General features: G+C 70.2%; 50 protein-coding genes, 2 pseudogenes and 4 riboswitches. Of the genes and pseudogenes, 27 read left to right on the forward strand and 25 right to left on the reverse strand.

Annotated features, from left to right (window positions below; all coding sequences use genetic code 11):
- The 3 genes from BHE97_RS16360 to BHE97_RS16370 form a co-directional block, all read left to right on the forward strand.
- Positions 1 to 952, forward strand: a 952-nt coding sequence (locus tag BHE97_RS16360) for an NAD(P)/FAD-dependent oxidoreductase (protein ID WP_201791496.1), incomplete at its 5' end; no start/stop codon positions are given.
- Between the two features lie 169 nt (positions 953 to 1,121).
- Positions 1,122 to 2,549: a hypothetical protein gene (locus tag BHE97_RS16365; RefSeq protein ID WP_140400211.1), complete on the forward strand. Its 1,428-nt coding sequence runs from the start codon at positions 1,122 to 1,124 to the stop codon at positions 2,547 to 2,549.
- On the forward strand, positions 2,539 to 3,582 hold the full coding sequence (locus BHE97_RS16370; RefSeq protein WP_140400213.1) for a hypothetical protein: 1,044 nt from the start codon (positions 2,539 to 2,541) through the stop codon (positions 3,580 to 3,582). Before BHE97_RS16365 ends, BHE97_RS16370 begins: the two co-directional genes overlap by 11 nt.
- 130 nt (positions 3,583 to 3,712) lie before the next feature.
- Here BHE97_RS16370 and BHE97_RS16375 read toward each other — a convergent pair whose 3' ends face one another.
- The 5 genes from BHE97_RS16375 to cobN form a co-directional block, all read right to left on the reverse strand.
- A complete protein-coding gene (locus BHE97_RS16375) occupies positions 3,713 to 4,504 on the reverse strand; it encodes a sulfite exporter TauE/SafE family protein (RefSeq protein ID WP_087625111.1) in 792 nt (263 codons plus the stop codon).
- Positions 4,505 to 4,580: 76 nt separating this feature from the next.
- On the reverse strand, positions 4,581 to 5,354 hold the full coding sequence (locus BHE97_RS16380) for a cobalt-precorrin-6A reductase (protein WP_087625112.1): 774 nt from the start codon (positions 5,352 to 5,354) through the stop codon (positions 4,581 to 4,583).
- The gene (locus tag BHE97_RS16385) at positions 5,351 to 6,832 is read right to left on the reverse strand and encodes a cobyric acid synthase (protein ID WP_087625113.1); all 1,482 of its coding nucleotides are present in this window, start codon (positions 6,830 to 6,832) and stop codon (positions 5,351 to 5,353) included. Before BHE97_RS16385 ends, BHE97_RS16380 begins: the two co-directional genes overlap by 4 nt.
- A gap of 145 nt (positions 6,833 to 6,977) precedes the next feature.
- On the reverse strand, positions 6,978 to 7,727 hold the full coding sequence (cobF, locus tag BHE97_RS16390; protein WP_087625114.1) for a precorrin-6A synthase (deacetylating): 750 nt from the start codon (positions 7,725 to 7,727) through the stop codon (positions 6,978 to 6,980).
- A 181-nt stretch (positions 7,728 to 7,908) separates the two neighbouring features.
- The gene (gene cobN / locus BHE97_RS16395) at positions 7,909 to 11,487 is read right to left on the reverse strand and encodes a cobaltochelatase subunit CobN (RefSeq protein WP_087625115.1); all 3,579 of its coding nucleotides are present in this window, start codon (positions 11,485 to 11,487) and stop codon (positions 7,909 to 7,911) included.
- Between the two features lie 47 nt (positions 11,488 to 11,534).
- A riboswitch (cobalamin riboswitch) is annotated at positions 11,535 to 11,613 on the reverse strand.
- A 122-nt stretch (positions 11,614 to 11,735) separates the two neighbouring features.
- Here cobN and BHE97_RS16400 point away from each other — a divergent pair.
- A complete protein-coding gene (locus BHE97_RS16400; protein WP_087625116.1) occupies positions 11,736 to 11,954 on the forward strand; it encodes a hypothetical protein in 219 nt (72 codons plus the stop codon).
- 16 nt (positions 11,955 to 11,970) lie between these two features.
- Complete coding sequence (locus BHE97_RS16405) at positions 11,971 to 12,225, forward strand: hypothetical protein (RefSeq protein WP_087625117.1); 255 nt, start codon at positions 11,971 to 11,973, stop codon at positions 12,223 to 12,225.
- Between the two features lie 55 nt (positions 12,226 to 12,280).
- Here BHE97_RS16405 and BHE97_RS16410 read toward each other — a convergent pair whose 3' ends face one another.
- The 8 genes and pseudogenes from BHE97_RS16410 to aztA form a co-directional block, all read right to left on the reverse strand.
- Positions 12,281 to 13,030 (reverse strand): class I SAM-dependent methyltransferase, encoded by a 750-nt coding sequence (locus BHE97_RS16410; RefSeq protein WP_087625118.1) that lies wholly within the window; start codon positions 13,028 to 13,030, stop codon positions 12,281 to 12,283.
- Positions 13,027 to 14,028: an ABC transporter substrate-binding protein gene (locus tag BHE97_RS16415; RefSeq protein WP_087625119.1), complete on the reverse strand. Its 1,002-nt coding sequence runs from the start codon at positions 14,026 to 14,028 to the stop codon at positions 13,027 to 13,029. Before BHE97_RS16415 ends, BHE97_RS16410 begins: the two co-directional genes overlap by 4 nt.
- Positions 14,025 to 14,675: a (2Fe-2S) ferredoxin domain-containing protein gene (locus tag BHE97_RS16420; protein ID WP_087625120.1), complete on the reverse strand. Its 651-nt coding sequence runs from the start codon at positions 14,673 to 14,675 to the stop codon at positions 14,025 to 14,027. Before BHE97_RS16420 ends, BHE97_RS16415 begins: the two co-directional genes overlap by 4 nt.
- Positions 14,676 to 14,938: 263 nt before the next feature.
- Positions 14,939 to 15,466 (reverse strand): annotated as a pseudogene (locus BHE97_RS20800) (ABC transporter ATP-binding protein); the annotation flags it as partial.
- A gap of 94 nt (positions 15,467 to 15,560) precedes the next feature.
- Positions 15,561 to 16,625 (reverse strand): iron chelate uptake ABC transporter family permease subunit, encoded by a 1,065-nt coding sequence (locus BHE97_RS16430; RefSeq protein WP_236757749.1) that lies wholly within the window; start codon positions 16,623 to 16,625, stop codon positions 15,561 to 15,563.
- Entirely contained in the window at positions 16,622 to 17,599 is a 978-nt protein-coding gene (locus tag BHE97_RS16435; RefSeq protein ID WP_087625122.1) for an ABC transporter substrate-binding protein, read from the reverse strand. The genes BHE97_RS16430 and BHE97_RS16435 overlap by 4 nt, the downstream gene beginning before the upstream one ends.
- A 55-nt stretch (positions 17,600 to 17,654) precedes the next feature.
- A riboswitch (cobalamin riboswitch) is annotated at positions 17,655 to 17,834 on the reverse strand.
- A gap of 5 nt (positions 17,835 to 17,839) precedes the next feature.
- Entirely contained in the window at positions 17,840 to 18,481 is a 642-nt protein-coding gene (locus BHE97_RS16440) for a (2Fe-2S)-binding protein (RefSeq protein ID WP_087625123.1), read from the reverse strand.
- 9 nt (positions 18,482 to 18,490) lie between these two features.
- Complete coding sequence (gene aztA, locus BHE97_RS16445) at positions 18,491 to 19,159, reverse strand: zinc ABC transporter ATP-binding protein AztA (protein ID WP_087625124.1); 669 nt, start codon at positions 19,157 to 19,159, stop codon at positions 18,491 to 18,493.
- 49 nt (positions 19,160 to 19,208) lie between these two features.
- Here aztA and aztB point away from each other — a divergent pair, with 49 nt between their 5' ends.
- The 9 genes from aztB to BHE97_RS16490 all read left to right on the forward strand — a co-directional run bounded on the left by aztB (position 19,209) and on the right by BHE97_RS16490 (position 26,879).
- Positions 19,209 to 20,051 (forward strand): zinc ABC transporter permease AztB, encoded by an 843-nt coding sequence (aztB, locus tag BHE97_RS16450; RefSeq protein WP_087625125.1) that lies wholly within the window; start codon positions 19,209 to 19,211, stop codon positions 20,049 to 20,051.
- The gene (locus BHE97_RS16455; protein WP_087625126.1) at positions 20,048 to 21,079 is read left to right on the forward strand and encodes a hypothetical protein; all 1,032 of its coding nucleotides are present in this window, start codon (positions 20,048 to 20,050) and stop codon (positions 21,077 to 21,079) included. The genes aztB and BHE97_RS16455 overlap by 4 nt, the downstream gene beginning before the upstream one ends.
- Positions 21,076 to 21,972 carry a zinc ABC transporter substrate-binding protein AztC gene (gene aztC / locus BHE97_RS16460; RefSeq protein ID WP_236757750.1) on the forward strand — a complete coding sequence of 299 codons (897 nt, stop codon included), beginning with the start codon at positions 21,076 to 21,078 and terminating at the stop codon, positions 21,970 to 21,972. The genes BHE97_RS16455 and aztC overlap by 4 nt, the downstream gene beginning before the upstream one ends.
- A gap of 28 nt (positions 21,973 to 22,000) precedes the next feature.
- Positions 22,001 to 23,182, forward strand: coding sequence for a zinc metallochaperone AztD (gene aztD, locus BHE97_RS16465; RefSeq protein WP_087625127.1), 1,182 nt, complete (start codon positions 22,001 to 22,003; stop codon positions 23,180 to 23,182).
- A 61-nt stretch (positions 23,183 to 23,243) separates the two neighbouring features.
- Positions 23,244 to 23,531, forward strand: a complete 288-nt coding sequence (locus tag BHE97_RS16470) for a hypothetical protein (RefSeq protein ID WP_087625128.1) — start codon at positions 23,244 to 23,246, stop codon at positions 23,529 to 23,531.
- 1 nt (position 23,532) lies between these two features.
- Complete coding sequence (locus tag BHE97_RS16475; protein ID WP_087625129.1) at positions 23,533 to 23,874, forward strand: type II toxin-antitoxin system PemK/MazF family toxin; 342 nt, start codon at positions 23,533 to 23,535, stop codon at positions 23,872 to 23,874.
- A 4-nt stretch (positions 23,875 to 23,878) separates the two neighbouring features.
- Positions 23,879 to 24,727, forward strand: a complete 849-nt coding sequence (locus tag BHE97_RS16480) for a sulfite reductase subunit beta (RefSeq protein ID WP_087625130.1) — start codon at positions 23,879 to 23,881, stop codon at positions 24,725 to 24,727.
- The gene (locus BHE97_RS16485) at positions 24,724 to 25,383 is read left to right on the forward strand and encodes a precorrin-8X methylmutase (protein ID WP_087625131.1); all 660 of its coding nucleotides are present in this window, start codon (positions 24,724 to 24,726) and stop codon (positions 25,381 to 25,383) included. The genes BHE97_RS16480 and BHE97_RS16485 overlap by 4 nt, the downstream gene beginning before the upstream one ends.
- Positions 25,380 to 26,879, forward strand: coding sequence for a precorrin-2 C(20)-methyltransferase (locus BHE97_RS16490; protein ID WP_087625132.1), 1,500 nt, complete (start codon positions 25,380 to 25,382; stop codon positions 26,877 to 26,879). Before BHE97_RS16485 ends, BHE97_RS16490 begins: the two co-directional genes overlap by 4 nt.
- A gap of 9 nt (positions 26,880 to 26,888) precedes the next feature.
- Here the strand turns inward: BHE97_RS16490 and BHE97_RS16495 are convergent, their stop codons facing one another.
- The 3 genes from BHE97_RS16495 to cbiE form a co-directional block, all read right to left on the reverse strand.
- Positions 26,889 to 27,119 carry a PIN domain-containing protein gene (locus BHE97_RS16495; protein ID WP_087625133.1) on the reverse strand — a complete coding sequence of 77 codons (231 nt, stop codon included), beginning with the start codon at positions 27,117 to 27,119 and terminating at the stop codon, positions 26,889 to 26,891.
- A gap of 86 nt (positions 27,120 to 27,205) precedes the next feature.
- A complete protein-coding gene (cobM, locus tag BHE97_RS16500) occupies positions 27,206 to 27,958 on the reverse strand; it encodes a precorrin-4 C(11)-methyltransferase (protein WP_087625154.1) in 753 nt (250 codons plus the stop codon).
- Positions 27,955 to 29,157 carry a precorrin-6y C5,15-methyltransferase (decarboxylating) subunit CbiE gene (cbiE, locus tag BHE97_RS16505; RefSeq protein ID WP_087625134.1) on the reverse strand — a complete coding sequence of 401 codons (1,203 nt, stop codon included), beginning with the start codon at positions 29,155 to 29,157 and terminating at the stop codon, positions 27,955 to 27,957. The genes cobM and cbiE overlap by 4 nt, the downstream gene beginning before the upstream one ends.
- Positions 29,158 to 29,377: 220 nt before the next feature.
- A riboswitch (cobalamin riboswitch) is annotated at positions 29,378 to 29,511 on the forward strand.
- Between the two features lie 45 nt (positions 29,512 to 29,556).
- Here cbiE and BHE97_RS16510 point away from each other — a divergent pair.
- The 10 genes and pseudogenes from BHE97_RS16510 to cobT all read left to right on the forward strand — a co-directional run bounded on the left by BHE97_RS16510 (position 29,557) and on the right by cobT (position 38,786).
- Positions 29,557 to 31,542, forward strand: coding sequence for a VWA domain-containing protein (locus BHE97_RS16510; protein ID WP_087625135.1), 1,986 nt, complete (start codon positions 29,557 to 29,559; stop codon positions 31,540 to 31,542).
- A 1-nt stretch (position 31,543) separates the two neighbouring features.
- A complete protein-coding gene (gene cobO / locus BHE97_RS20470) occupies positions 31,544 to 32,158 on the forward strand; it encodes a cob(I)yrinic acid a,c-diamide adenosyltransferase (protein ID WP_087625136.1) in 615 nt (204 codons plus the stop codon).
- Positions 32,152 to 34,614 carry a cobyrinate a,c-diamide synthase gene (locus BHE97_RS16520; RefSeq protein WP_087625137.1) on the forward strand — a complete coding sequence of 821 codons (2,463 nt, stop codon included), beginning with the start codon at positions 32,152 to 32,154 and terminating at the stop codon, positions 34,612 to 34,614. Before cobO ends, BHE97_RS16520 begins: the two co-directional genes overlap by 7 nt.
- Positions 34,611 to 34,823, forward strand: a pseudogene (locus tag BHE97_RS21065) (NAD(P)-dependent oxidoreductase); the annotation flags it as partial. The gene BHE97_RS16520 and the pseudogene BHE97_RS21065, both read left to right, overlap by 4 nt.
- Before the next feature lie 3 nt (positions 34,824 to 34,826).
- Complete coding sequence (gene cobA, locus BHE97_RS16525; RefSeq protein ID WP_272896920.1) at positions 34,827 to 35,600, forward strand: uroporphyrinogen-III C-methyltransferase; 774 nt, start codon at positions 34,827 to 34,829, stop codon at positions 35,598 to 35,600.
- Positions 35,597 to 36,022, forward strand: a complete 426-nt coding sequence (locus tag BHE97_RS16530) for a histidine phosphatase family protein (RefSeq protein WP_087625139.1) — start codon at positions 35,597 to 35,599, stop codon at positions 36,020 to 36,022. The genes cobA and BHE97_RS16530 overlap by 4 nt, the downstream gene beginning before the upstream one ends.
- 88 nt (positions 36,023 to 36,110) lie before the next feature.
- A complete protein-coding gene (locus BHE97_RS16535) occupies positions 36,111 to 36,461 on the forward strand; it encodes a DUF4333 domain-containing protein (protein ID WP_087625140.1) in 351 nt (116 codons plus the stop codon).
- Between the two features lie 173 nt (positions 36,462 to 36,634).
- Positions 36,635 to 36,781: riboswitch (adenosylcobalamin (AdoCbl) riboswitch) on the forward strand.
- 1 nt (position 36,782) lies between these two features.
- Positions 36,783 to 36,995 (forward strand): CbtB-domain containing protein, encoded by a 213-nt coding sequence (locus BHE97_RS16540; RefSeq protein WP_087625141.1) that lies wholly within the window; start codon positions 36,783 to 36,785, stop codon positions 36,993 to 36,995.
- Positions 36,996 to 37,005: 10 nt separating this feature from the next.
- Positions 37,006 to 37,779, forward strand: coding sequence for a CbtA family protein (locus tag BHE97_RS16545; RefSeq protein ID WP_087625142.1), 774 nt, complete (start codon positions 37,006 to 37,008; stop codon positions 37,777 to 37,779).
- Positions 37,776 to 38,786 carry a nicotinate-nucleotide--dimethylbenzimidazole phosphoribosyltransferase gene (gene cobT / locus BHE97_RS16550; protein ID WP_087625143.1) on the forward strand — a complete coding sequence of 337 codons (1,011 nt, stop codon included), beginning with the start codon at positions 37,776 to 37,778 and terminating at the stop codon, positions 38,784 to 38,786. The genes BHE97_RS16545 and cobT overlap by 4 nt, the downstream gene beginning before the upstream one ends.
- A gap of 181 nt (positions 38,787 to 38,967) precedes the next feature.
- Here cobT and BHE97_RS16555 read toward each other — a convergent pair whose 3' ends face one another.
- On the reverse strand, positions 38,968 to 39,486 hold the full coding sequence (locus tag BHE97_RS16555) for a bifunctional adenosylcobinamide kinase/adenosylcobinamide-phosphate guanylyltransferase (RefSeq protein ID WP_087625144.1): 519 nt from the start codon (positions 39,484 to 39,486) through the stop codon (positions 38,968 to 38,970).
- A 29-nt stretch (positions 39,487 to 39,515) separates the two neighbouring features.
- Here BHE97_RS16555 and BHE97_RS16560 point away from each other — a divergent pair, with 29 nt between their 5' ends.
- On the forward strand, positions 39,516 to 40,454 hold the full coding sequence (locus tag BHE97_RS16560; protein ID WP_087625155.1) for a cobalamin biosynthesis protein: 939 nt from the start codon (positions 39,516 to 39,518) through the stop codon (positions 40,452 to 40,454).
- Between the two features lie 68 nt (positions 40,455 to 40,522).
- Here BHE97_RS16560 and BHE97_RS20195 read toward each other — a convergent pair whose 3' ends face one another.
- The 8 genes from BHE97_RS20195 to BHE97_RS16595 all read right to left on the reverse strand — a co-directional run bounded on the left by BHE97_RS20195 (position 40,523) and on the right by BHE97_RS16595 (position 48,708).
- The gene (locus BHE97_RS20195; protein WP_170931470.1) at positions 40,523 to 40,675 is read right to left on the reverse strand and encodes a hypothetical protein; all 153 of its coding nucleotides are present in this window, start codon (positions 40,673 to 40,675) and stop codon (positions 40,523 to 40,525) included.
- Between the two features lie 18 nt (positions 40,676 to 40,693).
- Positions 40,694 to 41,695, reverse strand: coding sequence for a sugar phosphate isomerase/epimerase family protein (locus BHE97_RS16565; protein WP_087625145.1), 1,002 nt, complete (start codon positions 41,693 to 41,695; stop codon positions 40,694 to 40,696).
- Positions 41,692 to 42,825 carry a Gfo/Idh/MocA family oxidoreductase gene (locus BHE97_RS16570; RefSeq protein WP_087625146.1) on the reverse strand — a complete coding sequence of 378 codons (1,134 nt, stop codon included), beginning with the start codon at positions 42,823 to 42,825 and terminating at the stop codon, positions 41,692 to 41,694. The genes BHE97_RS16565 and BHE97_RS16570 overlap by 4 nt, the downstream gene beginning before the upstream one ends.
- Positions 42,822 to 43,688, reverse strand: coding sequence for a sugar phosphate isomerase/epimerase family protein (locus tag BHE97_RS16575; protein ID WP_087625147.1), 867 nt, complete (start codon positions 43,686 to 43,688; stop codon positions 42,822 to 42,824). The genes BHE97_RS16570 and BHE97_RS16575 overlap by 4 nt, the downstream gene beginning before the upstream one ends.
- Before the next feature lie 172 nt (positions 43,689 to 43,860).
- Positions 43,861 to 45,048, reverse strand: coding sequence for a substrate-binding domain-containing protein (locus BHE97_RS16580; protein WP_087625148.1), 1,188 nt, complete (start codon positions 45,046 to 45,048; stop codon positions 43,861 to 43,863).
- A complete protein-coding gene (locus BHE97_RS16585; protein ID WP_087625149.1) occupies positions 45,048 to 46,157 on the reverse strand; it encodes an ABC transporter permease in 1,110 nt (369 codons plus the stop codon). The genes BHE97_RS16580 and BHE97_RS16585 overlap by 1 nt, the downstream gene beginning before the upstream one ends.
- Entirely contained in the window at positions 46,154 to 47,179 is a 1,026-nt protein-coding gene (locus BHE97_RS16590; protein WP_201791497.1) for an ABC transporter permease, read from the reverse strand. The genes BHE97_RS16585 and BHE97_RS16590 overlap by 4 nt, the downstream gene beginning before the upstream one ends.
- A 32-nt stretch (positions 47,180 to 47,211) precedes the next feature.
- The gene (locus BHE97_RS16595; protein WP_201791498.1) at positions 47,212 to 48,708 is read right to left on the reverse strand and encodes a sugar ABC transporter ATP-binding protein; all 1,497 of its coding nucleotides are present in this window, start codon (positions 48,706 to 48,708) and stop codon (positions 47,212 to 47,214) included.
- A gap of 93 nt (positions 48,709 to 48,801) precedes the next feature.
- On the opposite strand from BHE97_RS16595, the gene BHE97_RS16600 reads away from it, so the two are divergent.
- Together BHE97_RS16600 and BHE97_RS16605 are read left to right on the forward strand one after the other, a co-directional pair.
- Positions 48,802 to 49,965 carry an ROK family transcriptional regulator gene (locus BHE97_RS16600; protein WP_236757751.1) on the forward strand — a complete coding sequence of 388 codons (1,164 nt, stop codon included), beginning with the start codon at positions 48,802 to 48,804 and terminating at the stop codon, positions 49,963 to 49,965.
- A 113-nt stretch (positions 49,966 to 50,078) separates the two neighbouring features.
- A complete protein-coding gene (locus tag BHE97_RS16605) occupies positions 50,079 to 51,971 on the forward strand; it encodes an acyl-CoA dehydrogenase (protein ID WP_087625158.1) in 1,893 nt (630 codons plus the stop codon).
- Positions 51,972 to 52,231: the final 260 nt, after the last annotated feature.

The following is a 52,231-nucleotide window of genomic DNA, read 5'->3' on the forward strand; positions in this document are numbered from 1 at the left end:
CCGAAGGCAGCTTGACATCCATAGGAGCATCTCCTACGATGTCGCCATCATCGGCGGCGGGCCCGCCGGGCTCGGCGCAGCCACCGCGCTGGGACGCTCGCGCCGCTCGGTCCTCGTGATCGACTCCGGCGAGCCGCGCAACGCGCCTGCCGAGCACGCGCACAATGTCTTCACCCGCGAAGGCACCCCGCCGCGCGAGCTCCTCGTCCTCGGCCGCCACGACACCGATCCTTACGACGTGACCCATCTCGACGACCGCGTCACCGGTGCGCAGCATCAGGAGGAGGGCCTGTCGGTCACGGTCGCCTCGGGTCGTGAGATCACCGCGCGCCGCCTCATCCTCGCGACCGGCGTCATTGACGAGCTGCCGGACGTTCCCGGACTCGCCGACCACTGGGGGACCCAGGTGCTGCACTGTCCCTACTGCCATGGGTGGGAAGTACGCGACCGGCGCATCGTGGTGCTGGCCACCACGCCCATGGCCGGGCACCAGGCCTTCCTCTTCGGCCACCTCGCCAGGGACCTGACCGTCGTGGGTCCCGCCGTGGACGAGATCGAGGAGGAGAGCCGGCGGCAGCTGGAATCCCTCGGATACCAGCTGATCTCGACTTCGGTCGATCACATCGAGTCCGAGGAGGGACGGCTGGTCGGTGTCGCGCTCACCGACGGCAGCACGCTGCCGGCCGATGCCGTCACCGTCGCCCCGCGCTCGGTGGCACGTGCCGAGCTCTTCCTCGATCTCGGCGGTGAGCTCGAGGAACACCCCATGGGCGGGTTGATCATCCCGAGCGATCCGTTGACCGGTCGGACCCCGGTGGACCGGGTCTGGGCGGCGGGCAATGTGCGGGATATCGCCGCGATCGTCGGCCAGTCGCACGCCGACGGCGTACGCATCGGAGCCGTGGTCAATGCCGACCTGGTGATGGAGGACGCCGTCCGCGCCGCCGGGTAGTCAGCCGAAAGGGTCGGGCGTGGCCCCACCCTCGGGTGGCGGTACGTGTCAACCTCCACCGCAGCGATGAGGTTGATGATCTACCGCCACCGCAGGGTGAGAGGTTGATGATTCACCGGCGGGGCGGCGAGGGCTCATCTGGACTCTTTTCACCGGAGTGGGAGAATCGGTGACCATGGGGACTCAGCAGCCGACATCGACACCCGCCGGTGAGGCCGGCGGGGGCGTCGCCGCGCTGCTGCGACGAGCCCAGGAGGTCGCCGATCAGCTGCGTCGCGATGCCGAAGCCGAGGCTGAACGCGCCACTGAGGAGGCGCATCGCCTCGAGGCCGAGGCCCGGGAACTCCACGCCGCCGCCACCGAGGCCCACGACGAGGCCGCGAGCGCGCTCAACCGCGCACGCGGCCAGTGGGACGAAGCATCCAAGGACGCGCACGAGCTCCTCCTCGAGGCCAGCGACCAGGCCAGCGTGATGATCAGCGCCGCCGAGCAGCAACGCGATGAGCTGCTCGGCGAGGCCCGCGCGGCGGCCGAGGCCGAACGCGCCGAGGCGCGCGCCCTCCTCGATCGCCACTCGCAAGAGGCCCGCACGGCCCTCGAATCCGCGCGTGCCGAAGCCGAGCGGCTCCTCGCCGAGGCCGCCGAGCGAGCCGCGGAGCAGGACGCGGCCACCGATAACCTCGTCGCCACCCGCGCGGCGGAGGCCCAGGCCGCTGCCGATGCCATCACGCAGGAGGCCACCCAGCGTGCCACCGAGCTCGTCGAGCGTGCCACCGCCGACGCCGCTCAGCTGCGCGAGGCCGCGCAGACCGATACCGAGAAGCAACGAGCTCAGGCCGCACAGGAGCTCGCCGATGCCCGCGAACAGGCGACCACCCTCGTCGACGATGCCCGCGCCGAAGCCGACCGCCTCGTCACGGCGGCCGGCGAGCAGATGACCTGGGCGCGGGAGACGGTCGCGTCCCTGTTGCAGACCGCGGAGCTGGAGGTCCAGCGCATCCGGCTGAGCGGACACCGCGATGCCGCAGCGACCGTACGACGCACCCGCGCCCAGACCCTCGAGATCGTCCGGCGGCTGCGGATGCGTCTCGCGGGCCAGATCGCCGATGCCGACCATCAGGCCCAGGAGCTGGCCGATGCCGGCCTCGCGGTGCAGCACGAGGCCGAGCAGCGCGCCGCCTCCCTCACCGCCGAGGCCGAACGTCACGCCGCCACGGTGCGACGCGAGGCCGATGACTACGCCGCCGCCACCCAGGAGCGCGCCGACCGCCGGCTCGGCGAGGCCGAGTCGGGAGCCAAGATGCTGCGGACACGCGTCGCCGAAGAGGTGGTCCGCAAGCAGCGAGAAGCCCACGACGAAGTCCAGTCACGCCGCGAAGAGGCTCATCGCCTGCTCGCATCGGCCCGCCAGGAGGCCGATGCGCTGCGGAGTGCAGCCCGCACGATGCTCGACGAGGCCCGTGACGAAGTCACCCGCCTGCGCCAGCGTCGCGATCAGATCACCTCCGAGCTCGGTCAGCTGTCCGGTGTCATCACCGCGCTGAGCGTGCCGGAACATCCCACCACGACCACCGAGGAAGACGCCCATGACGCCTGATTCCCCTTCCGACTTCCGCATGGTCCTGCGCGGTTACGAGCCGTCGCAGGTCGACGCCCGGCTCCAGTCGCTCGCCGACGAGGCGGCTGTCGCCCGTCGGCGGATCAACGAGCTCACCGCCTATCTGGAGAAGCTCGAGGCGGAGCGGGAGTCCGAGCGCACTGCCAGTGAGCTGCCCCAGGAGCCGCCGAGCTTCGAGCACCTGGGCGCCCGTGTGGGACAGATCCTCGCCCTCGCCGAGGAGGAGGCCCGGGAGCTGAAGGAACGCGTCGGCAGCGAGCTCGACGCGCGCCAGGCGGAAATCGAGGGCTCCGCGCAGCGGATCCGCGATGAGGCCGATCTCTACGCTGAGAAGCGCCGGGCGGATGTGGACGCCGAGGTGGCTCGACTCCTCGAGGACGCCCGGCGCACGGCCGATGACCGGATCGACGCCGCCGACCGTGAGGCCGCCGGCCGTCTCCAGGAGGCCGAGGCGATCTACGAGAGCCAGCGCGCCAAGGCGGCCAAGGCTGCGGCCGACTTCGAGAGGACCCTTGCCGAGCGCCGTGAGGCCGTCGAGGCGGACTTCCAGCAGCAGATGGCAGAGGCCGAGCGCCGCAGCGCGGAACTGGAGTCGCGTCTGGAGAAGCGCCAGGCCGAGGCCGATGCCGAGTATCAGGACCGGCTCCGCGAGGCCAACCGGCTGCTCACCGAGGCTCAGCAGCGTGCCGAGCAGATCGTCGGCGAGGCGAAGGCGGCCGCTGCCAAGGTGCGGTCGGAGTCCGAGCGGGAGCTGGCGGCGGCCTCACAGCGCCGGGACGCCATCAATGCCCAGCTGGCCAATGTACGGCAGATGCTCGCGACCCTCACCGGCGGCAACGTCCAGTTCGCCGATCCCTTCGCGGATGCCGAGGATGTCGACACCGATGAGACCGGCGAGGATGAGCCCGAGTCCAGGGAGTCCGAGGAGACCTCGCAGATCGAGCCGGTCGAAGACGAGGACGCGACCGAGCGGACGCGCGTCATCGACCTGAGCAGCGACGACAAGTCCTGAGCTCATCCCTCGGAGCGCCGGGCGCGTCCCGAGGGCGGTGACCTACGCACCTCTCGAAGCGGTCGAGACGTGCATAACCAACCGCTCGCCCAGTTGAGACGTGCGTAGGTCACCGCTCACGGCCGGGTGCTCAGAGCCGCACGAGGGTCCAGATCGCCATGAGGCCGAGCACCACGATGCAGGCCCGCAGCACGGCCGGGGGGAGCCGGCGGCCGACGCGAGCACCGATCCACCCGCCGACGAGCGAGCCGGCGGCGATCAGGCCGACGGCCGTCCAGTCGATCGGGTGCTTGCCGCCTGTGGACGCCACGATGACATAGGTCGTCGCGGCGACGCTGTTGACGGCCATGACGAGGATGTTCTTGAGCGCATTGTGACGTTGCAGCGTGTCCGGCAGCAGGAATCCCAGAATGCCCACGAGCAGGATGCCCTGTGCCGCCGCGAAGTAGCCGCCGTAGACCCCGCACAGCGCGATCAGCGGCAGCAGGACGGCCGCGCGCGCCAGGCCGATCTCCCGATCCGCGGGAGTGCGAGGGCCGCGACTGCGGACATACCGCTGGAGCATCGGCTGCCCCACCACCAGCACGAGGGCAAGGGTCAGGAGCCACGGGACGATCGAGACGAACGCGTCCTCGGGCAGGTGCAGCAGCAGCCAGGCTCCGCCCAGCGCCCCGGCGAGGGATGCGGGCAGGAACAGCGCGACCCGGCGCGCCTGCCCGGCGAGCTCACGGCGGTAGCCGAAGGATCCGGAGATATTGCCCGGGATGAGGCCGACCGCATTGCTCATCGTCGCGGTGACCGGGGGGACGCCGAAGGCGACGAGAGTGGGGAAGGTGATGAGCGTCCCCGATCCCACGATCGTGTTGATGACCCCGGCACCGACTCCCGCGAACAGGACCAGAACCATCTCCACCGGAGTCATCGGACGGCGCCGATGATCGTGGCGGACCTCCGCCCCTCCCCATGCGTCACCACAACAGCCTATCGGCCACGGCGTCTCACCCGGAAAGCGCGGTGATCGCCGCGACGGCCACCGCGGGATCCGCGTACTCGGCGACCTCACCGGCGCCCCAGGGCGGCGGCGTCCGCCGCACGATCACCACGGCGGCGTCGCGTTCGGCGGCAGCCTCGAGTTTCGCCCACGTATAGGAGCCGCCCGAGTCCTTGGTCACCACGACATCGATGCCGTGCTCGCGCATCAACGCGCGTTCGCCGTCGAGGGTGTACGGGCCGCGGCTCGCCAGTACCGTCCAGCCGGACGGCACCACGTGGTCGGGCTCGTCGACCACGCGGACCAGCGCCGGGCGATCGGCGAGCGGGCCGAGGAAATGACCGAGATGGCGTCGTCCGATGGTCAACATCGGACGACGGCCGAGTCCGGCCGCGGCGTCCGCTGCCTCGTCGTGGTCGGCCACCCAGCGCCAGGTCTCCGCTCCCGGGGCATCGCTCCATCCGGGCCGCGCGAGGCGGACATAGGGAAGGTCCTCGGCACGAGCCGCCGCGTAGCCGTTGCGGGTGATCTGCTCCGCGAACGGATGGGTCGCGTCGAGGATGGCCGTGATCCCTCGGGCGCGCAGGAAGGAGCGCAGGCCCTCCACCCCGCCGAAACCGCCGATCCGCACGGGGCCGACCGGGAGGCGAGGCCGCGCGACCCGTCCCGCGAGCGAGGAGAGGAAGGGCCTCCCGGCCTCGTCGAGCAGACGAGCCGCCTCCCGGGCCTCACTCGTTCCTCCCAACACCAGCACCGTGGCTCGTTCACCGCGCTCACTCATGCCAGGGTCCGCATCCGTCCGGCACCGGACGTGGCCAGATCGAGCAGCGCGTCGAGGTCCAGGTGGGACTCGGCGAGATCGGCGAGCAGATCGATCCGCGCCTCGCGGGCAGACGCGAAGCTCACGGACGACTCCGGCAGCCCACGGCCCATGCTGTCGGCGACCTCGGCCAGCAGGGCTCGCCGGAAGCCGTCGGACTCCAAACCGCCGTGCCACATCGTGCCCCACACCGAGCCATCGCGCGCGCCGCCGAGGAACGGCTCGCCGCCGTGCACCGTGACCCTCCCATGGTGGATCTCATATCCGGACACCTCGTGGCCGAGGGCCTCCCCGGCCGGCAGTCGTAGCACTTTTTCGGTCTCGAACCTGGTTTCGACATCGAGCAGGCCGAGCCCCTCGACCCGCGCATCCGAGTCGCCCTCGACGCCGGCCTCGTCGGTGATCGACCGCCCGAGCATCTGGAAGCCGCCGCAGATCCCGAGCACCGCTCCCCCACGGTGCGCGTGGCCGATGATGGCCTCGTCGAGACCCCGGGCGCGGAGCCAGGCCAGGTCGCTGATAGTCGTCCGGGAGCCGGGCAGGACCACGAGGTCGGCATCGTCGAGGCCCCGGACATCGCTCACGAAACGTACATCGATGCCGGGTTCGAGGGCGAGAGCGTCGACATCGGTGAAGTTGCTGATACGTGGGAGCCGTATCACGACGACTCGCAACGGGTCGTGCGTGCGCTGGTCGCGGCGGCCTTCCAGATCGAGGGCGTCCTCGGAGTCCAGCCAGAGGCGAGCATCCCACGGCAGGGTGCCGTAGACGCGGCGTCCCGTGCGCTCCTCGATCGCGTCAAGGCCGGGGCGCAGCAGGCGCTCGTCGCCGCGGAACTTGTTGACCACGAAACCGGCGACGAGCGCCTGGTCGGCGGCATCGAGCAGGGCCACGGTGCCGTAGAAGGCCGCGAACACGCCGCCGCGGTCGATATCGCCGACCACCACGACCGGCATGCGGGCGTGCTGGGCGAGTCCCATGTTGACGTAGTCGCTGTCGCGGAGGTTGATCTCGGTGGGGCTCCCCGCACCCTCGGCGATCACGAGCTCGTAACGACTCGCGAGGTCGTCGAAAGCGTCGTGGGCGAGCACGGCGAGGTGGCGCCGGCCCTCGACGAAGCCCATCGAGGAGATGGTGCCGGCGGGCTTCCCCATCGCGACGACGTGGCTGCGGCGGTCGCTTCCCGGCTTGAGGAGCACCGGATTCATGGCCGGCTCGGGGCGGGCGTGCGCGGCGAGCGCCTGGATCCACTGGGCGCGGCCGATCTCGGCAGTGGTGCCCGACTCATCGGCGCACACCATCGAGTTATTGGACATGTTCTGCGCCTTGTACGGCGCGACGGCGATGCCGCGGCGGGCGAAGGCGCGGCACAGCGCCGTCGTGACGACCGACTTGCCCGCGTCCGAGGTCGTCCCCGCGATCATCAAGCGCGCGCTCATCGCGTCCCGCCCGCTCTCACAAGGAACGGAAGATGTGATTCGGTGGTTGCTCTGGCAGCCATGGAGTCACATCCTCCGTCCGCGCGCCACGGACGATGTGAATCTGTGGCTGCCAGAGCGACCATGGAGTCACATCGTGCGTCGCTCATGACGGCTTCCGCAGGAGGGCGAGGTCCATGATCCAGCCCGCCTCGTACTTGACCCGGTCCCGAGCAGCGCGGATCTCGGGCAGCACCTCGGCGACCGTCCCGTGGGCCAACGCCTCGTGAGCGGTGCCGAGGTTGGCTCCCCACCAGATGGTCCAGTCGCCGAGCGCGGCGAAGGCGTCGATCGAGGACAGCAGCATCGCCGCGATATTGCCCTCGCCGCGCTCCACCGCATCGGGCAGCTTGCGGCCGGTGGTCAGATGCAGCGGGCGACCGATCTCGTGCAGCACGATCGCGTGCCGGGCGGCCAGCAGCTGCAGGCTCGAGACACCCGGAACGACATCGACGTCGAGGCGACGGTGCGCCGCCACGCGATCGAGGATGCGCAGCGTCGAGTCGTAGAAGGCGGGATCGCCCCACACGAGGATCGCGACATCGCCATCGGCCTCGTCGAGCGCGGCGGCGAACCGCTCGGCCCGTGCGGCATGCCAGTCGGCGACGGCGCGCCGGTAAGCCGCCTCGTCGCCGGCGACCCGGGCGCTGCGGTCCCGCTCGGGGTCGCGCACGGTGATCATCCGCGGTGGATCGGGGACGTGCCGGGCGATGATCGCCTCCCGGGCGGCCACGAGCGGATCGTCCTCGCGCTTCTCGACCACGAGATAGGCCGAGACCGAGCGCAGCGCCTCGACCGCCTCGATCGTCAGCTGGTCGACGCCCCCTGGCCCGATCCCCACGACCCGCACCCTCATCGAATCCCCTCGCCTTCGCGTTGAGTGTGGGGGTACCTCCCTGGGGGCACCTCCCTGCACGGAGCTCTGCGGAGTGCTTGGGGGAGACGGAGCGCAGCGGAGTCCTTGGGGGAACGTTTGGATGGCATTTGGGCGTTTTTCACCGTCCAAACGTCACACTCAACGAGTACCCGGGCCTCGATCACTGGCGGTCCTCGAGCTCGCCCTCGACCTCGAGGTAGACGGACTGGAGGGCGGCGAGGGTGTCGGGATCGGGCTCGGCCCACAGACCGCGATCGGCGGCCTCGTGCAGACGCTCGACGATGCCGCGCAGCGCCCACGGATTCGACTGCCGCATGAACTCCTGCGTCTGCTCGTCGAGCACGTACGACTGCGCGAGCTGCTCGTACATCCAGTCGTGCACGACGCCGGTGGTGGCATCGAAGCCGTAGAGATAGTCGACCGTTGCCGCGAGCTCGAACGCGCCCTTGTAGCCGTGCCGCTGCATCGCACCGATCCAGCGCGGGTTGACCACGCGCGAGCGGAACACGCGGCTTGTCTCCTCCGAGAGCGTGCGGGTCTTGACCGCATCGGGGGTCGTCGAGTCGCCGACATAGGCCTTCGGGTCCTTGCCCGTCAGCGCGCGCACCGTGGCGATCATGCCGCCGTGGTACTGGAAGTAGTCATCGGAGTCGGCGATGTCGTGCTCGCGGGTGTCGATGTTCTTGGCCGCGACCTGGATACGCCGGTAGTTGGCGCGCATGTCATCAGCCGCCGGGGCGCCGTCGAGGTCACGGCCGTAGGCGAAACCGCCCCAGGCCGTGTAGACGTCGGCGAGGTCGGCGTCGTCGCGCCAGTTGCCCGCCTCGATGGTCTGCAGGATGCCCGCGCCGTAGGAGCCCGGCTTGGAGCCGAAGATGCGGGTGCGGGCGCGCCGCTCGTCACCGTGATCAGCCAGATCGGCCGCGGTGTGCGCGCGCACGTAGTTCTGGTCGGCGGACTCGTCAAGCTCGGCCACCAAGGCGACGGCGTCATCGAGCATCGCGATGACGTGCGGGAAGGCATCGCGGAAGAAGCCCGAGATGCGCACCGTGACGTCGATACGCGGGCGACCGAGCTCCTCCAGGGGCACGATGTCGAGGCCGTTGACACGGCGCGAGGCCTCGTCCCACGAGGGGCGCACGCCGAGCAACGCCAGCACCTCCGCGATATCGTCTCCGCTCGTGCGCATGGCCGAGGTGCCCCATACCGACAGGCCGACGGACGTGGGGTACTCCCCCGTCTCGTCCAGGTGCCGCTGGATGAGCGAGTCGGCCATCGCCACACCGGTCTCATAGGCGAGGCGCGAGGGGACGGCGCGTGGATCGACCGTGTAGAAGTTGCGTCCGGTCGGCAGCACGTTGACGAGCCCGCGCAGCGGCGATCCGGACGGCCCGGCGGGGATGAAACCGCCGTCGAGCGCGTGCAGGAGGGCATCGAGCTCGTCGGTGGTCTTGGCCAGCCGCGGCACGACCTGTGTGGCCGCGAACTCCAGCACGCGCACCACCTCGGGATCGTCGTGCAGGGCCGTGGCGGCCGACGCGTCCCAGCCGGCCTCCTCCATCGCGAGGACGAGCTCACGGGCGCGCTGCTCGATCTCGTCGACGGCCCCGAGCTCATCGGCACCCTCCTTCAGGCCGAGCGCTGCACGCAACCCCGGCACCGCACCGGTCTCACCGCCCCATACCTGCGAGGCGCGCAGGATGGCCAGCACGAGATTGACCCGCGCCTCGCCCTCGGGTGCCTGGCCGAGCACGTGCAGGCCGTCGCGGATCTGTGCGTCCTTGACCTCGCACAACCAGCCATCGACGTGGAGGAGGAAGTCGTCGAACTCCTCGTCACCAGGACGCTCCTCCAGTCCGAGGTCGCGGTGCATCTCGGCGGCGTGCATGAGGGTCCAGATCTCGGCGCGGATGGCGGGCAGCTTGGCCGGGTCCATCGCCTGGATATTGGCGTACTCGTCGAGCAACTGCTCCAGCCGGGCGATGTCGCCATAGGACTCGGCGCGCGCCATCGGCGGGATGAGGTGGTCGACGATCGTGGCGTGGGCACGACGCTTGGCCTGCGCGCCTTCACCCGGATCGTTGACGAGGAAGGGGTAGATGAGCGGCATGCTGCCGATCGCGGCATCCGTGGCGCACGCGGCCGAGAGGGCGGCGTTCTTGCCCGGCAGCCACTCCATCGACCCGTGCTTGCCCAGGTGCACGACGGCATGCGCGCCGAAGCCACGCTCCAGCCAGCGGTAGGCGGCGAGATAGTGATGGCTCGGGGCGAGGTCGGGGTCGTGGTAGATCGCGACCGGATTCTCCCCGAAGCCACGCGGGGGCTGAATGAGGATGACGATATTGCCGCTGGTGATCGTGGCCAGCACGATCTCGCGCCGATCGTTGACGAAGAGCGTGCCCGGGGCGGCGCCCCATGCCTCGGTGACCTCCTCGACGAGCTCGTCGGGCAGATCGGCGATCCACTGCTCGTACTCGGCGGCGGGGATGCGCACATGGCTCTCAGTGAGCTGACCCGACGTCAGCCACTCCTCGTCCTGGCCGCCCGCGTCGATCAGCGCATGGATGAGGGTGTCCCCAGCCTCCGTGTCATCGTCCATGTCGAGCACACGCGTGATCGTCGGATCGTCGCCGAGGTGGTAGCCCGCGTCCCGCAGGCGATGCAGCAACCGCACCGTCGAGACCGGGGTGTCAAGGCCGACGGCGTTGCCGACCCGGCTGTGCTTGGTCGGATATGCCGACAGCATCAGCGCGATCCTGCGCTCGGCGGGGGGCGTGCGGCGCAGGCGTGCGTGGTTGACGGCGATGCCGGCGACGCGACGGCATCGCTCCTCGTCGGCGACATAGCGCGGCAGCCCGTCGGCGTCGATCTCCTTGAAGGAGAAGGGCGCGGTGATGATGCGGCCGTCGAACTCGGGGATCGCGACTTGATTGGCCGAGTCCAGGGGGGTGACACCGTCGTCATTGGCCTCCCACTCCGCCCGGCTCGAGGTCAGGCAGAGACCCTGGAGGACCGGGATGTCGAGGGCGGCGATGCGTTCGACATCCCAGGTCTCGTCATCACCGCCCGCGCTCACGGCTCCCGGCACCTGGCCGCCCGCCGCGAGGACCGTCACGATGAGCGCATCGAGCGAGTCAAGTGCCTCGTAGAGGTCATCGGGAGCCGAGCGCAACGAGGAGGAGAAGACCGGCCTGCCTACCGCCTCACCGGTGGCGTCGATCGCATCCGCGAGCACATGGGCGAACTCCGTGTTGCCGCTCGCCTCGTGCGCCCGGTAGTAGAGGATGCCGATGCGCGGGAGATCCGTGGGACGCTCCGGACGCTCGCTCCACCCCCAGATGGGCAGGACGGCGGGCGGCTCGAAGCCCTCGCCGGTCAGCAGGATGGTGTCGGACAGGAAGGCGTGGAGCTGGGCGAGATTGGCCGGGCCCCCTTCGGCGAGATAGCGATGCGCCTCGGCGGCCACACCCATCGGGACCGTGGAGTGCTCCATGAGCTCGGCATTGGGCTGCTGCTCGCCGCCGAGGACGACCACCGGGACGCTCGCCCCGCGAGCCGCGGCCGGGACATCGTCGGGCGACCCGAGGATCCGGGCGACGACGAGGTCGGCTTCCTCGATCAACGAGGCGATCTGCTCGTCGGTCAACCGGACCGGGTTGGCGTACTGGTAGTCGGCGCCGCTCGCGCGCGCAGAGAGCAGATCGGTGTCGGATGTGGACAGCAACGCGATGCGCGTCATGCTTCCTCCTCGGGGTTCTCGCCCCTGTCGGCCGGATGCGTCGCGTTCAGTGTCTGGCTCGGCCGCGGGAGTCCCCGCGCGGCCTCACAGTGGCGGAACCGCCCCGGTCTCTCACCGGGTTCCTGAGATCGCGTCGACGTGAGTGCGCCCAGCGTATCCGGGTGACTCACGCCGGGAGCCGAGGGGCATCGCGGCGAGGTGTGGATAACGACCACGCCGCGACGTAGCATGCAACTAGCGTTGCATGCGTGAGGATCACGGCCAGCGCACGACGGCACGGCGTCGCCGACGAGGACATGCTCCATGCCCTGCGCCATCTGCTCCGGGTCTACGAGGGCCGGGACGAGGTGTTGTTGGTGATCGGTGCGGCGCGCGATGGCCAGATCATCGAAGTCGGGGTCGCGGATCCCGACGATGAACCTCGGATCGTGCACGCGATGAGAGCCCGGCCGAAGTTCTGGTCCTGAAACGAAAGGCGGCACGATGACGGCACGAACCCGGCTCACCGATCACGAGGCGCTGGACAGGATCGAGGAGATCGACCCCACCACGGCCCCGACCCGTGACGCCACGGCGACCGACCGGATCGCGGCAGCGGTTGCCGAGCGAGCCGCCGCGGAACAGGCGATCACGGAGGCAGTGCACGATGCGCGAGCGAGGGGCGTGACCTGGGTGGAGATCGCCACTGCTCTCGGTGTCAGCCACCAAGGCGCCCGCCAGCGGTACGGCGCAAGCTGACCACGCCCTCGAAGCCGCCTCGGTCTGGCGAACTCAACCGGCGAGCGGGGTGGTATCAGCCCCGGACGGCATAGGTGACGTAGTCATCGTAGAGCTGCCACACCGTTCCGACCTCAGCGAAACCCGCCTGTGACAGCGCTGCGAGCCGGAAATCGACCGCGGTCGACGGAGTGGCGTCACGACCCGCGAACCGGCGCTCGCGCTCAGCGACGCGGGCGGCGTGGCCGGGACGCTCGCTCAACGAACCCCACCATCGGTCCCAGGTCTGAGCTCCGGCGGCGAAGGCCTCCTCCTGCGTGCGCCGATCGTGATCGGCGGCCCATCGGGCGATGCGCGGCGCGCGTCCGTCGAAACGGAAGTGGTCACCGTCGAGGAAGACCCCGCCCGGGCGCAGCACCTCGGTGACCTCGCCGAAGAGGCGGACGAGATCGGCCGGCCACAGCCAGTGCAGCGCCGTGGTCGACACGGCACCGGCGAAACCCTCCTCCGCCACGACCTCCCGCCAGCCGGAGGTCAGATCGGCGTCCACGATCCGCACCCGGTCGCCATAAGGTGCCAGGTAGTCGGTCGCCAGCTCCAGGAGAACCGGGTCGTAGTCCACTGCCACAATGCGCACGTTCGGTATCGCATCGAGGACGCGGGCGGCCAGCGAACCCGGCCCGCAGGCCAGGTCGAGGACCGTCGCCGATTCGTCGCCGACGACGTGGCGCAGCACATCGGTCATGACGGCGAAGCGCTGTTCTCGTTCGGCGATATAGGCGGCCTGCTGATCGTCCCAACGCCGTACGAGATCCGCGGCGGTCATGAGACGAGTCCCAGATCCCGCAGTCCCTCGGCGATCTGCTCGATGCCGTCGACGTTCCGGATCGAAGGATCCATCGTCGTGCCGCCGAGGACGATGTAGCGCCGCTCCTTGACCGCCGTCAGCTGGCTCGCGACCGGATCGGACTCCAGGAAGGCGATCTTGGCCTCCGCGCTGTCGCCATCATCGCCGCGCTCCAGATCGGCGAGCACCAGCACATCGGGATCGCGGTCGAGGATCGACTCCCAGCCGATCTCGGGCCACAGCTGGCGCTGATCCTCGAAGGCATTCGTCGCGCCGACCGCCCGGGTCATCAGCGCCGGAGCGCCACAGCATCCAGCCATGTACGGAGCACGGGTCGAGGAGTACCACCAGGCGAGGGAGACGTCATCGGCGCCGAGATCATCGGTCGCCGCCTCGGCCCGTCCGCGCAGCTCGCTCACCAGTTCATCACCGGCGTCCTGGACATCGAAGAGCTCGGCGATGTCGCCGATCTCCTCGTACATGTCGTCGAGACGGAGCTCGGTGGTCTGCTCCGCATCCTGACCGCCGCACTCGCTGGGCGACTGGTAGGTCGGCACGCCCAGTTCGTCGAACCGTTCCTGATCGCCGATGCCCTCCGCGGTGAAGGTGAACGCGAAGGTCGAGTAGACGAAGTCCGGTTCGACATCGAGCACCCGCTCCAGCGCGGGGAACTCCTCGTCGAACTTGTCGATCTTCTCGAAGTCCTCCTCGACGGCGTCGATGACCTGGGTGTCGGAGACGCCGGCCGACTCGATCCGATCGGCGAGCCCGAGGCTCAGCACGAGCTCCGTGGCGGGCTGGTTGATGACGACGGCGCGCTCGATCGGAGCATCGATCGTGACCTCGCGATCGCAGTTCTCCACGGTGATCGGGTAGCCCTCGGCGGTGCTGTCGTCACCGGAGGTGTCGGCGGTGGAGCCGCAGGCGGCGAGGACGCCGAGGGCGCCGAGGCCTGCGAGAAGGGGACGGGTTCTCATGAGGTGGTCCTTTCGGCGATGATGCGAGGACGGCGGAGGCGATCGACGGGGTGGCCCGCGATCAGGTGTTCGTCGACGATCGCTCCGGCATCGGACTCGGTGACCGGCCCGTACCAGACGTCATCGGGGTGGACGGCCACCACGGGGGCGTGATTGCAGGGGAAGAGACAGCCGGTCTGGGTGATGAGCACGTCATCGTCGCCGAGTCCGCGCTCGTTCAGCGCGGCGTCGAGCGCGCGCGTGGTGGCGGCCGAGTCCAGCGCCGAGCAGCGCGGACCCCGGCACACCAGCACGTGGTGGCGGAAGCCGGGCACGTCCTCCCATGCCTCCGAACGCAACGGCGCCTCGCGTCCGGTGACGGCCGAGGCCACGACCTCCACCTCCGTCCCGGGGTGCTCGCGCACCCAGTGCGCCGCGACACGACGGAGCCAGGACCGCGCGGGGGCGGCCCCGGCTGCGGGGAGCCGGACGAGTCGCACCCGGGCGGCGCCCTGCGCCGCGAGCCGGCTCAGCTCGGCGACCAGCGACGGCTCCCCGTGCTGCAGGTACGCGACCGAGGCCCCGGTAACCTCCGCGAGTTCAGCCAGCGCCGCGTGGTCGTTCACCGTATCGACCGCCATCGCGACGATCACGACGGGCGACGACACGCGTGCTCACCTCCCGCGACCCAGACGATCGTGCGGCGCTGAGCCACCGGATGCGTCTCCACGACGGCCTCGACCCCGTAGACATCCCGGATCAGGTCCGCGGTGAGGACATCATCGGTCGCCCCGTGAGCGACGATGCGCCCACCCTGCATGACGATCAGCTCATCGCAGTAGGCCGCCGCGAGGTCGAGATCGTGCAACGCGGCGATCGCGGTCGGGGCGGTCTCGCGGACCGTGCGCAGGAAGGCGATCTGGTGGCCGAGGTCGAGGTGATTGGTGGGCTCGTCCAGCAGCAGCACCTCGGGCTCCTGGGCGAGCGCCCGCGCGAGCTGCACCCGCTGCCGCTCACCGCCCGAGAGCGTCGCCCAGCGGCGGTGTCCCAGCTCGGCGACCCGGCCGCGATGCATCGCACGCTCGATCGTCTCGGCATCGTCGTGCGCGGCGCCGGGCCACCGGCTGCGGTGCGGGATGCGGCCGAGCTCGACGACATCACGGGCCGTGAGATCCAGGCCGGTCTCGGCATGCTGCTCCAGTAACGCCACCCGGCGGGCGCGTTCCCGCGACCGCAGGCTCGCCAAGGCCTCACCGTCGAGGGTGATCAGACCACTCGACGGCTGGTTGACCCCCGCGAGCAGATGCAGCAGCGAGGTCTTGCCGGAGCCGTTCGGCCCGATGATGCCGGTGACGAGGCCCGGCTTGAAGGCGACATCGATGCCATCGAGGATCGTCGTGCCACCAGCGGTCCAGGTGACCCCCTGCGCCGTCAGACTGCCCATCGTCCGCTCGTTCATCGTTCCTCCCCCTGGACCGAGATGTGCTCCCGATTCGTCGACCGGGACCGCACTGCGTTGACGAATATCCAGCACATCTCGGTTCTGCTGGGGCTCATGACCGGGCTCCTCTCCAGAGCAGGTAACCGAACAAGGGTGCGCCGACGAGGGCGGTGACGATGCCCACCGGAAGCTCCTGCCCTGGCACGATCGACCGGGCGATCAGATCCGCCCAGACCAGCAGCACCGCACCGCCGAGGGCGCTCGCCGGCAGCAGGATGCTGTGCCGAGGCCCCAGCACGAGACGCATGACATGCGGCACCACGAGCCCCACGAAGCCGATCGCGCCGCTGAACGAGACGAGGGCCGCGACCACGAGGGCCGTGCCGGCGAGCACGATCCAGCGGAACACCGACACGCTCACCCCCAGCGCGCTCGCCGCCACCTCGCCGAAGGCGAAGGCGTCGAGGGTCGACGAGACGGACCAGAGCAGCGCCACTGTCAGCACCGCGACGAGCAGCAAGAACACCGCCGCTCCCCACCGCACCCCGGCGACCGAGCCGAGGGTCCAGCTGAGCACCCGGCGCGCTGCATCGTGCTGGTCGCTCATCACCACCGTGAAGGAGGTATAGGCCGCGCAGACCTGCCCGACCGCGACACCGGCGAGCACCGTTCGGGCGGGGGTGAGCCGGCCACTGCGCCCCGCGGCCACGACGAGCACGATCGCGAGCGCCATCAGTGCCCCGGCGAAGGCACCGACCGTGAGGGCGGTGGTCGCGGCGAGCCCGGCCCCGAAGCCGAGGACGAGCACCGAGACGGCACCGACTGTCGCTCCCTGCGAGATGCCCAGCAGGTACGGGTCGGCCAGATCGTTGCGGGTGATCGACTGCAGCACCACACCCACGATCGCGAGACCGGCTCCCACGGCGGCGGCACCCAGCACCCGCGGCATCCGCATCTGCCATACGATCCGGTCGTCGATCGGCTCGACGGCCAGATCGGCCAACCCCAGCCGCCGTATGACCACCTCGAGCACGGTGGACAACGGCACGTGGACCGATCCGATCGCGAGCGCCGCGCCCAGCGACACCACCAGAGCCGTCGCGAGCAGGATGAGCGACCACGAACGCCGGACCCGTGGCACACTCCCCCGCCGCTGCGGGGCGGCGAGGGTCGTCACTGCGCGGTCAGCTGCTCGGCGACCGAAGATGCGCCGTCGACGAGCCGGACTCCCGGAGTCGAGGCCGAGAAGGGCACCGTCACAAAACGCTCCTGCTGGACGGCACGGAGCTGACTCAGGGCGGGGTCATTGCGCAGGAACTCGATTTTGTCCTCGGCGGTCGACCATCCGGCATCGGCGAGCACGATCACATCCGGGTCCTCGGCGACGACCTGCTCCCAGCTGACATCGGCCCAGCCGCCGTCCTGATCGCCGAAGACGTTCTCGGCACCGATCGCGTCGAGGATGAGCTGCGGCCCGCCCTGTCCGGCTCCGGCGAAGGCGGTGTCCGTACCGGAGTCGAACCAGAAGACGCGAAGCCCCTCGCCCGCGCCCTCGGCCTCGAGCTCGTCCAGCGTCTCCTGTTGATCGACGCGGATCTCCTCGGCACGGTCGGGGACTCCGAAGGCGGCGGCGACATCGTCGATCTCGCCCCACACGCTGTCCCAGCTGACCTCGGGCTTGTCATCGCCGGGGCAGCCGAGCGGGGACACATAGGTCGCGATGGCGGAGTCGGCCAGCTCCTCGCGATCACCGGCGGACTCGGCGTCGAAGGCCGAGGCATAGGAGGCGTAGATGAGATCGGGGCGCTCGGCGAGCACCGTCTCGCTGTCGGGATACGCGTCGGCGACCACGGGCACCGATTCATAGGCATCGCGCCACTTCTCGGGAATCTCGTCATCGAGATATGCGGTGCCGGCCAACTGGTCCTCGACACCCAGCGCGAGCGCCACCTCGGTGGCGCCCTGGTTCATGGTGATGGCGTTCTCGGGCCGGTCGGCGATCTCCGAGGTGAAGCCGCAGCTGGTCAGCTCGATCGGGAAGCCGGCATCGGCACCATCGCCGCCGTCGCCGGCGGTGGGAGCACCGGCGCAGCCGGTGAGGAGGAGCGCCGTCGCCGCGACAGCGAGGGTGGGGAGGGTACGGACGACCATGACAGGTCCCTTTCGTCCGAGGCTCGTACGCGAAGCCTGCAACTGGATGGATGACGCACGCGAACGTGCGGCCAGCAGGTCTTCGGACTCGGGATCGACCAGACGGAGCACCTTCCCGGGCCCAAGGCCCAGTGGCAACCTGCTCCGCCCGTCACCCTCACCGCTGCGCGTCAGTCCCGGACTCACACCGGGTTCCCTGGCTCAAGCGAGCACGACTGGCGCTCGCACTGTAACAGGAGATCAGCGAGCCGCGAGCACGCAGTCGCCGCAATAGCCTCCGCCCGGCAGCCGGTAGTACAGGCAGCAGGAGGTACGAGTGAAGACGCCGTCCACCGCGCCCGTGCCCCGTAACGGGCCGCGACCGAGGAGATTCAGGGCGGCTGCGAGGGCGCGGCCCTCGCGATCGGCCCCCGCACGTCGCAGCATCGTCACGGCTCCGAAGACCGCCGAGGCCGCGTTGCCGTCGAGGATCGTGCGCGAGACGGAGAAGTCGGCCCCGATGCGTTCCGCGAGCGGGCCGATGACCCCGGTGATCACCTCGTCGAGCGTGCGCGGCTGACCGGGTTGCACAGCGATCGGCCAGGGTCCGGAGTCCACGGGCCGCCAATGCGTCGAGAACAGGTCGATGCGCGGCGGCATCTCACCCAGTGCGAGCGAGCCCAGCACCGGGGAGACGGCTCGTGCGAACAATCCCAGGGACATGATCGAGGCAGCGACCCGATCCTCGACGTCGGCGCGGGCGCGCTCGGCGAGGGCGTCGCGGGCGTGGGCCACGCGCTCGGCGAGCACGTCATCGCGCAGACCGTCGAGAGCCAGCCAGCCTTCGCCCACGACCTCGCGCTCGACCGCGAAATACGGGCCTAGAGCGGCGAGCGGGTCCATGCTCGCAGGCTACGCGAACCGCGCGCGGGCCTGCTCGCGCTGATCCCGCGTCGGCGGGTGGGGGCGGAGGCGGCCGTCGACGAGGACGACGATCTCGTCGCTCGCCTCCGCCGCTTCGGCATCGTGGGTCGCCTGCACCACGACCCGTCCGGTGGCAGCGACACGACGCAGTACCTCGCTCAGCTCCCGGCGCACGCCGATATCGAGGCCCGACATCGGCTCGTCGAGCACCATCACCGGGGCATCGCAGACGATCGCCCGCGCCACCAGGCTGCGCTGGATCTGCCCTCCGGAGAGCTCGTCGAGACGTCGTCGCGCGAGAGGCGCGATGCCGAGATCGTCCATCGCGCCCTCCACCGCCCGGCGATCGTCACGGGTCACGCGTCGCCACGCACCTCGACGCTGCCAGGCGCCCATCGTCACCACATCGCGCACGGTGAGCGGCAGACGTGGATCGATATGGGTGCGCTGCGGGACATACGCGACCCCACCCGGTGGACGGACCACGTGACCACGATCCGGGGAGCTGATCCCGGCCATGACGTCCAGCAGTGTCGTCTTACCGGCGCCGTTCGAACCGCGCAGCGCCGTCACCTTACCGGCGGCGAAACACCAGGTGACACCCCGCAGCACCTGATGGCGTCCGTAGCCCGCATGGACCTCGCACACGTCGATCATCGGACCCCCTTTTGATAACGGTTCTCATTACATTGTAAAGTCCTCGCCGATGAACCTTCTGACCGACCCTTTCACCGTGAGCTTCGTGGGTCGCGCCGCGATCGCGGGACTTCTCGTGGCCATCGCCTGCGCCTGCGCCGGCACCTGGGTGGTGCTGCGCGGCATGGCCTTCCTCGGCGATGCGATGTCGCACGGCATGCTCCCGGGCGTCGCCCTCGCCTCCCTCGCCGGCGTGAGCCTCAGCCTCGGCGCGGGCGTCGCCGCCGCCCTGATGGCCGTGGGAGTGTCGGCATTGCAGCGGAACCGCCGCCTCGGGACCGACACCACGATCGGCCTGCTCTTCGTCGGCATGCTCGCCGCCGGCGTGATCATCGTCTCTGCCTCGGGATCCTTCGCCGTCGACATCACCGCCTTCCTCTTCGGCGAGGTGCTCGCGGTCCAGACCGGCGACCTCGTGACCCTGGCGATCGTCACCGCGGTCATCGTGGCGATGTCCGCCCTCGGCCACCGCGCCTTCCTGGTCAGCGCCCTCGACCGGCGGATCGCCCTCACCAGCGGCCTGCGTCCCGAGCTCGCCCAGCTTGCCCTGCTGACGATGTTGACCCTCGCGATCGTGGCCACCTTCAGCATCGTCGGAACGCTCCTCGTGTTCGGCATGCTCATCGCCCCTCCGGCCGCGGCAGTGCTGTGGACCTCGCGGGTGTCTCTCGCGATCGTCCTGGCCGCCACCCTCGGCGCTGTGGCCGTCACCCTCGGTCTGCTCGTCTCCTGGCACGCCGGCACAGCCGCCGGCGCGACCATCACCGCCTGCGCGGTCGCGATCTTCGCCCTGGCACTCGGACTGCGTTCCGCCTTGCCCTCTACCGCCCACACCCTCGAAAGGACCGCATGAGACCCCTCCGTCCCCTCCTCGGCGCAACCAGCATCGTCCTGGTCGCCGCCTGCTCGTCATCCCCTGTCGACGATGCCGGCCAGCAGCACGGACACGGGCACGTCGAGGGAGCCGTCGAGGAGGCCGAGGCGCAGTACCGGCTGGTGGTCGCCGATGGCGAGAGCGCGTCGGTCATCGACCTCCTCGACGCCACGAGCACGACCTTCGACCTGCCCGCCGATTCCCTGCAGACCGATGGACGCTTCGTCTACGGCCAGCGCGACGGCTCGGTGACGGTGGTCGACGCGGGCACGTGGACCTGGCCGCACGGCGACCACAACCACTACTACCGTCAGGACGCCGCCCTCCTCGGCGACGTCGAGCTGGACGCCGGCACGATCATCGGCGCCTTCGGCTCGGACACCCTCGCCGTCGGCGAGGACGGCGCGGTCACCGTCATCGACCGCGACGCTCTCGAGGACGGCGAGCTGTCGACCTCGACCGGTGAGGACATCGATGGCTCGTGCGAGGACCCCGCCGGCGCCGTGCACACCGGCGAACAGCTCGTCCTCGCCTGCGCCGCGGGGGCCCTGATCGTCGAGGACGACACGACCGAGCTCGTGGAATACCCCGGCGAGGGACGGGCGCATGACGTCCGTCAGCGGCCTCGCGCCACGGAGCTCGCCGCGGTCATCGACGACAGCGTGGCCGTGCTCGATCTCAACGACCGGACCTGGACGACCTTCGAGAGTCCCTCACCCCTCACGGCCGTCGCACTCGGCGCCGATCTCGGCGTGCTCGTCCTCGGTGAGGACGGCACGTTGCGGCACTACTCCCTGACCGGTGAGCAGCTCGCTGAGCGACCCCTCATCGAGCACCCGGACCCCGAGAACCCTCCCGCAATCGTCGCCGACAGCTCCCGCGCCTATGTGAACGACTCCGAGGCCTCAGTGGTACACGAGATCGACTACGCCGACGGCCTGCGCATCGCCCGAGGCATCCAGACCGGGGACGTCGCCCCGCTGCATCTGGTGGAGACGGGATCGTGACCCGTCGACTGGCCTCGCTCGCGGGCTGTGCCGCGATGGCGGTCGGCGCCCTCGCCGCCTGCGGCGACGGTCCCACGGACGGCGGCGTAGTGGTCACCACCAATATCCTCGGCGATGTCGTGCGAGAGGTCGCCGGCGACGATGTCGAGGTCACCGTGCTCATGCCGGCCGGGGCCGACCCGCACTCCTTCGAGATCTCCGCCCAGCAGGCCGCAGCCGTCGAGAGCGCCGACCTCGTGGTCAGCAACGGCCTCGGCCTCGAAGAAGGCGTCCAGCATGTCGTCGACGCCGCCGAGGCGCAGGGTGTGCCGGTGCTGGCGGTCGGCGACCTCGTCGATCCGCTGGAGTACCGGGAGGATGCCTCGGCCGGACAACTCGACCCGCATTTCTGGACCGACCCCGCCCGTATGAGCCTCGCGGTGGAGCACCTGACCGAGGCGCTGGAGGAGCACGCGGGCGTGGACCCCGCCGAGAACGCCGCGGCCTATCTCGACGAGCTAGACGCCCTCGATCGGCACATGGGCGATGCCTTCGATGCCATCCCCGCGGACCGTCGGAGCCTGGTCACCAATCACCACGTCCTCGGCTACCTCGCCGACCGCTACGACTTCGAGGTCATCGGCGCGGTGATCCCCAGCGGCACCACCCTCGCCTCGCCGAGTGCCGCGGACCTCGACTCGCTCGCCACCGCGATCACCCAGAACGACGTGCCCGCGATCTTCGCCGACTCATCGCAGCCCGATCGGCTGGCCCAGGTGCTCGCCGACACCGCCGACATCGAGGTCGAGGTCGTCTCGCTGTACTCCGAGTCGCTCACCGCCGAGGGCGAGGCGGCCACCTACCTGGGGATGATGCGCGCCAATACCGACGCCATCGCCTCCGCACTGTCCTGACGCACCCATCCACGAAGGAGTTATACCCATGACCAGACGACATGCGATCCTGCCGCTCGCGCTCGCCGCCACGCTCGCACTCGCCGCGTGCGGCAGCGAATCGGAGACCGACGAGGCCGGAGACCACGGCCACGACCACGGCGGCGGATCCATCGACCATCCGGTCGCCGTCACCTACGACGGCGGCATCCTCCTGCTCGACGGCGAGACCCTCGAGGTCGAGAAGGACATCGAGCTCGAGGGCTTCAACCGCCTCAACCCGGCCGGCACCGATGACCACATCCTGGTCTCGACATCCGAGGGCTTCCAGGTCCTCGATGCCACCGCGGGCGAACTCACCGACCTCGTCTTCGAGGCCGACACGCCCGGTCACGTAGTCCGGCACGCGGACAAGGCGGTGTTGTTCGCCGACGGCACCGGCGAGATCACCGTGTTCGATCCGCACGGCCTCGACCACGGCGAGATGCCCGAGACCGAGACCTACTCGACCCCCGAGGCGCACCATGGCGTCGCGATCGTATTGGAGAACGGCGACCTGCTCACCTCCCTCGGCGACAGCGAGACCCGGGTCGGGGCCCGCGTGGTGGACGCGGACGGCGAGGAGGTCGCCCGCTCCGAGGAGTGCCCCGGCGTGCACGGCGAGGCGACCGCGCGCGACGAGGTGGTCGTGATCGGTTGCGAGGACGGTCTGCTGACCTATGCCGACGGCGAGTTCACCAAGATCGACAGCCCCACCGAGTACGGCCGCATCGGCAACCAGGCCGGCTCGGACACGTCCTCGGTGGTGCTCGGCGACTACAAGCAGGATCCCGATGCCGAGCTGGAGCGCCCGACGCAGGTGTCGCTGACCGACACCGCCACCGGCGAACTGACCCTGGTGGACCTGCCCTCGAGCTACACCTTCCGCTCGCTGGCCCGGGGCCACGACGGTGAGGCACTTGTTCTCGGCACCGATGGTGCGATCCACGTGATCGACCCGGAGTCCGCCGAGATCACCGACTCGATCCCGGTGCTCGACGAGGAGTGGACCGAGCCGCTCGACTGGCAGCAGCCGCGGCCGGCGATCTTCGTGCGCGAGCACACCGCCTATGTGAGCGATCCGGCCAACCAGCAGCTCCACGCGGTGGACCTGGACTCCGGCGAGATCACCGCCACGGTCGATCTCGATGTTGCCCCCAATGAGCTCAGCGGGGTGCTCCACTCCCACTGAGAAGATAGACTCACCGGTGTGCGGCATTTCATGTCGCACACCGGTGAGTCGAGGAGTCCCCATGAAGACTGTCCGCAAGCCGCTGCCGATGAGCAGCACAGACCTCACCCTCGTTCAGTCCGTACGCGAGGATCCGGCCTATCGGGAGGCATTAGCGGCGGCCAGCGGCCGCAGCCTCGGCGACCATCCCAGCGAGGCGAGCGTGTTACGCGCGATCTTCGAGGCGGGCGCCGCCTCCGTTCGCGAACATGTCGAGGCAGTTGGCTACGCCGAACTCGGCGCCCAACGTGGTACGGAATCACGCCGTATCGCCCGACGCCGCCGGCCTGCCTGGGCTGACGAGGACTGACATGGCCTACGCGCGGGGCCAGATCCTCCACGTCCAGTTCGAGCACATCGATGAGCCCAAACTCATGCTGGTGGTCTCCAACAACATGCGGAACCAGAAGCTCGGCTCTGTCCTCGCCGTCCGCTTGACCACCACACGCAAACCCCGGTTGCCGAGCATCGTGGACCTCGGGGACGCCTCCGAGTCCGTCCATGGCCACATCGTGTGTGACGACATCGTCGAGGTCTATGACGACGAGGTGCTGACGGTCCGAACGTCTCTGTCTCCCACGACGATGTCCCGCGTCGACTCGGCGCTGGCGGCGGCACTCGCACTTCCGCCACCAGGTGACGTGGCACCATGACCCGGTGACCTCCCGCACCCGATCGGACCGGTGCCCCGGCGTTTTCCGGCCATGGATCGCCGACGACGGCGCGCTCGTCAGGCTCCGCTTGGCGGGCGCGCCGCTGCATCGTTTGCACGACCTCGTCGCGATCGCCGAGCGCTGGGGGGATGGAGCGCTGCACCTGACATCGCGAGCCAATCTGCAGATCCGCGGCGTGTCCCATGAGGACGGCTGCGTGCCTGCCGCCTTCGTCGAGGCGGTCACTGAGGCCGGTCTGCTGCCCTTCCCCGCACATGAGCTGATCCGCAATATCGAGATCTCGCCGATGTCCGGCCGCGCGGGTGGCCGCGCTGATGTGCGTCCCGTCGCCGCCGAGCTCGATCGACTGCTCTGCTCCGAGCACGCCCTCGCCGCACTTCCCGGGCGGTTCCTCTTCGTGCTCGACGACGGACGCGGCGATGTCGCCTGGCGCCCGCTCGATCTCGGTCTCCTCGCGCTCGATGACGACAGCGTCCAGCTCAGGATCGGCGACGAGGGGTGGGGGCCGGTCGTGACCATCGGCGAGGCCGCCTCCGCCCTCGCCGAGCTCGCCCGCGACTTCATCGACGCCCGCGGCACCGGACCGGACGCTCCATGGCACGTCGACGAGCTGGACCGCGCGCTCTGCCCGGGTGCGACCCGCGATCCGCGGACCCGGGTGTCGGCCGAGCCGTGGCCACCCGGCATCATCGAGCAGCACGACGGTCGCGTGGCGCGACACGTCCCGATCCCCGAGGGACGTCTCGACCGCACCGCCGCGCAGTCACTGCCCGATGAGGTCATCGTGACCCCGTGGCGCAGCGTGATCGTCCCCGACCAGGAGCCGCAATGACTATCCGCCCGAGCCGGCACTACGACTACATCGACGACGGACCCGCCATCTACGTCGACTCCTTCGCCACGATCCGCGCCGAGTCCGATCTGTCGCGCATCCCGGCGGATGCCGAGAAGGTCGCCGTGCGGATGATCCACGGCACAGGGCAGACGGATCTCACCCGCGATCTGGAGATCCACCCGCGCCTGATGACGGCCGCGCGCGGCGCGCTGCAGGCCGGCGCCCCCATCCTCACCGATGCGCACATGGTCGCCTCCGGCGTGACCCGGGCACGCCTCCCCCGGGACAACGAGGTGATCTGCCTGTTGCGCGATCCGGCGGTGCCCGACCTCGCGCGCAGCTTCGGCACGACCCGATCGGCGGCGGCGGTATCGCTGTGGGAGCCGCATCTGGACGGCGCGGTCGTGGCCATCGGCAACGCCCCCACCGCCCTCTTCCACCTCCTGGAGATGCTCATCGACGGTGCCCCCCGCCCGGCGGCGATCGTCGGTGTGCCCGTGGGCTTCATCGGGGCGGCGGAATCCAAGCAGGCGCTATCGAGCCTCGCGGACGATCACGGCATCGACATCCCCTATGTGACGGTGCACGGCCGCCGGGGCGGATCGGCCATGGCCGCCTCCGCCCTCAACGCCCTCGCCCAGGAGCGCGAATGAGCGCCGGGCGACTGTGGGGGGTCGGTCTCGGACCAGGCGACCCCGAACTGATCACCCGCAAGGCGGCCCGGCTCATCGCGTCCGCCGATGTCGTCGCCTATCACCAGGGGCCGGGCAAGCGCTCCAATGCTCGCCGGATCGCCGATCAGCTGATCTCCCCCGGAGTCGCCGAGGAGGTGCTCGAATACCCGGTCACCACGGGCACCACGCAGCACCCCGGCGGCTATGCCGGTGCGATGGCCGATTTCTATGAGGAGTGCGCGTCACGGCTCGCCGCACATCTGGAAGCCGGACGCGATGTCGTCGTACTCGCCGAGGGTGATCCGCTGTTCTACGGCTCCTATATGTACGTCCACGATCGGCTCTCGGATCGCTACGTGACCGAGGTGGTCCCCGGCGTGCCGGCCTTCGCCGCCGCGACCGCGCTCGCCGCCACCCCCCTGGTGCGACAGACCGATGTGCTCACCGTCCTCCCGGGCACCCTCCCCACCCCGGAGCTCGCCCGTCGGCTGGCCGATACCGATGGCGCGATCATCATGAAGCTCGGACGCACCTTCGGATCGGTGGTCGAGGCGCTGCGCCAGGCCGGCCGGCTCGACGACGCCCTCTACGTCGAGCGCGCGTCGATGCCCGAGCAGCGGTGGCTGCCGGTGCGGGATGTCGACCCGGCGGCTGTGCCCTATTTCTCGCTCATCGTCGTGCCCGGGGACTCGGTGGGTGCCCGATACGATGCGCCGACGCCAGTCGATGTCTCCTCCGCCCCGGAGGCCGAGCTGCTCGTCGTCGGCTTGGGCCCGGGACCGGACCGGTGGATCACCGCCGAGGTGACGGCCGCCCTGGCCGAGGTCGACCACGTGGTCGGCTACGGACCCTATGTCGAGCGGGTTCCCCAACGCGAGGGACTCACGCGTCATGTCTCCGGCAACACCGTCGAGGTCGACCGGGCCCGGCTGGCCCTGGATCTGGCGGCCCGTGGCGAGCGGGTGGCCGTCGTGTCCGGCGGCGATGCGGGGGTCTTCGGCATGGCCTCGGCGGTCTTCGAGGCGGCCGAGGATCCCGCCTACGCGGCCGTCCCGATTCGTATTCTGCCCGGCGTCTCGGCCGTGCAGGCCGTCGCGGCCAAGGCCGGCGCGCCGGTGGGCGCGGACTTCGCGGTCGTCAGCCTCTCCGATCGCCTCAAGCCGTGGGAGGTCGTGGCCGGACGTCTCGACCACATCGCCCAGGCCGACCTCGTGCTCGCGGTCTACAACCCGGCCTCGCGGTCGCGCACGACACAGGTGAGCGAGTTGCGCGACATCATGCTGCGGCACCGCGCGCCGGAGACGGTGGTCGTGGTGGGTCGCGATATCGGCCGGGCCGAGGAGTCGCTGACCGTGACCACCCTCGGCGAGTTCGACCCCACGGCGATCGACATGAAGTGCCTCGTCATCGTCGGCGCCTCCAGCACCCGCGTCACCCAGGCCGGTCAGGTCTGGTCTCCCCGCTTCGTCCGCTGACGCGGGCTGTCAGAAATCCCCGGCGAGACACTCACCCGGCTGCCCCGTGATCTCGGCGATCAGGTCGAAGTCCTGATCGAGGTGGAGAACGGTCAGCCCGGAGCGCTCGGCGATGGCGGCGATCAGGAGGTCCGGGATCTTCGCCGCCCGGTGATGACCCCGCCCGGCCAACAATCCCTGGACCTCGATCGCACGTTCTTCCATCGCCACCGTCACCGACTCGAGACGCAGCTTGGACACTGGTGGTCGCCTGATGACCGTGGACCAGTCAGCCCCAGCCGCCGTTGGGGTTGATGACGTGTCGCGTCACGCGAGGGAACCCGCGGTCAGCGACGTTTGAGGGAACGATCGCGGGACACGGCGTAGAGGAAGGACTCGCCGTCGCCATGGCGGGCCAGGGCGGGTCCGACGAGGATGACGGCCGCCTGCCGCACCCCCGCCGACGCCACCTGATCGCCGATATCGGCCAGCGTCCCGCGCAGCACCAGTTCATCGGGCTGGCTCGCGCGGAAGACCACGACCACCGGGCACGCCGGACCGTAGTGGGGCGCCAGCTTCTCGGCCAGCTCGCCCGTGCGCGTGATCGCGAGATGCAGCACCAGCGTGGCGCCGGTGGCGGCGAAGTTCTCCAGGGCCTCACTCTCGGGCATCGCGGTCGATCGTGCCTGAGCACGCGTCAGGACCACCGACTGGACGAGCTCGGGCACCGTCAGCTCAGCCCCGACGAGGGCGGCGGCCGCCGCATAGGCCGGAACACCGGGGGTGACATCCCACGGCACCCCCTGCGCATCGAGGCGACGGGTCTGCTCGGCCAGCGCCGAGTACACCGAGGGATCCCCGGAGCACAGCCGCACCACGTTGAGGCCCGCACCGTACGCGGCGACGATCTGCTCGATGATCCGGTCGAGGTCGAGATCCTGGGTGTCGACGAGGCGAGCGTCCTCACGGCAGTGTTCCAGCACCGCGTCGAGATAGGTGCCGGCGTAGAGGCATACATCGGCCTCGGCCAACAGACGCGCGGCACGGACGGTGAGGAGGTCCGCCGCGCCCGGCCCAGCCCCGACGAAGTGGACCGTCACCGCTTGATCGCCGACCACTGGGTGACGGCACGCGCCGGGGTCCATCCGGTGAAGCCGCCGATCGGCTCGGCGTGCTCGATGCTGATCCGGGTCAGCTCACCACCCTCGTGACGACCGTGCCACGAGGCGAGCAGCGACTCGGTCTCCAGCGTGACCCCGTGCGCCACGAACCGGCCGGCCGGCACCAACGCCTCCCACGCCGCATCGAGCACGCCCTCACGCGTCGCGCCTCCCCCGACGAAGACCGCATCCGGCCGCGGGAGATCGGCGAGCGCCTCCGGGGCGGTGCCTTCGACGATCTCGAGCTCGGGCACGCCGAGACGCTCGGCATTGCGGCGGATCCGCGCAGCGCGCTCGGGGTGACGCTCGATCGCCACCGCACGGTTGCGGGGATGGGCGCGCATCCACTCGATCACGACGGACCCGGCTCCCGCGCCGACATCCCACAGCAGCTCCCCGGCGCGGGGCGCCAGCCGGGCGAGGGCGCTGGCCCGCACATCGCGCTTGGTGAGCTGACCGTCATTCTCGAAGGCGTCGTCGTCGAGGCCAGCGGTGCGCGACCACCACGGCCCCGGCCCGTCGCACTCGATCGCGAGCACGGTCAGCGGAGGCGTCTTGCCGTGCCACATCCGGGCGAGGGCGTCGCGCCGGGACTCATCGGCGGATCCGAGATCGGACAGCGCGGTGATGCGGCTCTCGCCGAAGCCGGCGGCGGTGAGGATGGCCGCGACGTGGGTGGCGGTGGTGGAGTCGGAGACCAGGACGAGGAGGCGGGCACCGGGCTCCAGATGGCGCAGCAGCCGGTAGGCATCGCGGCCGACCAGGCTCACCCAGGAGGTGCTCTCGGCCGACCAACGCATCGCCGCGCGCGCCAGGGTGACCGAGGAGACGGCCGGTTGCACGTCCTCGATCGCCTCGGGGCCGAGCACGTCGAGGAGCGTCGAGCCGATCCCCGACAAGAAAGGATCGCCTGAGGCGAGCACCACCGTGGCGCGCGAGGACAGTTCATCAGCCCAGGACCCGAGGCCCGCACGCAGCGGCGAGGGAAGCTCGCGCTGCTCGGCCCCGATACTCGACGGCAGGAGCCCGAGCTGGCGCGAGCTGCCGATCACCAGATCGGCTCGCTCCAGTGCGGCACGCGCCCTCGGCGCCAGCCCGTCCCATCCGTCGGCTCCGATCCCGACCACGGTCACAGTCATGGCCGCCACTGTAACGAGGACGCGCAGAGTCCTCGGCCCGTGGCGGCGCGAACACGGGTAGGGATGATGATGCCTTCCGGTCGCCATAGCCGCCGCGACGCATCATCATCGGTGCGGACTGAGACGGATGATGATGCCTTCGGGTCGTCATGGCGACCGCAATGCATCATCATCGGTCCGCACCCGCCTCACCCCGGGAGCGACTGAGGGATCGGCTACGCTGGCGCACGCAGCCCGAGGTGCCTCCATGGGAGGAGAATCTGGGAATCCGGTGCAAGTCCGGAACAGGGCCCGCTGCGGTGACCCGTCGAAGGGCGGGAAGTCCGAAGACCGGCCTCGTGCTGCGGGGCGACGCGACCGCGTCGCCGACCCGAATGGCACGACGAGCGGGAGCCCCACATGCCAGCACGTTTTCCTTTCTGTGCCGTCGCCGGAGCCGACGACATGGCACTCGCCCTCACCCTCGCCGCGATCGCCCCGGACCTCGGTGGCGTCCTCGTGCGAGGTGAGAAGGGCACGGCCAAGTCCACGATGGTCCGCGCCCTCGCCGATGTCCTGCCGCCGATCGAGGTGGTCAGCGGAGACCGGTTCAGCAGCGATCCGCGCGATCCCTCGAGCCCGGACGGCCCCTTCGGCCCCGATCCGGCCACCGAGGAGCGACCCGTGCGGCTGGTCGAACTGCCCGTCGGCGCGACGGATGACCGTGTCCTCGGTTCGCTGCACCTGCACACCGCGCTCGCCGAGGGCCGCGCCGAGTTCGAGCCCGGCCTGCTGGCCAAGGCACACCGCGGCATCCTCTACGTCGACGAGGTCAATCTCCTGCACGACCATCTCGTCGACCTGCTGCTCGACGCCGCCGCGATGGGGCGGGCCACGGTGGAGCGCGACGGCATGTCGGTCGAGTACGCGGCGCGCTTCGTCCTCGTCGGCACGATGAACCCCGAAGAGGGCGAGCTGCGGCCGCAGCTGCTGGACCGGTTCGGCCTGACCGTCGACGTCGCCGCTCCCCGCGACCCCGAGCTGCGTGCCGAGATCGTCCGCCGCCGGCTGGCCTTCGACGCCGACCCCGAGGGCTTCGCGGCACGCTACGCCGACGACGAGCAGGAGCTGCGCGAGCGCATCACCACCGCGCAGAAGCTGTTGCTGGAGGTTGAGCTGACCGATGCCGTGCTCACCCGCATCGCCGAGATCTGCGCCGCCTTCGACGTGGACGGCATGCGCGCGGACATCGTCACCGCCAAGGCCGCCGCCGCGCACGCCGCCTGGCAGGGGCGCACCGCGATCGACCGCGACGACATCGCCGTCGCAGCACGCCTCGCGCTGCCCCACCGACGGCGACGCAATCCCTTCGACGCCCCCGGCATCGACGAGCAGGAGCTCGAGGACCTGCTCGGTGACGACGAGCCGGACGATCCGCAGGGCCCCGATGACGACACCGATCCCGACGGGGGCGGAGGCGGTGCCCCCGATCCCGGCCAGCCCGATGACGGCCCGGGTGAGGATGCCGCCGCTCCCCCGCCGCCGAACGGCGCGGGCGACGAGCAGGCCCCCGCGCCCACCTCCCAGGTACGCGCCGGGGAGGCTCAGCGCACCAAGACCTTCCGCGTCGCCGGCGTGGGCCGTGGCCAGGCCGGCCGCCGTTCCCGCGCCATCACCGACACCGGCCGTCGCATCGGCGCCTCCCCGGCTGCCGATGGCGGAGCCGTCGACCTCGGCGCCACCATCCGAGCGGCCATCCCCCACCAGGGCGTCCGCGGACGCACCGCGGGGCCGCTACGTCTCGCAGGTGACGACCTGCGCGTCGCCGTGAAGGAGGGGCGCGAAAGCAATCTCGTGTTGCTGTGCGTCGATGCCTCCGGGTCGATGGCCGCCCGCAAGCGGATGGCCCAGGTCAAGACCGCCGTCGTCTCGCTGCTGCTCGACGCGTACCAGCGCCGCGACAAGGTCGCGCTCGTCACCTTCCGCGGCGACCGCGGCGAGCTCGTGCTGCCGCCGACCGGCTCGGTCGACGTGGCCAAGGCCCGCCTCGACGACGTCCCGGCGGGCGGTCGGACCCCGCTGGCCGAGGGCCTGACCCAGGCCGCCGACGTGATCCGCCGCGAGCGGCTCCGCGACCCGAGGCGGCGTCCGCTGCTCGTGGTCGTGACCGACGGCAGGGCCACGCACGGCAGTGATGCCATCGCCCGTGCGCGTCGTGTGGCACAGCACCTCGCCGCCTCGGATGTCCACGCCCTCGTCGTGGACTGTGAGACCGGCCGCTTCACCCTCGGTCTCGCCCGCGAGCTCGCCGGGCACCTCGGTGCCGACTACGTCCCCCTCGGCGAGGTGACGGCCGACGGCCTCACCTCGGCGATCTCCGCCCATCTGCCCGAGAAGGCGGCCTGACATGCCCCAAGGACAGCCGCTCGTCGTGCCCGATGACGGGCTCACCACACGCCAGCGCCGCAATCGCCCGCTGCTGATCGTCAACACCGGCCCGGGCAAGGGCAAGTCGACGGCGGCCTTCGGTCTCGGCATGCGGGCGTGGAACCAGAGCTGGCGCATCGGCGTCTTCCAATTCGTCAAGTCCGCGAAGTGGCGTGTCGGTGAGCAGAGCGTCCTCGAGACCCTCGACGAGGTGCACCGCGAGACCGGCAAGGGCGGTCCGGTCGAGTGGCACAAGATGGGCTCGGGCTGGTCCTGGTCCCGCAAGCAGGGCACCGAGGACGATCACGCCGCCGACGCCGCGGAGGGCTGGGCCGAGATCGCGCGGCGGCTCGAACGCGAGGAACACGACCTCTACATCCTCGACGAGTTCACCTATCCGCTGAAGTGGGGATGGGTCGACGTCGACGAGGTGGTGGAGACCCTGCGGAACCGGCCCGGCCGTCAGCACGTCGTCATCACCGGACGCGATGCCGACCCGCGGCTGATCGAGGCCGCCGATCTGGTGACCGAGATGGCCAAGGTCAAGCACCCGATGGATGTCGGGCAGAAGGGCCAGCGGGGCATCGAATGGTGACACCCCTGCCGCGTCTCGTCATCGCCGCCCCCGCCTCGGGGCACGGCAAGACGACCGTGGCAACGGGACTCATGGCCGCTCTACGGCGCTCAGGCCGGGTGGTCAGCGGACACAAGGTCGGCCCGGACTACATCGACCCCGGCTACCACTCCCTCGCCACCGGACGGCCCGGACGCAATCTCGACCCGCGGATGGTCGGTGAGGACCGCATCGTTCCGCTGCTGCTGCACGGGGCCGAGGGCGCTGATCTCGCCGTGATCGAAGGCGTCATGGGACTGTTCGACGGACAGATCGGCGGTCGAGGCTTCGCCTCGACCGCGCACGTCGCCGCTCTGACCGGCTCTCCCATCGTGCTCGTGGTCGACGCCTCGCACGCCTCCCGTTCGATCGGCGCCCTCGTGACGGGCATGCGTGACTTCGACCCCGCCGTCACGATCGCGGGCGTCATCGTCAACAAGGTGGGCTCGGACCGCCACGCCCGCGAGGTGGTCGACGCCATCGACGCTCCCGTGCTCGGGGTCATCTCCCGCGACGACGGCATCGTCGCGCCCTCGCGTCATCTCGGGCTGGTGCCGATGGCCGAGCGGGATGACGCGGCCGCCGCCCTGGACCGGCTCAGCGAGCGCATCGCGCGCACGGTCGATCTGTCCGCCGTGGCCGATATCGCCCGCACCGCTCTGTCCCTCGATGCCGAGCCCTGGCGGCCACCGGCCCACACACCCGCGCGCAGACCGCGCATCGCGGTCGCGGGTGGACGCGCCTTCACCTTCCGCTACGCCGAGACCGAGGAGCTGTTGACGGCCGCCGGCGCCGAGATCATCGACTTCGATCCCCTCGAGGACACGTCCCTGCCCGCGGGCATCGACGGGCTCTACCTCGGCGGCGGCTTCCCGGAAGTGCACGCGGCCGCCATCGCCGCGAACGCGCCCATGCGCGCCGCCGTCCGCGAGGCGGTGCGCGATGGACTGCCGACCGTCGCCGAGTGTGCCGGGCTGCTGTACCTGTGCAGGAGCCTGGACGGCGCGCCCATGTCCGGTGCGATCGACGCCGACGCTCAGATGACCGGCCGGCTGACCCTCTCCTACCGTCAGGCGACGACGCCCGAGACATCGGTGCTGGGGCCGGCCGGCGTGACGGCGGTGGGCCACGAGTTCCACCGCACGCAGGTGACGCCCGAGCACGGCCCCCAAGCGGCGTGGACCTTCGACGCCCGCGCGGCGGGCTTCGCCTCGGACACGCTGCACGCCTCCTATCTGCATACCCACTGGGCCGGCACCCCCGGGATCGCCCGCGCCTTCGTCGACGCCGCCGCCTCCCCTGTACCCCGCGAACCCGTTGAGTGTGGGGGTACCTCCCTGGACAGAGCGCAGCGGAGTCCTCGGGGGAACGTTTGGACGGCAAAAGAGTCGATTTCACCGTCCGAACGTCACACTCAACGGGTGACTTCCCCTCTCGATCCGTTGCGGCATCACGGGGACGTGGAGGCGGTCGACGGGATGGCGGACTTCGCGGTCAACGTCTCGACCGATGCCCGTCCCGAGTGGCTGACCGAGGCGCTGGTCCGCGGGATCACGCGCTCGGATCGGTATCCCGATGCCCGCCCCGCAGCGCGGGCGATCGCGCACCATCTCGCCCGTCCCGTCGAAGAGGTCCTGCCCAGCGCGGGAGCGGCGGAGATCTTCGGCCTCGTGGCGCGCCTGCGGCGCTGGCGGAGGCCGGTCATCGTGCACCCCCAGTTCACCGAGCCCGATGTCGCCCTGCGGATGGCCGGCCACGAGCCGACCCATGTTCTGCTGCCCGGTCCCGACTTCGCGCTGGCGACCGATGCCGTCCCCGAGGACGCCGATCTCGTCGTCATCGGCAATCCGACCAATCCCACCGGCCGTCTGCACCGGGCCGTCGATCTGGAGCGGCTGCGCCGTCCAGGCCGTCTGCTGCTCGTCGACGAGGCCTTCATGGATGCCGTCGCGGGCGAGCCCGAGTCCCTCGTCGGCCGCTCGCTGCCGGACGTGCTCGTCGTCCGCAGCCTCACCAAGCTGTGGACGATCCCCGGCATCCGTGCCGGATACGCCGCCGGACCCGCCGAGGTCATCGCGGCGCTGCGCGAACTGCAGACGCCCTGGTCGGTCTCCTCTCCCGCGGTCGAGGCGATGATCGCCTGCCACACGCCCGAGGCCCTCGCGGAGGCCCGCGCCCGCGGTTCCCGCATCGCCCGCGACCGAGCGGTGCTGACCGACGGACTGAGCGAGCTCGGTGTGCGCTTCAGCCCTTCGGACGCACCCTTCGTGTTGGCCACGGTGGGCACCGGCGTACACGGTCGCCTCGCCGCGGCGGGTTACGCTGTCCGCCGCGCCGACACCTTCCCGGGTCTGGACGGACAGTGGGTGCGCATCGCAGTGCGCCCGCCCGCCCTCACCCGCAAACTCCTGACCGCCCTGAGGATCGAACTGTCATGACCTATGAGCTCAGCGTCGCCGAACGTCACGTGGTGATCGCCGGCGCCGGACCACGTACCGCGGCCACGATCTCCAGCCTGCTCGGCGAACGCGCCACCGTCACGGTCGTCGCCGACCGTCTCGACGCGACGGTGGAGGATCTCGTGGACCGCGGGCTGGTGCGACGAGCGATGGCCCTCGACGAGGCCCTCATCGCCGATGCCGACATCGTCCTGCGGGAGAATACCGACGCGCACGCCGACCGCCCGGCGTCGTCATCACTCGGCACGGTCACGCTCGTCGGCGGCGGTCCCGGGGACCCGGGGCTGATGTCGCTGGCCGGACGCGAGGCGATCGAGAAGGCCGATGTGATCGTGACCGACCGGCTCGTCCCCCATGCGGTGCTCTCCTGGGCCGCGCCGGACACCGAGGTCATCGATGTGGCCAAGATCCCCCACGGTCGGTTCACCCCGCAGGAGGAGATCAACCGCCTCCTGATCGAGGCCGCGCAGAGCGGTCGCGCCGTCGTGCGCCTCAAGGGGGGCGACAACTTCGTCTTCGGCCGCGGAGGGGAGGAGCTCATCGCGTGCGCCGAGGCGGGGATCCCCACCCAGGTGGTGCCGGGACTCAGCTCCGCGCTCGCGGTGCCGTCGGCTGCCGGCATCCCGCTGACCCATCGGGGACTGACCCAGGGCTTCGCCGTGGTATCCGGCCATGTCGCTCCCGGCGACCCCGCCTCCACCGTCGACTGGGAGGCGCTGGCGGCGAGCGGTCTGACGATCGTGATCCTGATGGGCGTGCGCCAGCTCGGCAGCATCGCCACCCGTCTGGCGGACGCCGGACTTCCCTCCTCCACACCCGCGGCCGTGATCGCCGATGGCACGCTCCCCTCACAACGGATGGTGCGGGCGACCCTCGAGGACATCGCCGCGCGGGCGGATGAGGAGGGCATCGGCGCTCCCGCGGTCACCGTCATCGGGCAGGTCGCCGGATTGGAGCTCAGATGATCCTCTGGCTACGGCACGGCGAATCGACCTGGAATGCGGCAGGGAGGATGCAGTACGACGTGCTGCATCCCGAGCTGACCGAGCGCGGGCGGGCCCAAGCCTCCACCGCCGCGGCTCTGCTCGCCGATCGAGGGATCGTCCAGGTATGGGCGTCACCCGCCGTCCGAGCCCAGCAGACCGGGAGGATCGCGGCCGAGGAGCTCGGCCTGGACCTGTGCACCAGCCCCCTGCTGGTGGAGCAGGCGGGCGGGGAGACCAGTGAGGACGTCGCCGATCGGGTGCGTCGCTTCGCCGACGAGGTCACCGGATCCGGGCCCGTCCTGGCGGTGAGCCATGGCGACACCATCGCCGTGGCCGCCGATGTGCTGGCGCGGCGGCGGATCGGCATCATCGCCAACGCCGAGTGGATCGAGACACCGTGACCGATGACCTCGGCGCCGGGCCCTCACCCAGGGTCTCACTACCGTGCCGGGGGTGGCCCTCGGGCGGCGACCGCCCGAGGGAGATGACATGCTCGGAATGGACCATCGCCGCCGATTCGGGGAGACCATGCGTACTCGATCACTCGTCCTCGCCACCGTCGCGCTCGCCTTCGGCCTCGGCGCCTGCAGCTCCGGCCCGCCCGAGGAAGACCCGGACCAGATCGCCGAGGTCGCCGTCGGCGCACTCGAGGAGGAGGTCGGGCAGCGTCCTGACGACTTCGACTGCGGCGACGACCCGGTGGTCATCGAAGAGGGCAACACCGTCGACTGCCTACTCACCGCCGGCAGCGACACCCTCGACGCCACGGTCACGATCTCCGATGTCGACGGGCGCGACTACCGCGTCAACGTCGAGGTCGCCCAGACCGTCAACCCCTGATCCTCGCGGCGCCACCCGCCCGCGCAGGCGGTGAGCTATCGCCCATCGACGATCACCGTCGCGATGTCTGAACCGAGCGCTGTGGTGAGCCATCACCCACCGCCCCGTAATGACCCATATGACCCACGCCTCATCGGCGGCGCGGACGGATCTCTATCCAGAAGCGAGACGGTGGCCTACGATGAGCGAGTCCGTGCTGCGGAAGACCGGTGGGAATCCGGCGCAGTCGCGCTACTGTGACACCTCCTCGAGGTGGAGCCAGACCCAAGGCGCGGACGTCCATCCGTTCGATGGGGACGCAGGTATCCCCGAGGAGGCCCGATGAGCCAGTCCGCCGTGCCCGCAACCGCGGTCACCCCCACCCCCTTGTCATTGCGCCAGATCGCGCCCTGGGCGCTCTTCAGCCTTCTGCTGGCTGTCGTGGTGCTCTACTTCGTCGGCGCCGAGCAGAGCGCCTTCGCCCTGCTCGCGGGCGACTCCGTGCACGAATGGGTGCACGACGGTCGCCATCTCCTCGGCTTCCCCTGCCACTGAGGGGCCGACGATGACTGATGCACGCACCTTCCTGATCCATGGCCTCATCGCCGGCCTGCTGGCCGGCATCGCGGCCTTCGCGGTCGCCGCGACCATCGGCGAGCCGCCCATCGACGCCGCCATCGCCGTCGAGGAGGGCCAGGCCGGCGAGCAGGGCCACTCCCACGCCCACGGCGAGGAAGACACGGCCGGAGGCCACTCCCATGGTGACGAGGAGGGCGGAATCACCCGTGGCCAGCAGGCCGGCCCGGGCCTCGCCACCGCCACGATCGCGCTGAGCACCGTCATCGGCGGGCTCGTCGGCATCGGTGCCGCCGTCGCGGCCGGACGCCTTGGGCGGCTCGGCATCGTCGGCTCCACCACCATCGTCGCCGCGGTCGGCTTCGTGTCCTTCGCGCTCGTCCCGTGGATCGCCTACCCGCCGAATCCCCCGGCCACGGGCAACGGCGAGACGATCGGCGAGCGCACTGCCGTCTACTTCTCCTTCGTCATCGTCTCGGTCGTGGCCGCGTGCGGGGCAGTGGCGCTGGCGCGGACACTCGCCCGGCGCGGTTCGCTCTGGGTCGCGGTGGTCCTTCCCGTCGCAGGGTACGTCGCCGTGGCGGTGTTGGCCTTCGCGGTGTTCGGCTCGATCGACGAGGTCCCCGACGAGTTCCCCGCCAACACGCTGTACTCCTTCCGTATGGGTGCGCTGGCCACCCAAGCCACGCTCTGGGCGGTCCTGACGATCGCGCTCACCGGCCTGATCCAGCGCACGACAAGCCACAAGGCGGTGGCCGCATGACCATCACCCCTCCCTCCCCGACCGCCCGCGCTGCGGCGACGGAGCACGTCGACGCTCTCGCGGTGCCCCGCGGCGCGCTCGGCCGGCTCGCCGATCTCGGCGTCTGGCTGGCGGCCGTACAGGACCGGGTCCCGCCGGAACCGCCCGAGCGCGTCCATGCCGTGGTCTTCGCGGGGGATCACGGGGTCGCCGAGCACGCGGTCTCGGCGTACCCGCGGGAGATCACGCCGATGATGGTGCGCGCCTTCGTCGCGGGCACGGCCGGGGTGGCGGTGCTCGCGCGCCAGCACGGCGTGCGCTTGCGGGTGCTCGATATCGCGGTCGATGCCGATCTCTCCGATCTCGGTGTCGACTCCTACAAGGTGCGCCGGAGCAGTCGTCCACTGCACCTCGAGGACGCACTGACGACCGAGGAACTGGAGCGGAGCATCGAGATCGGGCGGACCGTCGCGCGGGAGGAGATCGCCGCCGGAGCGCAGCTGCTCATCAGCGGTGACATGGGCATCGGCAACACCACACCGGCCGCCGCGCTCATCGCGGCGGTCCTCGGGCTGCCCGCCGAGGAGGTGACGGGACGCGGCACCGGCGTTGATGACGAGGGCCTGGTGCACAAGACCGAGGTGGTCGCGACGGCGCTGTCGCGCATCGGGGATCTCGACGATCCCCGCGGGCTGCTCGCGGCCCTCGGCTCGGCCGATATCGCGGCATCCGCGGGCTTCATGGCGGAGGCGGCCGAGGCCGGGGTGCCCGTGGTGGTGGACGGTCTCATCGCGGTGGCCGCGGCACTCCTCGCCGATCGGCTCAGCCCGGGGGCGAGCGCGTGGTTCGTGGCCGGTCATCGTTCGACCGAGCCCGCCCAGTCGCTCGCCTTGGACAAGATGGGCCTGGTGCCCGTGCTCGACCTCGGCCTGCGTCTCGGTGAGGGCAGCGGCGCGGTCGCCGCGGTCCCGTTGCTGCGATCGGCCGCTCTGCTGCTGAACGAGGTCGCCCGCCTCGATGAGCTCTGACCCTCCACCCCCTCGCGACTCTGTCGGGATCAGTCCCGACGGAGGATATGACTCGGTGGTCGTCATGGCAGCCCGGGAATCACATCTCGCGTCCGCCCCACCCACCACCGACACACGATGTGACTCCGTGGCCGCTCCAGCGACCATGGAGTCACATCGTGCGTCCGGGAGGGACGAGGGGTCAGAGGGCGAGGGTGCGGCCGGAGATCACGAGGGTGACGTCATCGAAGATCTCGGCGAAGCGCTGGTTCGTCCAGCCGAGCGCATCGCGGAAGACGCGCCCGGATCTATGCTCGGGCACCACCCCCAGACCGACCTCATTGGTGACCACGACGAGATCGCCCCCATGACCACGTACCGCCGCCAGAGCGGCCTCCAGCATCTCGCCGAAGGGCTGCTGCCAGTCACGCCGTTCCCAGAGGTCGAGATCATCGAAGCGCGCCGTCAGCCAGGTGCCGAGACAGTCGACGAGCACGGCGTCGCCGGACACCCCCGCCAGCGCGCGGGGCAGATCGGTGTCCTCGACCGTCGTCCAGTGCGCGGGGCGACGACGCTGATGGGCGGCGATCCGGTCGGCCCAGTCGGCATCGTCATAGCGCGGGCCGGGAGCGATATACGCGACCGCGGGCGCGGCGGCGAGCAACGACTCGGCGTGCGCCGACTTGCCCGAGCGCACACCGCCGGTCACGAGGGTCCTCATGGCTCGTCAGCGTACTGGTGGTGGACACGATGATCGCGCGGGCCGCCGGCCTGCTCGCCGGATATGCCCTCGACCGGGCCCTCGGCGATCCTCGCCGCTGGCACCCGGTGGCGGGGTTCGGACGAGTCGCCGGCACCGTCGAAGGACGCCTCTACGCCGACTCGGTCAGTCGCGGCAGCATGCACGTCGCGGTTCTGGTGGGCGGCGCGATCGCCCTCGGCACCGCGGCCGAGCGGCGGGGTCCTTTCGTCGGAACGATGTTCGCGACCTGGGCCGTGCTGGGTGGACGTTCGCTCGATCACGAGGCATCGGTCATCGGGGAGCGCCTCAGCGACGGCGATCTGCCCGGCGCCCGCCGGCGTCTCACTCACCTCGTCGGCCGCGACCCCTCCGGGCTGACCGAGGACGAGGTGGCACGTGCGGTGGTCGAGTCGGTCGCCGAGAACACCTCCGATGCGGTCGTCGCCCCGCTGTTCTGGGGAGCAGTCGCCGGCGTGCCCGGTCTGCTCGGGTACCGCGCGATCAACACCCTCGATGCGATGGTCGGCCACCGCAATGCCCGCTACGAGCGCTTCGGCAAGCCTGCCGCGCGTGTCGATGACATCGCCAATCTGATCCCCGCCCGGCTCGCCGCAGCGCTCGCGATGGCCGCCGGACCCGATCGACACGGGGCCGGCCGTGCCTGGCGGGAGGATGCCGCGGGCCATCCGAGTCCGAACGCGGGACCAGTCGAGTCGGCCTTCGCGGGCGCGCTCGGGATCCGCCTCGGGGGCACCAATGTGTACGGTGAGCGGATCGAACACCGGCCGGTCATGGGCGACGGCCGTCCCGTCACCCCCGCCGATATCGGCCCGGCTCGGCGGCTCGCCGCCAGGGTAGGCCATGGAGCCGCTCTCACCGCCGCCGCCATCGCCCTGCTGCGCCACCCTTCGACCGGGGCGGTGCGTAGGCGTCCATCCGACGGCTGAAAGGGACGCGGATTCACCGACCGATCATGCGAGACGGACGCTGACTCACCGCCGCGCCCCGGGACGGGTCACTCATCGTCCTCGCCGGAGGATGAGCCATCCATCACCACACCAAGGATGACCCCGAAGGCCGGCCCCACCGCAATCCAGAAGGCCTCACCCGTGGCCGCGAAGACTACGGCCCCGATGCCGGCACCGATGGCGATCCCTACACCGATCATGTCTCGATGCTAACAAGCTCAGCCCTGATCGAAGACGGAGTCGAACGCACTTTCCGGCGGCAGAAAGTCGAACTGCCGCAGGTATTCCAGCGCCTCGGGCGCGCCTCGCAGTCGATCCATGCCCGCATCCTCCCACTCCACCGAGATGGGGCCCTCGTAGCCGATGCGGGCCAGCGCCCGGAAGGCATCCTCCCAGGGCACGTCCCCGCGACCCGCCGAGACGAAGTCCCAGCCACGATGCTGGTTTCCCCACGGCAGGTGCGAGGACAGGATGCCGTTGCGGCCATTGCCCATCCGCATGCGCGTGTCCTTGCAGTCCACGTGGTAGATCCGGTCGGCGAAGTCGGTGATGAAGGAGACGGTGTCGAGCCCCTGCCAGACCATGTGGCTCGGATCCCAGTTGAGACCGAAGGCCTCCCGGTGGCCGATCGCCTCCAATGTGCGAACCGTCGACCAGTGGTCGTAGGCGATCTCGGACGGGTGCACCTCGTGGGCGAACCGCACTCCGCACTCGTCGAAGACGTCGAGGATCGGGTTCCAGCGGTCGGCAAAGTCCTGGTAGCCGGCGTCGATCGTGCTCGCCGGCACGGGCGGGAACATCGCGACGTACTGCCAGATGGACGATCCGGTGAACCCGACGACGACATCGACGTCCATCACGCGCGCCAGCCGCGCGGTGAGCTTGAGTTCCTCGGCCGCGCGCTGGCGCACGCCCTCGGGATCGCCATCACCCCACACCCGCGGGCCGACGATCGAGCGGTGCCGCTCATCGATCGGGTCGTCGCACACGGCCTGGCCCTTGAGATGGTTGGAGATCGCCCAGCAGCCGAGTCCGTGTCGCTCGAGGATCTCCTTGCGGCCCGCGATGTAGTCGGCATCGTCCCAGCGCCAGGCATCGAGATGCTCGCCGGAGACCGCGATCTCCAGACCGTCATAACCCCAGCCGGCGGCCAGCTCGGCCACCTCCTCCAAGGTCAGATCGGCCCACTGACCGGTGAACAGCGTGTACGGACGGCTCATGTCGGCTCTCCTTCGAGGGTCACGGTCTGCTGGAGGTCGCTGCTGCGGACGATCGCATCGAGCACATGCTGCACCCGCAGGCCGTCCTCGAAGGACGGCGACGGCTCGCGTCCCTCGGCGATCGCGTGCACGAACTCGGCCGCCTGCGTGGTGAACGTCGAGTCCCAGCCGAGCACATGCCCCGGCGGCCACCAGGCATCGAGATAGGGATGATCAGGCTCGGTCACCAGCACGCGCCGGGCACCGTCGCCCTCGTCGACCCACAGCTCGTTCAGCCGCTCGAGACCGAAGCTGAGCGCGCCCCGCGAGCCGTAGATCTCGAGGGTCAGGCCATTCTTGCGGCCGAAGGCCATCCGACTGACCTCGAGGCTCGCGATCGCTCCTCCGCTGAGCCCGAGCCGTGCCCAGGCGACGTCGTCGACGGTGACCTCCTCGGGGCCCCGCTCCCCCTCGCGCGAGTCGACGAAGGTGCGCAGCTGACCGCTCACCGTCGCCACCTCCTGTCCGAGGGTGAACCGCAGCAGATCGACCACGTGCGAGCCGAGATCGCCGAGCACCCCGGAGCCGGCCTGCTCCTGGCGCAGCCGCCAGGCCATCGGCGCCCGCTCGTCGGCAAGCCAGTCCTGCAGGTAGGCGGCCCGCACCTCCCGCACCTCGCCCACCACGCCCTCGGCGGTCAGCCGGCGGGCAAGCGCGAGGGCGGGGATGCGCCGGTAGTTGAAGGCGACCATCGATGACACGCCCCGGTCGCGGGCCGCGGCGGCAGACGCCGCGAGCTTGCGGGCCTCGTCGAGGGTATTGGCGAGGGGCTTCTCGAGCAGGACGTGCTTGCCGGCATCGAGCGCCGCCAGCGCGATCTCCTCGTGTAGATGTCCCGGGGTGCAGATGTCCACGACGTCGACATCGGCGCGGTCGAGCACCGCTCGCCAGTCGGTGGCCGACTCCTGCCAGCCGTACTGGCGCGCGGCTGCGTCGACCCGCTCCCGGTCGCGTCCGACGATCACCCGCTGGGCGACCGTCGGCCCTCCCGGGTAGAAGGCGCCGACATTGCGCCACCCGTTCGAGTGGGCCTTGCCCATGAAGGAGTATCCGATGACGGCGATGCCGAGCTCTGGTCGTGCGGAGTTCATGCGATTCCCCCGGTGCTCGATGAGGTGAGGTCGCGCAGGAAGGTCAGGCCCTCCCGGGCGAGGTCGTCCTGCGTCGGTGCCAGCGGCCGCCAGATGGAAGCGGCGGTGGCGATGGTCTGGTTGCCGGCGGCGAAGCTCTCGATCACCAACGGGCCACGGTAGTCGACTTCGTCGAGCGCGCCGACGATCTCGGTCCACCAGGTCTGGTCGCCTCCCGGTGCGCCGCGGTCGTTGCCGCACACCTGCATGTGGACGAGGTGTCGACCGGCAGCCCGGATCGCGGACGCGCTCGACCGCTCCTCGATGTTGAGGTGGTACGTATCGAGGGCGAGACCGAGGCCATGGCCCAGGAGACCGTCGAGGCCGGTGAGCGCCTGGTCGACGGTGTTGACGAGCGAGGTCTCGTAGCGGTTGAGGGGTTCGATGCCGAGGCGGACACCCGCGCCGGTCGCGTGCTCCACGACCGGCGCGAGAGCCTCACGCCATTGTCCGTAGGCGCGCTGTCGTTCGTCCGGGTCCATCGCCCACACCCGGCCGGTGGCCGAGTAGAAAGGCCCGCACACACTGCTCGCACCGATCGTCGCCGCGAAGTCGACACAGGCGCGCAGGTAATCCCGCGTCTCCGGCGCATACTCGGGACGGAGCAGATCGTGCCCTGCGCCCATCGCGCCGACCACACAGGGGATCAACCCGGTGCGGTCGAGGGCCGCACGGACCCGGTCCGGCGAGAGATCGCCGGCCTTCTCCAGCGGCAGTTCGACCGCGTCGAATCCGAGCTCGGCCACGTGGTCCAGCACGCGGTCGACGTCATCATCGGTGAGCGGCGACAGCCATACCCAGGTGTTCACTCCGAGCGGACGCACCGGTCTCTCCTTCCTGTGAGTACCCGTTGAGTGTGGGGGCACTGCCCTTTCCCCCACTCGCTAGCGCTCGCGGGAGGTGCCCCCCTCCGCTCTGCGGAGTGCTTGGGGGAACGTTTGGATCGTGATACGACCGATTCGAGCGTCCAAACGCCACACTCAACGGGTACCTTCGTCAGCGGTCCTGCCAGGCCTCGGGGAAGCCGGGAAGACCGTCGCCACCGAACTTGGCGTAGTGGCCGTCGGGCATGCCCTCGTTGTCCGCCAGGTACTGTGCCCGCTCGTCCTCGGTGATCGGCGTCTGCGGCAGGACCCATTCAGTCGGGACCTCCTCGCCGGCGAAGATCCGCTGGACCGCGAGCAGCGGTGTGCGCCACTGGAAGTTCGAGTACACCGGCGCGAGCCCGGTCAGGCCCGTCTCCTCCCACTTGCGCAGGAAGCTCATCTCGTCCTCACCCGTCATCACCGGGTAATCGACCCCGGCGTCCTCGAAGGCCTCGATCGCGGCCACCGCGCCGTCACCGGCGTCCATCCAGATGCCGTCGACATCCCCCTGGTTGATCGCATCGGTCACGACCTGCTTGATCGTCGCCGGATCGCCCTCGGTGAAGTGGTCCTCGGCCTCGATGCCGTTGTCCTCGAAGATCTTCTCGGCCGCGGCCCAGCGGGTCTCCAAGACGTCGACACCGGGCAGGATCCGCAGCGCGACCACGCGATCGCCCTCGTCGAGTTCCTCGACGAGGAAGTTGGCGGTGTCGATGCCCCAGGCATAGCCACCGATGGGGTGGATGAAGGTCGTCGGGCAGTCGGTCTCGACGCCACGGTCGAAGACCACCACCGGCTTGCCGGTCTCGCAGGCCCGTTCGACGGCCGGGGTCATCGCGGCGGTCGAGTTGGGCGAGATGACGAAGGCATCGCAGTTGCCCTCGCTGATGAAGTAGTCGATATCGGCGATCTGCGTGTCATCGGAGTCCTGGGCGTCGCGCGTCTCCATCTCGGAGATGACGCCCTCGTCCTGGAGCGCCTGCAGCTGCTGCTGCATCGTGATCCAGCCGGTCTGCCGCCACGGGTTGCTGATGGAAGCATTGGCGAAGCACACCTTGCCGGCCTCATCGCGTGCGAACTCCGAGGTGTCGGTCATGTCACCGTCGATGTACTGCAGCCACGGGGTCTCCGGGTCGCCCTCGAAGGTGGCGTCGCGCTGCTCGTCCTGTTCGTCGAAGTCGGCTTGGACGAACCACTCGGTGTCGTCGGACCCCGAGCCCTCGTTCGTGTCGGAGATCTCGTCGGTGCTGCAACCGGCCAGCGCCACGAGGGCCGCCGCCGACGCCACCGCGAGCGTCCTCTTCATGGTCGTGCGCATCAGCTGTCTCCTGTTCGTCGTGACCCCGGAGGGGCCGGTGGGGGTGATGAAGCCGAGGGGGCGGGTTCAGGTTCGCCGCGGGTGGGTCGTCGGACGGCTCGCCAGGTGCGTCCGGCCAGCGCGACGGCGACGATGATGATGACGCCCTGCACCGTGTTGCGCCAGGTCGACTGGACGCCGAGCGAGGTCAGCAGCAGGAACAGCAGTTCCAGGGCGTAGGCACCGGCCGCGGCCGACAGCACCCAGCCGCGCCCGCCGCCGAGCACCACGCCGCCGACCACCACCGCCGTGATCGCCGCGAACTCATAGCCGGAGCCGACCGACGGGTGCACGCCCGCGTAGCCGACGAGCAGGATGCCCGCGACGGTGGCCGACAGCGATGAGATGACGAAGGCGCGGGTCTTGAGCCACCACACCGAGGTGCCGGCATAGCGGGCAGCGTCGGGGTTGTCGCCCACGGCCACGAGGGTGCGGCCGAAGGGGCGGCGCATGAGCCAGGCGGCGAGGGTCGCGAGCACCAGGAAGATCAGCAGCGAGTACGGGATGATGCCGAGGATCGGCACATCCTGGATGCCCCCGCGGCCGATATTGCGGAAGGCATCGGACGGATTGCCGGTCGCGGCGCCACCGGTGATGTAGCGGACGAGTCCGGTGAGCGCGAGCATCGTGCCGAGCGTGACGATGAAGCTCGGCACCTTCAGCAGCGTCGTGGCGAGGCCGTTGACGATCCCGATGAGCGCGCCGATGACGAGCATGAGCACGAGACCGGGCACGATCAGCGCCTCGTCCTGTCCGATGACATTGCCTGCCACCACGACCTGGGTGGCGATCACGGCGGCCATCGAGAGGTCGAACTCGCCACTGACGATGACGTAGTACTGGCCCATCGCGGCGATGGCGATCGGCGCGGTGCGGCCCGCGAAGCGGATGAGGGAGCCGGGATCGGCGAAGTTCGGATTGGACACGATGATCGCGATCAGCAGCAGCCCCGCGAGCACGAAGACCGCACCTCCCGGTGTCCTCAGGGCCGTGAGGATCCGCTGGCCCGCATCGCTGTCGTGCGCCGGGAGGACGCGCACCGCCGTCGAACGCTCGCTTCGCTCGCTCATCGGGCCTCCTCCTCGATCGCGGCCTGCCCTGGTGGCGGCTCGGCGCCGAATCTCGGTGGCCGGCGGTCGATCTCACGCCGTGCGTAGACGGCCACGGCGACGATGATGACGACCCCACGCACCACGTCCTTGAGGAACGGGTTCAGTTCCATGACGCCCATGACGTTGTCGAGCACGGCGAAGATCGCGACGCCGGCGATCGTGCCGACGACATTGCCCTTGCCGCCACCGAGCAGCGTGCCGCCGAGCACGACCGCCGCGATCGACATGAGGTCGTAGCTGCCCTGCGCGCCGACGGTCGGCTGCCCGACCCCGAGTCGCGCGAGCAGCAACAGCCCGGCGACCGCCGAGAGCATCGAGCAGATGACATGCGCGGCGACCACCGGGGACGTGGTGCGGACACCGGACATCCGGGCGATATCGGCATTGCCCCCGACGGCGTAGAGATGGTGGCCGAGACGGGTGCGCCGGAGCAGGAGGATCGCCAGCATCGCGAAGGTGAGCATGATGAGCGTCGCCATGGGCACGGGGCCGATCCGTGTCGCATCGAGCAGGCGGAAGGCGCGCGGAGCCTCGCCGTGACTCCCCTGGTAGTTCGAGGCGAGATAGCCCGAGAGGATCAGGCCCATGCCGAGCGTGGCGATGAAGCCGTGCACCGCGAGCCGGCTGACGACGAGGCCGTTGACCAGGCCGATCGCGGCACCCACCAGCAGGGTCACCAGGACCGCCGGCACGATGCGGCCGGTCTGCCCGGCCATGAGACCGCCGGCGGTGACGCTGCTGAGGCTCACGACGAAGGGCACGGACAGGTCGAGCGAGCCGACGAGGATGACGAGCGTCTGGCCGACGGCGATGAGCCCCAGGATCGTCATCATCGTGAAGACATTGTCGAGATTGCCGATGCTGAAGAAATTGCGTCCGCGCGAGGCGGTGATGCCCGCTCCGACCACCACGGCCAGGAGCAGGACGAGGTAGACGATCGTCGTCGAGCTGAGCGATCGCGCCACCCGCATCTCGCTCATGCTCGGTCCTCCCTCCGGCTTGGGCGCGGCGCTCATGAGGCGGCCTCCCTGACACCGGTGGCGAGGGCGAGGACGGTCTCCTCGCTCGATCCGCCGGGCAGTGTGCCGGCGAGGCGTCCGTCGCGCATCACCAGGATTCGATCCGACATGCCGATCACCTCGGGCAGCTCGCTGGAGACCATGAGCACGGCGACGCCCTCCGCCGCGAGGGTGCGCATGACCTCGTAGATGGCGTGCTTGGCGCCGACATCGATGCCGCGGGTGGGCTCGTCGAGCAGCACCACCTGGGGCCGGGTCACCAGCCAGCGGGCGAGAACGACCTTCTGCTGGTTGCCGCCGGAGAGGAACTGCGCCTCCTGGGCGAGGGATCGCGCCGCCACCGCGAGGGAGCCCAGCAGCTCGGGGATCTCGTCGCGTGCCGCCGTAGTACGACCCGGTGTCACGCTGCGGACGACCCCGAGGGCGTTGTCCCCGATGGACTGGTTGAGCGCGAGCCCGGTCGCCTTGCGATCCTCGGTCACGAGCGCGAGGCCGGCGCGGATCGCCTGGCGCGGCGAGCCGATCCGCTGCGGGCGACCACCGATCGACACTGTCCCGCGGGTGAGGGGCTCGATGCCGAAGACGGCCTCGAGCAGCTCGGTGCGGCCTGACCCCTGAAGCCCGGCGATGCCGACGATCTCCCCGGCGCGGAGCGTCAGGTCGATGCCGTCGACGTGGTCGTTGCCCGCGCCGGCCAGCTGGAGCCGTACCTCGCCGACGACGGTGCCCGGCTCCGGGTCGGGGAAGAAGGAGGACATCGGCCGGCCGACCATGAGCCGGACGAGGGTGGACTCGTCGAGCTCGGACGCGGGGCGGGTATCGACCTGGGCACCGTCCTTGAGCACCGTGACCGTCGTGCACAGGTCCAGCACCTCGCGCAGCCGATGTGAGACATAGACGATGCCCACACCGCGTGCCGTGAGCGTGGCGATGATGTCGTAGAGGAGCGCGACCTCGTGGTCGGCCAGTGCCGCCGTGGGCTCGTCCATCTGGATGACGCGGGCGTCGAGACTGACGGCTTTGGCGATCTCGACGATCTGCTGCTCGGCGACCGAGAGCCTGCGTGCGCGTGTTCGTGGATCGAGGCGGGTGATGCCGAGTCCTTCCAGCAGCTCCCGGGCCTGGCGCTCCATCGCTCCGACGTCGACGAAGGGTCCACGTCGCGGCTCCCGGCCAAGGTAGATGTTCTCGGCGATCGTGCGCTCGGGCAGGAGATTGAACTCCTGGAACACCGTGGCGATGCCGGCGCGCTGGGCCTCGACCGGGTGCGCGAAGGAGACGGTGCTGCCGTCCACCTCGATGGTGCCCTCATCGGGCTGGTGGACCCCGGCGAGGATCTTCATGAGCGTCGACTTGCCCGCCCCGTTCTCGCCGACGAGGCCCACGACCTCGCCCGGGCGCACGTCCAGGCTCGCGCCGTGCAGCACACGATTGCCCAGGAAGCTCTTGGCGACCTGGCGCACGCGCAGCAGCGGGTTCTCATGTTCCACAGCAGCACTGTGACACAAGACACGTACTTTTGTCGAGAGTTCGGTAAAAGATGTTTGCTGGACGTTCAGAAGCCGGAGTGGTTGAATCATCGCGTGAAGACCAGCGACGTGTTCGCGCTGTTGCAGCGGGAGAACCGGCCGATGACCCGCGCCCAGCTGGCGGCCTCCACCGGTCTCGCCCGGTCCACCGTCGCCGCCCGGGTCGACACGCTGCTGCGTCTCGGACTCGTCGCCCCCTATGGCGACGGACGATCGACCGGAGGGCGCCCACCCTCGCTGCTGGCCGTCAATCCACAGGCCCGCGTCGTGCTCGCAGTCGACCTCGGCGCCACCCACGCACGCGCGGCCGTCGCCGACCTCTCCGGCGAGCTGCTGGCCGAGGAGCGTGCCGATCTCGACATCGCCGACGGTCCCGAGGCGGTGCTCTCCTGGGTCGAGGATGCGGGTCGTGCGCTGCTGCGACGGGCCGGACGCCCGCTCGCCGACCTCGCTGCGGTCGGCATCGGTCTTCCCGGACCGGTCGAGCATTCCACCGGCCGTGCGATCAATCCGCCGATCATGCCCGGCTGGGACCGGTACGACGTGCCCGCGCGGATCCAACGGGCCTTCGCGGTGCCGGTACTCGTGGACAATGACGTCAACATCATGGCCCTCGGGGAGCAGCACGCGCAGTTCCCCGAGGCCCAGGACCTCGTCTTCATCAAGGTCTCGACCGGGATCGGCGCCGGCATCATCGCCGGTGGTGAGCTGCAGCGCGGAGCCCAGGGGACGGCCGGAGATGTCGGGCACATCCGCGTGGGCCGGCCCTCCGAGGTGGTCTGCCGCTGCGGCAATGTCGGCTGTCTGGAAGCCGTGGCGGCGGGCCCCGCCCTCGCCCGGACGCTGCGTGAGGACGGGATCGACGTCGACGGCGCTGCCGGCCTCGTCGAGCTGGTGCGCTCGGGCGATCTCCAGGCGATCCACGCCATCCGGCAGGCCGGTCGCGACCTGGGGGGCGTCCTGGCGATGATCGTCAACTTCATCAACCCCTCCGTCGTGGTGGTAGGCGGGGCCCTGGCCGCCGCAGGCGAGCAGTTCGTCGCCGGTATCCGCGAGGTGGTCTACGCCCGTTCGCTGCCGCTCGCCACCGAGCATCTGCGCATCGTCACCTCGGTCACCGGCGAACGTTCGGGCGTGCTCGGTGCTGCCGCCATGGCGATCGCTCACGCCCTCTCCCCCGAGGCGATCGAGGAGGCCAGCCTCGCGCTGAGCTCCTGACACCCGTCCCTCGGCGGCGGAACGACATCAACCTCATCGCCCCTTCGATGACGTTGACCACGTACCGCCGCGATCGTGCTGCCGGGCACTCGCCGCGCCGTTACCGTGAAGACATGACCTCCCCCCAGGCCCTCCGCAAATCCCTCGACGGCAAGTGGCGCCATGTGCGCGAGCAGAGCCGGATCGAGCTCGCCTCGATGGACCTCGCGTACGACCACTCACTGTCCCTGCACGAAGCCCGCGAGAGGGTCCTGGGCCAGTTGAAGCAGCTCGTCGACACAGGGACGCCCGCTGCCGGATTCCGCACCGAGAACGGCGGTACCGGCGACCCGGGAGCGGCCGTCACCGGTATCGAGATGCTCGCGCAGTTCGATCTCTCGCTGATGGTGAAGGCCGGGGTCCAGTGGGGGCTGTTCGGTGGCGCGATCGAGAATCTCGGCACCGAACGCCATCACGCGATGATCCCCGACATCATCGACCTCTCGCTCCTCGGCTGCTTCGCGATGACGGAGACCGGCCACGGCAGCGACGTGCAGAGCCTGGAGACCACCGCCACCTACGATCCCTCAAGCGACGAGTTCGTGGTGCACTCGCCCACACCGAGCTCGCGCAAGGACTACATCGGCGGGGCGGCCGAGCATGCCCGGGTGGCGGCAGTCTTCGCCCGGCTCGTCACACTCGGTGATGATCACGGTGTGCACTGCTTCGTCGTCCCGATCCGCGATCAGAACGGCGATGACCTGCCAGGAGTGACGACATCCGACTGCGGCCACAAGGGCGGCCTCGGCGGCGTCGACAACGGGCGGATCATGTTCGACCAGGTGCGCATTCCGCGCGAGAACCTGCTCGATCGTTACGCCCAGGTCGATGATCAGGGCACCTACTCCTCGCCCATCGAGAGCCAGGGTGCGCGCTTCTTCACGATGATCGGCACCCTCGTGCGCGGGCGGGTCAGCGTCGGGGGCTCCGCGAGCGCGGCAACGGAGGTGGCCTTGAGCATCGCCGGGCGCTACGCGCTGCGGCGCCGGCAGTTCGACGGCCCGTCCGGCGAGGTCGTATTGATGGACTACCGGGTCCACCAGCGTCGGCTGCTGCCGCTCATCGCGCGGTCCTATGCCTTCCGCTTCGCCCAGAACCAGCTGGTGGCACGCATGCACCGCATCCAGACCGAGGACGACCCTGACCCCACCGCCCAGCGGGAACTGGAGAGCCGCGCCGCCGGCCTGAAGGCGATGCAGACCGAGCACGCCACCCGCGCGATCCAGGAGGCGCGCGAGGCTTGCGGCGGCGCCGGCTATCTCGCGGAGAACCGGCTCACGACGCTCAAGGCCGATACCGATGTCTTCACGACCTTCGAGGGCGACAACCACGTGCTGCTGCAGCTCGTTGCCAAGGAGATGCTGACCTCCTATGCCAAGGAGGTCGACGGCCTGGATCCCCTGGGAATGGTGCGCTTCGCGGCGGCATCGATGGCCGATATCGTCAAGGAGCGCACCGCGGCCGCCAACCTCATCCAGCGGCTCATCGACGCCCGGCCGGGAACCGACGACGAGCACGATCTGCTCGACCGCGGCACCCAGTTGAACCTCTTCGAGGATCGCGAGCAGCACGTCATCGAGACGGCCGCGCGACGGCTGCAGGATGCGGGCGGCGCCGACCCGGTGGAGGCCTTCGAGATGTTCAACAACGCCCAGGATCATGTGCTGAAGATCGGTCGCGTCCATATCGAGCGGGTCGTCCTGGAGGCGTTCACCGCCGGCATCGCACGCTGCGAGGACGAGGAGACCGCCGACCTGCTGCGCGATGTCTGCTCGCTCTACGCGCTGAGTGTCATCGAGGAGGACAAGGCCTGGTTCATGGAGCACAACCGGATCAGCGACGACCGGGCCAAGGCGGTGACCGCCGAGATCAACCATCTCCTCGCGAACCTGCGCCCGCACACCGAGCTGTTGATCGAGGGCTTCGGCGTCCCCGAGGACACCCTCGACGCCGCCATGCTCGCCTGACTGTGAGGATTTACAGCGCAGCCTGATGGTGCTGGGCTGTGGTCGGTGGCTGTGAGCGTGACCCTTCGCCTGACTGGCCTCGTGCCTTTGCCGCGACTTGTCCGCTCGTAGTCGCCGGCCCCGGCCCGGTCGGAGTAGCTGGCCTGATCAGGAGCTTGACCGACCGGTGTTCGCTCACCGGTCGTGTCTCATCACAGTCCTGCCGAATCTCCGCCCCGGACCGGAACCACATCCGCTCAGAATGCATGACCAGTGTGACC

The organism is Aeromicrobium sp. PE09-221, from assembly GCF_002174305.1.
In the GTDB taxonomy this organism is placed as follows: Bacteria; Actinomycetota; Actinomycetes; order Propionibacteriales; family Nocardioidaceae; genus Aeromicrobium.

Excerpts from the sequence above, each read along its gene's own strand:
- BHE97_RS16370 (WP_140400213.1), top strand. The coding sequence starts at position 2,539 with ATGACGCCTGATTCCCCTTCCGACTTCCGCATGGTCCTGCGCGGTTAC.
- BHE97_RS16375 (WP_087625111.1), bottom strand. The coding sequence starts at position 4,504 with ATGACTCCGGTGGAGATGGTTCTGGTCCTGTTCGCGGGAGTCGGTGCC.
- BHE97_RS16380 (WP_087625112.1), bottom strand. The coding sequence starts at position 5,354 with ATGAGTGAGCGCGGTGAACGAGCCACGGTGCTGGTGTTGGGAGGAACG.
- BHE97_RS16385 (WP_087625113.1), bottom strand. The coding sequence starts at position 6,832 with ATGAGCGCGCGCTTGATGATCGCGGGGACGACCTCGGACGCGGGCAAG.
- cobF (WP_087625114.1), bottom strand. The coding sequence starts at position 7,727 with ATGAGGGTGCGGGTCGTGGGGATCGGGCCAGGGGGCGTCGACCAGCTG.
- cobN (WP_087625115.1), bottom strand. The coding sequence starts at position 11,487 with ATGACGCGCATCGCGTTGCTGTCCACATCCGACACCGATCTGCTCTCT.
- BHE97_RS16405 (WP_087625117.1), top strand. The coding sequence starts at position 11,971 with ATGACGGCACGAACCCGGCTCACCGATCACGAGGCGCTGGACAGGATC.
- BHE97_RS16410 (WP_087625118.1), bottom strand. The coding sequence starts at position 13,030 with ATGACCGCCGCGGATCTCGTACGGCGTTGGGACGATCAGCAGGCCGCC.
- BHE97_RS16415 (WP_087625119.1), bottom strand. The coding sequence starts at position 14,028 with ATGAGAACCCGTCCCCTTCTCGCAGGCCTCGGCGCCCTCGGCGTCCTC.
- BHE97_RS16435 (WP_087625122.1), bottom strand. The coding sequence starts at position 17,599 with ATGGTCGTCCGTACCCTCCCCACCCTCGCTGTCGCGGCGACGGCGCTC.
- BHE97_RS16440 (WP_087625123.1), bottom strand. The coding sequence starts at position 18,481 with ATGGACCCGCTCGCCGCTCTAGGCCCGTATTTCGCGGTCGAGCGCGAG.
- aztA (WP_087625124.1), bottom strand. The coding sequence starts at position 19,159 with ATGATCGACGTGTGCGAGGTCCATGCGGGCTACGGACGCCATCAGGTG.
- aztB (WP_087625125.1), top strand. The coding sequence starts at position 19,209 with ATGAACCTTCTGACCGACCCTTTCACCGTGAGCTTCGTGGGTCGCGCC.
- BHE97_RS16455 (WP_087625126.1), top strand. The coding sequence starts at position 20,048 with ATGAGACCCCTCCGTCCCCTCCTCGGCGCAACCAGCATCGTCCTGGTC.
- aztD (WP_087625127.1), top strand. The coding sequence starts at position 22,001 with ATGACCAGACGACATGCGATCCTGCCGCTCGCGCTCGCCGCCACGCTC.
- BHE97_RS16470 (WP_087625128.1), top strand. The coding sequence starts at position 23,244 with ATGAAGACTGTCCGCAAGCCGCTGCCGATGAGCAGCACAGACCTCACC.
- BHE97_RS16475 (WP_087625129.1), top strand. The coding sequence starts at position 23,533 with ATGGCCTACGCGCGGGGCCAGATCCTCCACGTCCAGTTCGAGCACATC.
- BHE97_RS16485 (WP_087625131.1), top strand. The coding sequence starts at position 24,724 with ATGACTATCCGCCCGAGCCGGCACTACGACTACATCGACGACGGACCC.
- BHE97_RS16490 (WP_087625132.1), top strand. The coding sequence starts at position 25,380 with ATGAGCGCCGGGCGACTGTGGGGGGTCGGTCTCGGACCAGGCGACCCC.
- cbiE (WP_087625134.1), bottom strand. The coding sequence starts at position 29,157 with ATGACTGTGACCGTGGTCGGGATCGGAGCCGACGGATGGGACGGGCTG.
- BHE97_RS16510 (WP_087625135.1), top strand. The coding sequence starts at position 29,557 with ATGCCAGCACGTTTTCCTTTCTGTGCCGTCGCCGGAGCCGACGACATG.
- cobO (WP_087625136.1), top strand. The coding sequence starts at position 31,544 with ATGCCCCAAGGACAGCCGCTCGTCGTGCCCGATGACGGGCTCACCACA.
- BHE97_RS16520 (WP_087625137.1), top strand. The coding sequence starts at position 32,152 with ATGGTGACACCCCTGCCGCGTCTCGTCATCGCCGCCCCCGCCTCGGGG.
- BHE97_RS16530 (WP_087625139.1), top strand. The coding sequence starts at position 35,597 with ATGATCCTCTGGCTACGGCACGGCGAATCGACCTGGAATGCGGCAGGG.
- BHE97_RS16535 (WP_087625140.1), top strand. The coding sequence starts at position 36,111 with ATGCTCGGAATGGACCATCGCCGCCGATTCGGGGAGACCATGCGTACT.
- BHE97_RS16540 (WP_087625141.1), top strand. The coding sequence starts at position 36,783 with ATGAGCCAGTCCGCCGTGCCCGCAACCGCGGTCACCCCCACCCCCTTG.
- BHE97_RS16545 (WP_087625142.1), top strand. The coding sequence starts at position 37,006 with ATGACTGATGCACGCACCTTCCTGATCCATGGCCTCATCGCCGGCCTG.
- cobT (WP_087625143.1), top strand. The coding sequence starts at position 37,776 with ATGACCATCACCCCTCCCTCCCCGACCGCCCGCGCTGCGGCGACGGAG.
- BHE97_RS16555 (WP_087625144.1), bottom strand. The coding sequence starts at position 39,486 with ATGAGGACCCTCGTGACCGGCGGTGTGCGCTCGGGCAAGTCGGCGCAC.
- BHE97_RS16560 (WP_087625155.1), top strand. The coding sequence starts at position 39,516 with ATGATCGCGCGGGCCGCCGGCCTGCTCGCCGGATATGCCCTCGACCGG.
- BHE97_RS20195 (WP_170931470.1), bottom strand. The coding sequence starts at position 40,675 with ATGATCGGTGTAGGGATCGCCATCGGTGCCGGCATCGGGGCCGTAGTC.
- BHE97_RS16565 (WP_087625145.1), bottom strand. The coding sequence starts at position 41,695 with ATGAGCCGTCCGTACACGCTGTTCACCGGTCAGTGGGCCGATCTGACC.
- BHE97_RS16570 (WP_087625146.1), bottom strand. The coding sequence starts at position 42,825 with ATGAACTCCGCACGACCAGAGCTCGGCATCGCCGTCATCGGATACTCC.
- BHE97_RS16580 (WP_087625148.1), bottom strand. The coding sequence starts at position 45,048 with ATGCGCACGACCATGAAGAGGACGCTCGCGGTGGCGTCGGCGGCGGCC.
- BHE97_RS16585 (WP_087625149.1), bottom strand. The coding sequence starts at position 46,157 with ATGAGCGAGCGAAGCGAGCGTTCGACGGCGGTGCGCGTCCTCCCGGCG.
- BHE97_RS16590 (WP_201791497.1), bottom strand. The coding sequence starts at position 47,179 with ATGAGCGAGATGCGGGTGGCGCGATCGCTCAGCTCGACGACGATCGTC.
- BHE97_RS16605 (WP_087625158.1), top strand. The coding sequence starts at position 50,079 with ATGACCTCCCCCCAGGCCCTCCGCAAATCCCTCGACGGCAAGTGGCGC.